The sequence below is a fragment of the Pseudomonas lundensis genome, from assembly GCF_015377145.2.
Lineage (GTDB): Bacteria > Pseudomonadota > Gammaproteobacteria > Pseudomonadales > Pseudomonadaceae > Aquipseudomonas > Aquipseudomonas lundensis.
The window spans coordinates 115,344-170,586 of record NZ_CP062158.2 but is presented as its reverse complement, the minus strand read 5'-3'; the positions used below and the strand labels follow the sequence as shown (position 1 = coordinate 170,586).

At 58.9% G+C, this 55,243-nt stretch carries 60 protein-coding genes and 1 pseudogene (2 of these 61 only partly in view); 20 read left to right on the top strand and 41 right to left on the bottom strand.

From position 1 onward, the window contains the following. The 8 genes in view from cyoE to coxB are tightly spaced (at most 57 nt apart) and all read right to left on the bottom strand, a layout consistent with a single transcriptional unit that may run on beyond the window. Positions 1–432, bottom strand: the beginning of a protein-coding gene (cyoE, locus tag IF654_RS01035; protein WP_083333117.1) for a heme o synthase. Its footprint begins 468 nt before the window's first position; the window shows 432 of its 900 coding nt (coding positions 1–432); it begins with the start codon at positions 430–432; the stop codon falls past the left edge of the window. After that, positions 420–1,499, bottom strand: a complete 1,080-nt coding sequence (locus tag IF654_RS01030; RefSeq protein ID WP_194862832.1) for a COX15/CtaA family protein — start codon at positions 1,497–1,499, stop codon at positions 420–422. The genes cyoE and IF654_RS01030 overlap by 13 nt, the downstream gene beginning before the upstream one ends. A gap of 10 nt (positions 1,500–1,509) precedes the next feature. Further along, positions 1,510–2,103 (bottom strand): hypothetical protein, encoded by a 594-nt coding sequence (locus IF654_RS01025; protein WP_047278689.1) that lies wholly within the window; start codon positions 2,101–2,103, stop codon positions 1,510–1,512. Beyond that, complete coding sequence (locus IF654_RS01020) at positions 2,078–2,815, bottom strand: SURF1 family protein (protein WP_083333118.1); 738 nt, start codon at positions 2,813–2,815, stop codon at positions 2,078–2,080. The genes IF654_RS01025 and IF654_RS01020 overlap by 26 nt, the downstream gene beginning before the upstream one ends. An 11-nt stretch (positions 2,816–2,826) precedes the next feature. Continuing rightward, complete coding sequence (locus tag IF654_RS01015) at positions 2,827–3,714, bottom strand: cytochrome c oxidase subunit 3 (protein ID WP_194862833.1); 888 nt, start codon at positions 3,712–3,714, stop codon at positions 2,827–2,829. Positions 3,715–3,726: 12 nt separating this feature from the next. Further along, positions 3,727–4,296, bottom strand: a complete 570-nt coding sequence (locus tag IF654_RS01010; RefSeq protein WP_047278694.1) for a cytochrome c oxidase assembly protein — start codon at positions 4,294–4,296, stop codon at positions 3,727–3,729. A 57-nt stretch (positions 4,297–4,353) separates the two neighbouring features. Next, positions 4,354–5,943 (bottom strand): cytochrome c oxidase subunit I, encoded by a 1,590-nt coding sequence (gene ctaD / locus IF654_RS01005; RefSeq protein WP_047278696.1) that lies wholly within the window; start codon positions 5,941–5,943, stop codon positions 4,354–4,356. A 34-nt stretch (positions 5,944–5,977) separates the two neighbouring features. Beyond that, positions 5,978–7,105, bottom strand: a complete 1,128-nt coding sequence (gene coxB / locus IF654_RS01000; RefSeq protein WP_047278698.1) for a cytochrome c oxidase subunit II — start codon at positions 7,103–7,105, stop codon at positions 5,978–5,980. A gap of 331 nt (positions 7,106–7,436) precedes the next feature. Here coxB and IF654_RS00995 point away from each other — a divergent pair, with 331 nt between their 5' ends. After that, the gene (locus IF654_RS00995; RefSeq protein WP_047279554.1) at positions 7,437–8,078 is read left to right on the top strand and encodes a hypothetical protein; all 642 of its coding nucleotides are present in this window, start codon (positions 7,437–7,439) and stop codon (positions 8,076–8,078) included. A gap of 88 nt (positions 8,079–8,166) precedes the next feature. Here the strand turns inward: IF654_RS00995 and IF654_RS00990 are convergent, their stop codons facing one another. The 3 genes from IF654_RS00990 to IF654_RS00980 all read right to left on the bottom strand — a co-directional run bounded on the left by IF654_RS00990 (position 8,167) and on the right by IF654_RS00980 (position 10,106). Further along, positions 8,167–8,898 carry a carbonic anhydrase gene (locus IF654_RS00990; RefSeq protein ID WP_047278703.1) on the bottom strand — a complete coding sequence of 244 codons (732 nt, stop codon included), beginning with the start codon at positions 8,896–8,898 and terminating at the stop codon, positions 8,167–8,169. A 93-nt stretch (positions 8,899–8,991) separates the two neighbouring features. Next, entirely contained in the window at positions 8,992–9,474 is a 483-nt protein-coding gene (locus IF654_RS00985) for a 2-thiouracil desulfurase family protein (protein WP_194862834.1), read from the bottom strand. After that, positions 9,471–10,106 carry a 2OG-Fe(II) oxygenase gene (locus IF654_RS00980; RefSeq protein WP_194862886.1) on the bottom strand — a complete coding sequence of 212 codons (636 nt, stop codon included), beginning with the start codon at positions 10,104–10,106 and terminating at the stop codon, positions 9,471–9,473. The genes IF654_RS00985 and IF654_RS00980 overlap by 4 nt, the downstream gene beginning before the upstream one ends. Before the next feature lie 152 nt (positions 10,107–10,258). On the opposite strand from IF654_RS00980, the gene IF654_RS00975 reads away from it, so the two are divergent. Beyond that, positions 10,259–11,011 carry a DUF2059 domain-containing protein gene (locus IF654_RS00975; protein ID WP_047279557.1) on the top strand — a complete coding sequence of 251 codons (753 nt, stop codon included), beginning with the start codon at positions 10,259–10,261 and terminating at the stop codon, positions 11,009–11,011. A 9-nt stretch (positions 11,012–11,020) separates the two neighbouring features. Here the strand turns inward: IF654_RS00975 and bipL are convergent, their stop codons facing one another. Continuing rightward, positions 11,021–11,968: a phospholipase BipL gene (gene bipL, locus IF654_RS00970; protein ID WP_194862835.1), complete on the bottom strand. Its 948-nt coding sequence runs from the start codon at positions 11,966–11,968 to the stop codon at positions 11,021–11,023. Positions 11,969–12,077: 109 nt separating this feature from the next. On the opposite strand from bipL, the gene IF654_RS00965 reads away from it, so the two are divergent. Next, complete coding sequence (locus IF654_RS00965) at positions 12,078–12,662, top strand: DUF6436 domain-containing protein (RefSeq protein ID WP_047279559.1); 585 nt, start codon at positions 12,078–12,080, stop codon at positions 12,660–12,662. Positions 12,663–12,691: 29 nt separating this feature from the next. Then, the gene (locus IF654_RS00960) at positions 12,692–15,073 is read left to right on the top strand and encodes a penicillin acylase family protein (RefSeq protein ID WP_083333121.1); all 2,382 of its coding nucleotides are present in this window, start codon (positions 12,692–12,694) and stop codon (positions 15,071–15,073) included. An 18-nt stretch (positions 15,074–15,091) separates the two neighbouring features. Here IF654_RS00960 and ubiA read toward each other — a convergent pair whose 3' ends face one another. Further along, complete coding sequence (gene ubiA, locus IF654_RS00955; protein WP_094987319.1) at positions 15,092–15,982, bottom strand: 4-hydroxybenzoate octaprenyltransferase; 891 nt, start codon at positions 15,980–15,982, stop codon at positions 15,092–15,094. Then, positions 15,982–16,536, bottom strand: coding sequence for a chorismate--pyruvate lyase family protein (locus tag IF654_RS00950; protein WP_169835784.1), 555 nt, complete (start codon positions 16,534–16,536; stop codon positions 15,982–15,984). Before IF654_RS00950 ends, ubiA begins: the two co-directional genes overlap by 1 nt. Positions 16,537–16,745: 209 nt before the next feature. Here IF654_RS00950 and IF654_RS00945 point away from each other — a divergent pair, with 209 nt between their 5' ends. The 4 genes from IF654_RS00945 to IF654_RS00930 all read left to right on the top strand — a co-directional run bounded on the left by IF654_RS00945 (position 16,746) and on the right by IF654_RS00930 (position 19,152). After that, positions 16,746–16,913 (top strand): rubredoxin, encoded by a 168-nt coding sequence (locus IF654_RS00945; protein ID WP_041071620.1) that lies wholly within the window; start codon positions 16,746–16,748, stop codon positions 16,911–16,913. Positions 16,914–16,947: 34 nt separating this feature from the next. Further along, positions 16,948–18,096: an NAD(P)/FAD-dependent oxidoreductase gene (locus IF654_RS00940; protein WP_095009374.1), complete on the top strand. Its 1,149-nt coding sequence runs from the start codon at positions 16,948–16,950 to the stop codon at positions 18,094–18,096. Positions 18,097–18,285: 189 nt separating this feature from the next. Continuing rightward, the gene (locus IF654_RS00935) at positions 18,286–18,561 is read left to right on the top strand and encodes an HU family DNA-binding protein (RefSeq protein WP_047278724.1); all 276 of its coding nucleotides are present in this window, start codon (positions 18,286–18,288) and stop codon (positions 18,559–18,561) included. A gap of 207 nt (positions 18,562–18,768) precedes the next feature. Continuing rightward, positions 18,769–19,152: a hypothetical protein gene (locus tag IF654_RS00930; protein WP_047278726.1), complete on the top strand. Its 384-nt coding sequence runs from the start codon at positions 18,769–18,771 to the stop codon at positions 19,150–19,152. A 48-nt stretch (positions 19,153–19,200) separates the two neighbouring features. Here IF654_RS00930 and IF654_RS00925 read toward each other — a convergent pair whose 3' ends face one another. The 6 genes from IF654_RS00925 to exbB form a co-directional block, all read right to left on the bottom strand. Beyond that, positions 19,201–20,601: an aminoacyl-tRNA deacylase and HDOD domain-containing protein gene (locus tag IF654_RS00925; protein WP_047281545.1), complete on the bottom strand. Its 1,401-nt coding sequence runs from the start codon at positions 20,599–20,601 to the stop codon at positions 19,201–19,203. Between the two features lie 78 nt (positions 20,602–20,679). Beyond that, the gene (recG, locus tag IF654_RS00920; RefSeq protein WP_047279208.1) at positions 20,680–22,755 is read right to left on the bottom strand and encodes an ATP-dependent DNA helicase RecG; all 2,076 of its coding nucleotides are present in this window, start codon (positions 22,753–22,755) and stop codon (positions 20,680–20,682) included. 8 nt (positions 22,756–22,763) lie between these two features. Next, positions 22,764–23,684, bottom strand: coding sequence for a hydrogen peroxide-inducible genes activator (locus tag IF654_RS00915; RefSeq protein WP_047278730.1), 921 nt, complete (start codon positions 23,682–23,684; stop codon positions 22,764–22,766). Positions 23,685–23,845: 161 nt separating this feature from the next. Then, the gene (locus IF654_RS00910; protein WP_047278733.1) at positions 23,846–24,595 is read right to left on the bottom strand and encodes a TonB family protein; all 750 of its coding nucleotides are present in this window, start codon (positions 24,593–24,595) and stop codon (positions 23,846–23,848) included. Next, on the bottom strand, positions 24,592–25,017 hold the full coding sequence (gene exbD / locus IF654_RS00905) for a TonB system transport protein ExbD (RefSeq protein ID WP_047278735.1): 426 nt from the start codon (positions 25,015–25,017) through the stop codon (positions 24,592–24,594). Before exbD ends, IF654_RS00910 begins: the two co-directional genes overlap by 4 nt. A 6-nt stretch (positions 25,018–25,023) precedes the next feature. Continuing rightward, complete coding sequence (exbB, locus tag IF654_RS00900; protein ID WP_047278738.1) at positions 25,024–26,031, bottom strand: tonB-system energizer ExbB; 1,008 nt, start codon at positions 26,029–26,031, stop codon at positions 25,024–25,026. Between the two features lie 185 nt (positions 26,032–26,216). On the opposite strand from exbB, the gene IF654_RS00895 reads away from it, so the two are divergent. After that, positions 26,217–27,074, top strand: coding sequence for an NAD-dependent epimerase/dehydratase family protein (locus IF654_RS00895; protein WP_194862836.1), 858 nt, complete (start codon positions 26,217–26,219; stop codon positions 27,072–27,074). A 44-nt stretch (positions 27,075–27,118) separates the two neighbouring features. On the opposite strand, the gene IF654_RS00890 is transcribed toward IF654_RS00895, so the two are convergent. The 6 genes from IF654_RS00890 to IF654_RS00865 all read right to left on the bottom strand — a co-directional run bounded on the left by IF654_RS00890 (position 27,119) and on the right by IF654_RS00865 (position 32,443). Beyond that, positions 27,119–27,862, bottom strand: a complete 744-nt coding sequence (locus IF654_RS00890; protein WP_194862837.1) for a hypothetical protein — start codon at positions 27,860–27,862, stop codon at positions 27,119–27,121. Positions 27,863–27,932: 70 nt separating this feature from the next. Further along, positions 27,933–28,313: a RidA family protein gene (locus IF654_RS00885; RefSeq protein ID WP_019828190.1), complete on the bottom strand. Its 381-nt coding sequence runs from the start codon at positions 28,311–28,313 to the stop codon at positions 27,933–27,935. Positions 28,314–28,347: 34 nt separating this feature from the next. Then, positions 28,348–30,453: a bifunctional GTP diphosphokinase/guanosine-3',5'-bis pyrophosphate 3'-pyrophosphohydrolase gene (gene spoT / locus IF654_RS00880; protein ID WP_047278746.1), complete on the bottom strand. Its 2,106-nt coding sequence runs from the start codon at positions 30,451–30,453 to the stop codon at positions 28,348–28,350. Positions 30,454–30,513: 60 nt separating this feature from the next. After that, complete coding sequence (gene rpoZ, locus IF654_RS00875) at positions 30,514–30,777, bottom strand: DNA-directed RNA polymerase subunit omega (RefSeq protein WP_016782707.1); 264 nt, start codon at positions 30,775–30,777, stop codon at positions 30,514–30,516. A 168-nt stretch (positions 30,778–30,945) separates the two neighbouring features. Then, entirely contained in the window at positions 30,946–31,566 is a 621-nt protein-coding gene (gene gmk, locus IF654_RS00870) for a guanylate kinase (RefSeq protein WP_047278749.1), read from the bottom strand. Positions 31,567–31,579: 13 nt separating this feature from the next. Then, the gene (locus IF654_RS00865; RefSeq protein WP_047279569.1) at positions 31,580–32,443 is read right to left on the bottom strand and encodes a YicC/YloC family endoribonuclease; all 864 of its coding nucleotides are present in this window, start codon (positions 32,441–32,443) and stop codon (positions 31,580–31,582) included. Positions 32,444–32,727: 284 nt separating this feature from the next. On the opposite strand from IF654_RS00865, the gene rph reads away from it, so the two are divergent. Continuing rightward, complete coding sequence (rph, locus tag IF654_RS00860; protein ID WP_047278753.1) at positions 32,728–33,450, top strand: ribonuclease PH; 723 nt, start codon at positions 32,728–32,730, stop codon at positions 33,448–33,450. 32 nt (positions 33,451–33,482) lie between these two features. Continuing rightward, positions 33,483–33,857: a DUF4870 domain-containing protein gene (locus tag IF654_RS00855; protein ID WP_047278755.1), complete on the top strand. Its 375-nt coding sequence runs from the start codon at positions 33,483–33,485 to the stop codon at positions 33,855–33,857. Positions 33,858–33,956: 99 nt separating this feature from the next. Here IF654_RS00855 and IF654_RS00850 read toward each other — a convergent pair whose 3' ends face one another. Together IF654_RS00850 and IF654_RS00845 are read right to left on the bottom strand one after the other, a co-directional pair. After that, positions 33,957–34,160 (bottom strand): hypothetical protein, encoded by a 204-nt coding sequence (locus IF654_RS00850; protein WP_047278757.1) that lies wholly within the window; start codon positions 34,158–34,160, stop codon positions 33,957–33,959. Between the two features lie 228 nt (positions 34,161–34,388). Beyond that, entirely contained in the window at positions 34,389–35,168 is a 780-nt protein-coding gene (locus IF654_RS00845; RefSeq protein WP_047278759.1) for an exodeoxyribonuclease III, read from the bottom strand. Positions 35,169–35,251: 83 nt separating this feature from the next. Here IF654_RS00845 and pyrE point away from each other — a divergent pair, with 83 nt between their 5' ends. Next, positions 35,252–35,893 carry an orotate phosphoribosyltransferase gene (gene pyrE, locus IF654_RS00840; protein ID WP_047278761.1) on the top strand — a complete coding sequence of 214 codons (642 nt, stop codon included), beginning with the start codon at positions 35,252–35,254 and terminating at the stop codon, positions 35,891–35,893. 64 nt (positions 35,894–35,957) lie between these two features. Here pyrE and argB read toward each other — a convergent pair whose 3' ends face one another. The 4 genes and pseudogenes from argB to coaBC form a co-directional block, all read right to left on the bottom strand. Next, entirely contained in the window at positions 35,958–36,863 is a 906-nt protein-coding gene (gene argB, locus IF654_RS00835) for an acetylglutamate kinase (protein ID WP_047278764.1), read from the bottom strand. A gap of 25 nt (positions 36,864–36,888) precedes the next feature. After that, positions 36,889–38,274, bottom strand: a pseudogene (locus IF654_RS00830) (phosphomannomutase/phosphoglucomutase); the annotation flags it as partial. A gap of 316 nt (positions 38,275–38,590) precedes the next feature. Then, the gene (dut, locus tag IF654_RS00825) at positions 38,591–39,046 is read right to left on the bottom strand and encodes a dUTP diphosphatase (protein WP_047278770.1); all 456 of its coding nucleotides are present in this window, start codon (positions 39,044–39,046) and stop codon (positions 38,591–38,593) included. Positions 39,047–39,051: 5 nt separating this feature from the next. Beyond that, on the bottom strand, positions 39,052–40,260 hold the full coding sequence (gene coaBC, locus IF654_RS00820; protein ID WP_047278771.1) for a bifunctional phosphopantothenoylcysteine decarboxylase/phosphopantothenate--cysteine ligase CoaBC: 1,209 nt from the start codon (positions 40,258–40,260) through the stop codon (positions 39,052–39,054). A gap of 123 nt (positions 40,261–40,383) precedes the next feature. On the opposite strand from coaBC, the gene radC reads away from it, so the two are divergent. Beyond that, a complete protein-coding gene (gene radC / locus IF654_RS00815) occupies positions 40,384–41,058 on the top strand; it encodes a RadC family protein (RefSeq protein ID WP_047278772.1) in 675 nt (224 codons plus the stop codon). Between the two features lie 3 nt (positions 41,059–41,061). Here the strand turns inward: radC and IF654_RS00810 are convergent, their stop codons facing one another. Beyond that, the gene (locus tag IF654_RS00810; RefSeq protein ID WP_094987323.1) at positions 41,062–42,648 is read right to left on the bottom strand and encodes an ABC transporter substrate-binding protein; all 1,587 of its coding nucleotides are present in this window, start codon (positions 42,646–42,648) and stop codon (positions 41,062–41,064) included. A 563-nt stretch (positions 42,649–43,211) separates the two neighbouring features. On the opposite strand from IF654_RS00810, the gene rpmB reads away from it, so the two are divergent. After that, positions 43,212–43,445, top strand: a complete 234-nt coding sequence (rpmB, locus tag IF654_RS00805) for a 50S ribosomal protein L28 (RefSeq protein ID WP_018927492.1) — start codon at positions 43,212–43,214, stop codon at positions 43,443–43,445. An 11-nt stretch (positions 43,446–43,456) separates the two neighbouring features. Beyond that, complete coding sequence (rpmG, locus tag IF654_RS00800; protein WP_003437824.1) at positions 43,457–43,612, top strand: 50S ribosomal protein L33; 156 nt, start codon at positions 43,457–43,459, stop codon at positions 43,610–43,612. Positions 43,613–43,735: 123 nt separating this feature from the next. Here the strand turns inward: rpmG and IF654_RS00795 are convergent, their stop codons facing one another. The 4 genes from IF654_RS00795 to IF654_RS00780 form a co-directional block, all read right to left on the bottom strand. Further along, positions 43,736–44,347, bottom strand: a complete 612-nt coding sequence (locus IF654_RS00795) for a hypothetical protein (protein ID WP_047278774.1) — start codon at positions 44,345–44,347, stop codon at positions 43,736–43,738. Between the two features lie 9 nt (positions 44,348–44,356). Beyond that, on the bottom strand, positions 44,357–44,656 hold the full coding sequence (locus IF654_RS00790; RefSeq protein ID WP_047278775.1) for an I78 family peptidase inhibitor: 300 nt from the start codon (positions 44,654–44,656) through the stop codon (positions 44,357–44,359). A gap of 60 nt (positions 44,657–44,716) precedes the next feature. Continuing rightward, the gene (locus IF654_RS00785; RefSeq protein WP_047278776.1) at positions 44,717–45,013 is read right to left on the bottom strand and encodes a hypothetical protein; all 297 of its coding nucleotides are present in this window, start codon (positions 45,011–45,013) and stop codon (positions 44,717–44,719) included. Positions 45,014–45,228: 215 nt separating this feature from the next. Then, positions 45,229–45,591, bottom strand: a complete 363-nt coding sequence (locus IF654_RS00780) for a cupin domain-containing protein (RefSeq protein WP_047278777.1) — start codon at positions 45,589–45,591, stop codon at positions 45,229–45,231. Between the two features lie 236 nt (positions 45,592–45,827). On the opposite strand from IF654_RS00780, the gene IF654_RS00775 reads away from it, so the two are divergent. Continuing rightward, the gene (locus IF654_RS00775; RefSeq protein WP_047279577.1) at positions 45,828–47,321 is read left to right on the top strand and encodes an aldehyde dehydrogenase; all 1,494 of its coding nucleotides are present in this window, start codon (positions 45,828–45,830) and stop codon (positions 47,319–47,321) included. A gap of 145 nt (positions 47,322–47,466) precedes the next feature. After that, on the top strand, positions 47,467–48,612 hold the full coding sequence (locus IF654_RS00770; RefSeq protein ID WP_047279578.1) for an MFS transporter: 1,146 nt from the start codon (positions 47,467–47,469) through the stop codon (positions 48,610–48,612). Here the strand turns inward: IF654_RS00770 and IF654_RS00765 are convergent. Further along, positions 48,609–50,165 carry a phospholipase D family protein gene (locus tag IF654_RS00765; protein ID WP_047278783.1) on the bottom strand — a complete coding sequence of 519 codons (1,557 nt, stop codon included), beginning with the start codon at positions 50,163–50,165 and terminating at the stop codon, positions 48,609–48,611. The genes IF654_RS00770 and IF654_RS00765 overlap by 4 nt on opposite strands. Before the next feature lie 24 nt (positions 50,166–50,189). Next, the gene (locus tag IF654_RS00760) at positions 50,190–51,614 is read right to left on the bottom strand and encodes an aminotransferase-like domain-containing protein (RefSeq protein WP_047278785.1); all 1,425 of its coding nucleotides are present in this window, start codon (positions 51,612–51,614) and stop codon (positions 50,190–50,192) included. A 181-nt stretch (positions 51,615–51,795) separates the two neighbouring features. Between IF654_RS00760 and IF654_RS00755 the strand changes: the two genes are divergently transcribed. Continuing rightward, complete coding sequence (locus IF654_RS00755) at positions 51,796–52,029, top strand: DUF1127 domain-containing protein (protein WP_047278787.1); 234 nt, start codon at positions 51,796–51,798, stop codon at positions 52,027–52,029. A gap of 9 nt (positions 52,030–52,038) precedes the next feature. Here IF654_RS00755 and IF654_RS00750 read toward each other — a convergent pair whose 3' ends face one another. Further along, positions 52,039–53,340 (bottom strand): NAD(P)/FAD-dependent oxidoreductase, encoded by a 1,302-nt coding sequence (locus tag IF654_RS00750; protein WP_094987324.1) that lies wholly within the window; start codon positions 53,338–53,340, stop codon positions 52,039–52,041. Positions 53,341–53,487: 147 nt separating this feature from the next. Between IF654_RS00750 and IF654_RS00745 the strand changes: the two genes are divergently transcribed. Next, positions 53,488–53,841, top strand: a complete 354-nt coding sequence (locus tag IF654_RS00745) for a YkgJ family cysteine cluster protein (protein WP_047278792.1) — start codon at positions 53,488–53,490, stop codon at positions 53,839–53,841. Positions 53,842–53,865: 24 nt separating this feature from the next. Here IF654_RS00745 and IF654_RS00740 read toward each other — a convergent pair whose 3' ends face one another. Beyond that, the gene (locus tag IF654_RS00740) at positions 53,866–54,354 is read right to left on the bottom strand and encodes an Lrp/AsnC ligand binding domain-containing protein (protein WP_047278794.1); all 489 of its coding nucleotides are present in this window, start codon (positions 54,352–54,354) and stop codon (positions 53,866–53,868) included. 156 nt (positions 54,355–54,510) lie between these two features. Between IF654_RS00740 and dadA the strand changes: the two genes are divergently transcribed. Next, on the top strand, positions 54,511–55,243 hold the 5' portion of the coding sequence (gene dadA, locus IF654_RS00735) for a D-amino acid dehydrogenase (protein ID WP_047278796.1). It continues 569 nt past the right edge of the window; the window shows 733 of its 1,302 coding nt (coding positions 1–733); its start codon is at positions 54,511–54,513; its stop codon lies beyond the right edge, outside the window.

The window sequence follows — 55,243 nt, the reverse complement described above, 5'->3', positions numbered from 1 at the left end:
CGGCGTGGCGCGCTTGAGAAAACCCGTGTAAATCACTGCATACCCCAACAACGACGCCAGGGTCAGCCAGGCCGCCAGTGCATGGGTGAACACCCATAACACCCCCAACCCCGACGCGGACAACAACAGGGCGAACGCCAGCGCAGAACCCGCTGAAATCCGGCCCTCGGCCAACGGACGCTTTTGGGTACGCGCCATCAGCGCATCAATGCGCCGGTCCACCACATGATTGACCGCCGCAGCGCCTGCGGCACACAAACCAATGCCCAGATTGCCAAAGACCAGCACCGTCCACGGCACACCTGCGCGCGTGGCGAGGAACATGCCCACCAACGAGGTGATGAGCATCAACATCACCACCTTGGGTTTAGTCAGCTCCAGGTAGTCGCGCCAGGACGCCGGACGTGAACGCTCAACGGTCAAGGTCGCCATGGCAGTTCTCCTTTAAGCATGATCGGGCCGGGCACCGGTGGCCGAGGGCTGAAACGCCAGCGGGCAAGACGCGGTACCTTGACCCTGACCAGGGCCGTACGTGCGTGGTAGTTGACCAGCACCAGCGTCAACAACAGGGCCGCGCCGCCAGCGTTATGCGCCACGGCAACTGCCAGGGGCAGGCCGAACAGCACGTTGCTGATCCCCAGACTCACTTGCAGGCCCAGCGCCAACATCAGTAACCCCGCCAGCCGCGTCATGCCCACCCGCCGCAGCTGCCAGGCCAGCCCCAACAACACCACCGTGAGCACCAGCGCGCCCAAACGGTGGGTGAGATGAATCGCGGTGCGCGCGTCGCTGTCCAGTTGGCCGCCCAGATAGTTCGGCCCTATGTGTTGCGTCAGATGAAAACCGTTGGCGAAATCGGCCGACGGCCACCATTGACCGTGGCACGTCGGCAGGTCGACACACGCCACGGCGGCGTAATTAGAACTGACCCAGCCGCCCAGCGCGATTTGCCCAATCGCCAACACCAGCCCGGCAGTCGCCCAACGTTGTAAACGGCGGGGCACGGCAAGCGCTGGCAGCACGCCCGATAAACGCAGGGTCAGCAAAAACAGCAAACTCAAGGTCGCGAAACCACCCAGCAAATGCCCGGTCACCACCTGCGGCCAGAGTTTGAGCGTGACGGTCCACATGCCAAAGGCCGCCTGCGCCAGCACCACCAACAAAATGAACAACGGCAATTTGAGTGGCTGGCCGGGCAGTGTGCGCTGGCGCCAGGCCCGCGCCGCCAACAGCACAATCACCAGCGCCAGGGTGCCTGCGAAATAGCGATGCACCATCTCGCTCCGGCCTTTTTCGACGTGTACCGGGGTGTCGGGAAAGTGCCGTTGCGCATGCGCCAGCTGTGCATCGGTTTTGGGCACGCTGATGAAGCCATAGCAGCCGGGCCAGTCCGGGCAACCCAGCCCGGCGTGGGTCAAACGCGTGTAGGCACCGAGTAACACCACCACCAGTGCCAGCACGGTGGCAAGTAATGCGAGACGAAATCCGGCTTTGGCCATGACGGTTTTCCTACCCGATATTGGACAGTTTCAACAGGTGGCGCAGGTCGTTGAGCACGTCCTTGCCTTTGACACTGGGGTCGTAGCGCAGCACCAGATTGCCGTGCGGGTCGATGATCCACAGCTGGGCGCCGCCATTGCCCTGCGCCCCCCGGGTATACGCTGGCACGTCCATCGCGTAACGCTGCAACTGCGGGTATTCACGTTGCAGCCTGGCCACATAGTCAGCGTCCAGCGGCTGCGCGCTCGCCAGCGCATGGGTGGCACGGGAGGCATCGCGGCCCAGGCCGATCTGTATCTGCCGTGCCAAGTACACCAATTGCTGACACGCCACAGTGCAGGTTTGTGGCGCGGTCACCAGCAACTGCCAGCGCTGCTCGTCCGTTTGCACGCCCAGCTCAGCGCGGGTCGGGCCGTTACCTATCAGTTCACCGTGATAGCTGCGGCTGTCGGGCACCCAGAACTTGAGCGTGTACATCCCGGTGGCCAACACCATCGGGCCGATGGTCAGCAACAGAATAAGGATCAACTGCAGCCGTCCACGGCGCCGCGAAGCCGGTGCCGCGTGGTGAGCCGTTTCAGACGGATTGATGGCCGTTCCCATGGCGCTTCTCCCGAGCGTTATGCCAACCGAAGTACCCATAAAGCCCGCACAACGCCAGCGCCATGGCGAACCATTGCACGGCATACGCGGTGTGTTTTTCCGGGCCCATGCCCGTGGCGATCACTGGCCAGTCGGCCCGATACGCCGCAGGGCCGGGCGCAATACGCACTTCATCGTTAAAACCGCTTCGCCCCAGCTCAGCCCACACCTTGACGGGGAAGACTGCCGTCACCAGCCGCGGCCAGTTACCCGTGGCCGGGTCGGCCTGCAGCTGGAAGGGCGTGCCGGGGGACTCATATACCCAGCCTTCCAGCTCCACTAATTGATCCGGGGTACTGAACACCGGCGGCGTGCGTCGACTGGGCCATTCGATCCAGCCCCTATTGAGCAACAGCCACTGGCCACTGGCCTGATCCTGAAAAGGCTGCAACAGCTCCACCCCGACCTTGCCGTCCCGCACCCGGTTGTCCAGCAGCAGGCTGTGCTGCGCATCCAGATGCCCACGCAACTGCACACGGCGGAAAGCGGGCGTTGAGGTGCTCATTAATTGACCCACATTGAGGGGCGCGGCGGCCCGGTGTACGGCATAGCTGTCGAGCAGGGTGCGTTTTTGCTCGGCACGCCCCAGTTGCCAAACCCCCAGAAACACCAGCACCGGCAATAGCGCCAGTACCACCACGGTGGGCACACGTCCGGGCGCGAAGGCGGCCATGGTCGCGGCGTCTACAGCACGTAGACAAACAGGAACAGCGCCACCCACACCGCATCCACAAAGTGCCAGTACCAACTGGCCGCCTGAAAGCCGAATTGATGTTCGGCGTTGAAATGCCCGCGCACGATACGCACCAGCATCACCAACAAAATCAGCGTGCCTATGGTGACGTGGGCGCCATGGAATCCGGTGAGCATAAAGAAGGTCGCGCCATACACCCCTGAGCCGAGCGTCAGCCCCAGCTCTTTATAAGCGTGAATGTATTCCTCGGCCTGAAAGCCCAAAAAAGCGATGCCCAGCACCACGGTCAAGCCCAGCCAGGCTTTCAATGCACCACGCTGGCCCTTGTTCAACGCATGGTGGGCGAGGGTGAGGGTGACGCTGGAACTGACCAGCAATACCGTGTTCAGCAGCGGCAAACCCCACGGGTTGATGATGTCTTTGGGCGCCGGGTAAAGCACCGGATCAGGGGTGTTCAGCAATGGCCAGGCGAACTGAAAATTGGGCCACAGCATGTGTGCCAGCCCCTTGCTGCCCTCACCGCCCAGCCACGGGCCCGAGAAATGGCGCACGTAAAACAGCGCGCCAAAAAACGCTGCAAAAAACATCACTTCCGAAAAGATGAACCACGTCATGCCCCAGCGAAACGAACGATCCAGTTGCGGACTGTACAGCCCGGCGCGGCTCTCTTTAATCACCGCGCCGAACCAGCCGACCATCATGTAGGCCACCAGCAGGCTGCCGACAAAAAAGATCAGCGGTCCATAGGATTCAGGGCGCGTGGCCTTGAGGTCGTTGAACCATGTGGCCAGCCCCCACACCGTGACCAGCAGGCCGACCGTGGCAATGATCGGCCACTTGCTCTGCGCCGGGACATAGTAGTGATCGTGAGTTGCCATGGAGCGTTCTCCTTATCGGGCTGGCCGTTGAGCGTCATTGCCAGCAGCGGCAACGGGCGGATGGCGCGCAGTGATATCGAACAGCGTGTAGGCCAGCGTCAGGTGTTTCACGTCCTTGGGCATGTCGCGGTCGACGATAAAACGCATGGGCATTTCGATGCGCTGTCCCGCTTGCAGCACTTGCTGGGTGAAACAGAAACATTCGGTCTTGTGGAAGTACTGCGCCGCCTCGGCCGGGGAGATACTCGGCACCGCTTGGGCCGACATCGGATGGTCAGACGGGTTGGACGCCACAAACACCATCTCGTATACGCCGCCGGGGTTGACCACTAATTGATCGCCCTTGGGGTAAAACTCCCACACCATGCCCAGGTTGTTGGTAGCCAGAAACTGCACCCGCACCTGCCGCCCGGTGTCCACCACCTGCGCGCCCTCATACTGCCCGGCGGTCTTGCCGTTAATGCCGAAGGCTTTGCACATCACGTCGTAGAGCGGCACCAGGGCAAAGCCGAAGGCAAACATCACCACCACCATCAGCAACAGGCGCATGACCAGGCGCTTGATCGATGTTGAGTCAGCCATGAATCCTCCTGACCCTCAGCCGGCCCTCCTGAAGAGGGTTGGGGTGAGGGCACCGGCTCACTTGATTTCAGGGGGCGTCGTAAAGGTGTGATATGGCGCGGGCGAAGGCACGCTCCATTCCAGACCTTCGGCACCGTCCCACGGTTTGGCGGGCGCTTTGGGCCCGCCACGAATGCACTTGATGACGATGAACAGGAACAGCAACTGCGTAGCGCCAAACATGAACCCACCGATCGACGACACCATGTTGAAGTCGGCAAATTGCAGGTTGTAGTCAGGAATCCGACGCGGCATACCGGCCAGTCCCACGAAGTGCATCGGGAAGAACGTCAGGTTCATGCCCACGAAGGACAGCCAAAAATGCAGCCTGCCGAGGGTTTCGTCGTACATATGCCCGGTCCACTTCGGCAACCAATAATAGGTCGAGGCGAAAATGCCGAAGATGGCGCCCGGCACCAGCACGTAGTGGAAGTGCGCCACCACGAAATAGGTGTCGTGGTACTGGAAGTCCGCCGGGGCAATGGCCAGCATCAGCCCGGAAAACCCGCCGATGGTGAACAGAATCACAAACGCCACGGCAAACAGCATCGGCGTCTCGAACGTCAGCGAGCCTTGCCACATGGTGCTGGCCCAGTTAAAGACTTTGACCCCGGTGGGCACGGCGATCAGCAACGTGGCGTACATGAAGAACAACTCGCCCACCAGCGGAATGCCCACCACAAACATGTGGTGCGCCCAGACGATGAAGGACAGGAAGGCGATGCTGGCCGTGGCGTAGACCATTGAGGTGTAACCGAACAGCGGTTTGCGCGAGAAGGTCGGGATGATGGCACTGATCGCGCCGAAGGCCGGCAGGATCATGATGTACACCTCGGGATGACCGAAGAACCAGAACACATGCTGGAACAGCACCGGGTCCCCGCCGCCGGCCGCGCTGAAAAAGCTGGTGCCGAAATGGATGTCCATCAGCATCATGGTGACCACGCCTGCCAGCACCGGCATCACGGCGATCAGCAGGAACGCGGTAATCAGCCAGGTCCAGACAAACAGCGGCATTTTCATCAGCGTCATGCCGGGCGCACGCAGGTTAAGGATGGTGGCGATCACGTTGATCGCGCCCATGATCGAACTGATGCCCATCAGATGGATGGCAAAGATGAAGTACGTCACGCTCTCGGGGGCATAAGTGGTGGACAGGGGGGCGTAGAAGGTCCAGCCAAAATTGGGCCCGCCCCCGGCCATGAACAGGGTCGACACCAGCATCAGAAACGCCGCCGGCAGCAGCCAGAAACTGAAGTTGTTCATGCGCGGCAAGGCCATGTCCGGCGCGCCGATCATCAGCGGAATCATCCAGTTGGCCAACCCGACGAACGCGGGCATCACCGCGCCAAATACCATGATCAGGCCGTGCAGGGTGGTCATCTGGTTAAAGAACGCCGGCTCGACGATCTGTAAGCCCGGCTGGAACAGTTCGGCACGGATGACCATCGCGAATGAGCCACCGAGCAAAAACATGCAGAAGCTGAACCACAGGTACAGGGTGCCGATGTCTTTGTGGTTGGTGGTCAGCACCCAGCGCATCAAGCCTTTGGCCGGGCCGTGAGCGTGGTCGTCCGCGTGCCCGTGGTCGTCGATAACAGCACTCATGTCCTGACTCCTTGCGCGCACATCAATGAGCGGCTCATTTGCCTTGCGCCTGTTTCAGCGCGAGCACGTCTTTGGGGGTGACCATGTCGCCCTTGTTGTTGCCCCACGCGTTGCGTTCGTACGTCACCACCGCCGCGATGTCGACTTCCGACAGTTGCTTGCCGAAGGCGGCCATGGCCGTGCCCGGCTTGCCGAAATACACGCGATGCAGGTGATCGGCGGCGGGGCCGGTGGCAATCGGAGAGCCCTTGAGCGCCGGGAACATCGGCGGCAACCCCTGGCCTTCGGCCTGGTGACAGGCGACGCAAGCGGTGTGGTAGACCTTGTCACCCCGAGCGACTAACTCGTCGAGGGTCCACTCCTTGCTGGTCAGTTCTTTAAGCTGCGCAGCCTGTGCTTTGCGTTCGGCCAGCCAGGCGTCGTAGTCAGGCCGGGTTTTGACATCCACCACAATCGGCATGAAGCCATGGTCCTTGCCGCACAACTCAGCGCATTGCCCCCGATAAACGCCGGGCTTTTCAACGCGGGTCCAGGCCTCGTTGATAAACCCCGGAATGGCGTCGCGCTTGACCGCGAACGCGGGCACCCACCACGAGTGGATGACGTCGGCCGAGGTCACCAGAAAGCGCACTTTGGCGCCAATCGGCAGCACCAGCGGCTCATCGACTTCGAGCAGGTAATGTTCGTCCTTGGGGGCTTTGTTATGGATTTGATCGGCGGGGGTGGCCAGGTTGCTGAAGAACTCGACGTCCTGACCCAGGTATTTGTAATGCCATTTCCACTGATAGCCCGTGACCTGGATATCGACATCCGAATCACTGCTGTCGTAGATGTTAATCAGGGTTTTGGTGGCGGGCACCGCCATCGCCACGAGGATAAGAAAGGGCACGACCGTCCAGAGGATTTCGACCGTGGTGCTCTCGTGGAACTTGGCCGCTTGCTGGCCCGTGGAGCGCCGGTGAACGATCATTGACCAGAACATGGCGCCGAACACGATGAGGCCGATCACCACACAGATCCAGAAAATGGTCATGTGCAGGTTGAAGACCGCCTGGCTGACCTCAGTCGCGCCGGGCGTCATGTTCACGGTCCAGGCGGCCTGCGCCTGGCTGAAAACGGACCACAACAGCAGGCCCATCCATAGGTTTGGATGTCGCTTCATTGCGGGTTCCCCTTTATTTTTCTTGTTATTGCGCCGGTCTATACCTGCGTTACAAGGGGGCGGTTTTCAAACCAGTGAACCTTGACCGCCGAGCCTCGCCTGCTCAGGCAGTCGGGCATCATCAGAAAACGTTTACAAAATCGAGTATAGCCAGCGCCTTCAACCCCGCAACGCGCTGGCGGAAAACTGTAAAAAACTGACCCCAACGACAAATGGCACTCACTGCCCGATCACAAAATGAATAACAATACGCGCCCTCTGAAAAAGGCCCTCTGATTCACGGGGCCATTTTTCAACGATATTCCCTGTCTAGTGTCTCCCTGGAGTTCCCATGAACACCGCCGCCATCCGCGAGCAGATCTTGTGTGCCCAAGAACATGAGGCCGATACGGGCCTGCTCGCTCGCCAACTGGAAACCAAACTGCCGCACCTTCACACCGCCATCCGTGTGCCTGAAGAAGACCACTCTAAAAATCTGGTAATGACCCGTTTTGTCAGCGCCTACATCGATCAAGTGCCTGACTTGCTGGAGGCGGCCAATGAAGTCGCGCGCGAAGCGGGCATCGAGTCGCAGATCACGCCGGTGCTGAAAATTGCCGAACAGTTTTTCGTTCAACCGCCAGCCGTGATGAACGGACACGTCGGTCTGGAAGGTTTGCTGGATGAAGCGTATCTGGCCCACCGCCTGGTGGAAGAGGTCAACGACCTCTATATCAAGCATTTCAACCAGCCGCTGATCCCGCTGGACACCACGGTGGCCAATGTAATCGCCCACCACTTGATTGGTGAAACCTTTGCCAACCAGTTGGATGAAGTGGTTCACCACGCGGTTGATTGCATGCTGGACGACGAATGTTTCACGCTGGAATCGGTGGAAGCCTACCGCGACAAACTCACCAGCCCGGACACCGGCGCTGCCTGGAAGCGCTGGCCGTGCCTGTCCAAACAGTTGGGTGTCGGTTTGAATTTGTAAGCTGACACCTGTCGCACGGGCTCAATGACGTGCGACGGCGCCGCCGCCGAATCAGCCTCTGGTGTTCGGCGGCGACGCTGGGCAACGGTTAGAACCGCGCCTTGGGCGTTGCACTCGGGATCGGGTTGGTCCCGTCGAGCGGCAGGAAAGCGCCTTTATCGGCGTCATACGCTTTGATCTGGCTGGTTTCGATGTCATACACCCAGCCATGAATGAACAAATGCCCGCTGGCCATGCGCGAAGCCACTGACGGGTGCGTGCGCAAATGCTGCAACTGAGCGATGACGTTTTCTTCGGTCAGTACGTGCATGCTTTCGGCTTCATTGGCGCAGTTGCAGTTGTCCTGCACCATGGTTTTAGCGACTTCTACGTGATGCAACCAGGCGCGTACCGTCGGCATTTTTTTCAAACTGGCCGGGTTGAGCACCGCGCGCATCGCGCCGCAGTCCGAGTGGCCGCAAATAATGATGTGCTGCACACCCAAGGCCAGAACGGCGTATTCGATGGCGGTTGATACACCACCGTTCATCTGACCGTACGGCGGAACAACGTTGCCCACGTTACGGGTCACAAACAGATCGCCCGGCGCGCTTTGGGTAATCAATTCAGGCACGATCCGCGAATCCGCACAGGCAATGAACATTGCCCGCGGGCGTTGCGCGGTGGCGAGCTTTTTAAAGAAGGCTTCTTGTTCAGGAAAGATTTCGTGATGGAAATGCAAAAAGCCATCAACGATATGGTGCAAGGCTGCGTCGGCGCTTTCAGCGGGTGAAGGGCCAGTGGCCGAAGCAGCAGGCTGCGGTTTTTGTTTATCACTCATCGCGTATTCCCCAAGGCAAAGTGGCACCGGATGTTACCTGAACTCAAATCGGGGCTCTACGCCAAACCGGCGCATGGCCCTGACGATTGCGGGTCATTGTTCCAGCGCTTTGGCCGCATCATCGAGTTCAAGTTCACTGAACACTTGCACGCCAGCCTCACTCAGCAGCGCGGCCGTCACGCCCTGACCGGCCACTTTGGTTGCGCTGAAACTGCCATCGTAGGTTAGCCGGTTGCCGCATGAAGGGCTGTTGGCCTTGAGGATCGCCACGCGGATGCCGTGTTTTTGCACCAGTGCCAGCGCTTGCCGGGCGCCCGATACAAAGGCCTCGGTGACATCGTCGCCGTCTGTCGTTATCACCGGAACCTTGCCGCTGAGGACTTCAATGCCCTGGCCTCCGGGAATTTCGGCCGCCGCGCGCGGCGTGGGCAAACCGCCCGCGACCTCAGGGCAAAGTGCAATCACCCGGCCTTGCGCTTGCCACTCCATCAGTTGCGGATACGGGCCGCTGGCGCCTGCGTCATACCGCACGCGATGCCCCAGCAAGCAGCGGCTGACCAGCACTTTGGACTTCACAGCACGATCTCTGTGGGACGACGCCGGAACCAGCCCGTCAATGACAAGCGGTCACGGGTCGCGGGCAACACTTCATGGGGAATTTCCCCCGACAGGAACACCACCAGACAACCGCCCGTCGGCAGCACATCGTATTCGCCGCGGTCATTGAGGTACATGCGCAGGTGTCCGCCATGCTCGGGCAACCACGCCTGATTGAGGTACACCACGGCTGATACCATGCGCCGGTCGTCGTCGCGAAAACGGTCCAGATGCTTGAGGTAAAACGCGCCGGGCGGGTACATCGCGAAGTGGCTTTCGAAGTCCTCCAGGCCCAAAAAAAGCCTGCGGTTCATGGCGACTCGCAGGCTTTCCATCAAGCCGAGATAACTGTCACAGGCCAGCGCTTCTCCGGGCTCCAGCCATTGAATGTGGTCCCCGCGGATACCCTCGCGAACCTCCTGATTCAGCCCGCGCCCGACCGCCGCCGGGGTCAGTTCCCCCTCGGCCGAACGTTTGCGGCACTCAGCCGCCAACTCAAGGGTCAAAGCCTCGGTCAGGAAGATGTTTTGCTGTGACCATCCCTGTGCGTACAGGTCGTCGACAATGCGCAGTAATAGCGGGTGATCAGAGGATATGTGCATGGCGCGCATAGTATCCATACGCCTCAAAATCTGACAGAGCCATATAGCGGTGTTCCACGAAAAAATACCGCTCGCACTTTAAAAGCCCTTTGGACCAGACGAATTCTCGACAAGTCCTACGCCACACCCGGACAATAGCGACTTGTTGACAGGAGTCCTTCATGCGCCGCTTGGTTTTATCGTTGCTTATTTTTTGTTCATTACCCGCATGGTCAGACAGCCTGGATGATTTGTACAAGGTCGCTGGCTGGTCGGATCAACGGGCGCATTTCAATGACGCGCTGACGGCAGCCCAAGAACGCTATCGCAGCAATTTGCCGCCCGCTGTGTATCAAGCCCTGGTCAACAACAGCAGTCAGCGTTTCGACCCGCAAGCCATGGACACCCGCGCCAAGGATCAGATGCGCAAGCACCTGCCCGACCCGGCCCCGGCACTGGCTTTTTTCCAGTCCGAGCTGGGGCGCAAGATTGTCGCGGCCGAGCTGCTGGCCACGCGTCGCGACCAGTTGGCCCAGCACGCCCAAGGTTTGCCGCGCATCGAAGCCAGCGCCACCCGCCAATTGTTGATTAATCATTTGTCCAACGCCTTGCCGGCGCGCGAAGCAGGGGCGGAAGTCAGCCTCGCGATTGCGGGCGTGGCGGCAGACAGCCTGAGCTCGATGATCCCGGGACTGCTCGGCGGCGGTCAGGCCCAAGGCATGCTCAACGGTCAGCGCCAGCGGCTGATGGAGCAGATCGGCGGCGAGCTGGATAACACGTTGCTCTATGTGTACCGCGACTTGTCCGATCCCGAACTGGAAGAATTCGTCACTTTTGCAGAGTCGCCGGAAGGCAAAGCGTATTACCAGGCCGCCTTGAGCGCCGTGCGCGCCGGGCTGGCGGTTGGGCAGAGCACCTCAAATCTGGCGCCGTAACCTGACGGGTTACGCGTCGAAGTGCTGGTCCAGAAACGCGAAATAGCGATCGCGTATGTCATCCGTTTCATTGGCCAAATGATGGCGGGCGCCGGGTAGCAACAACACGTGCGGCTCATGGAATTTGCTTTTGAGCACCTGCAGGTTGTGTCGCCAATCCACTGTTTTGTCTGCGCCGCCCTGAATGATCAGCGGCTGACGCGCGCTGGGTGTTGCGCCTTCAATGCGCGGGATCCAGCGGGCCAGCGCACCGACCCAGGCCGTCGGTAAACGCAGCGGCTGCAACGGATCGGCCTGCAAAAACGGCATGAAATCAGGGTTATTGGTGTTTTCACTGAAACGCCGGGCAATGCCTTTGACGAACGGCCGCAGCAGGTAATAGCTGAATTTGGACCAATGCCAGTCCTTGGGCCTTACCAACGGGGCCATCAATATCGCCTGCCCTTGTGCCGGGCTGCTGTCGCCCTGACGCAACACATGATCCAGCACGATCGCGCCGCCGGTGCTTTGCCCGCACAGGTGCCACGGCTGAGGCAGCGACAGTGATTGCGCCTCAATGAACAGGCCCTGCAAGGCTTCCTGATACTGATAAAAATCCCCGATGCTGGCCCGCTCGCCACTGGACAGGCCGTGCCCCGGCAAGTCGCAGGCAATGACCGCAAAACCTCGGTTGAGCCCCCATTCAATGAGGTGGCGGTACAACCCCATGTGGTCGTAAAAACCGTGTATCACGAACAGCGTGCCCACTGGCGCAGCCTCCGGCCACCACACTTGGCTGACCAGGTCGTAACCCGCCGCACTGTAGCGCCCCAGTTGCCGCTTCACGGGTGTGGCGCGATGGGGGAAGTCCAGCCCGTAAAACCGTTGATACGCCAACCCCTCACTCGATATCGGGCCCTCTGCGGCCAAGGGCTGCAAACTGGCGCGCAAGGTATCGGGGGAAAACGGGGCAGGCATAAGGGGTTCCAGGCAGGGCGCGTGTGCGCAAAACAGGCTTTATAGAACGTCGATATTCTTCTGTCAGGTCAAGCATGGCAAGCTACGCGGCCTTCGAGGACCTAATTTGATGCCTGTGCCCACTTTCAAAACCCTGCTTGCCTGCGTGCTGATCGGTGTCTGTGCGGCCGGATTATGGGCCGCTTATGACTGGTTTCAAGGCCAGTACATTCGTCCCTTCAGTGAGCAGACCGCGCTGTTCGCCGGGGATGTGCTGAGCCTGCCCGCTGAGCTGTCCGGGCCGGGCCCCATCCGCGTGGTGCATTTCTGGGACCCGGCCTGCCCGTGCAATGTCGGCAATCAGCAGCACTTGAGCGAACTGTTGGCGCATTACGTGCCACTGGGCATTGAGTTTTATGCGGTGCAAAAATCAGGCACTCAAGGCCAACTGCCCGAGAGCCTCGGCGCGATCAAACCCCTCGCCCGACTGCCCGGCGCCGAACACGTGAGCGCCAGTCCTGCCGTCGCCATCTGGGACCACAGTGGTCAACTGGCGTACTTCGGACCTTACAGTGAAGGGGCCACCTGTAACGCCAGCAACAGTTTTATCGAGCCGATCCTGCACGCGTTGAGCGCCGGACGCCCGGTAAAAGCCACGCACACCATGGCTGTGGGCTGTTATTGCCCGTGGCAGGCCGATCACGTCGCCCCGTGATGGCGTTTTAACGAACAGGAGTTCACCCCATGAAACGCAGCCTGACCGTCATCGCCCTAATCGTCGCCTCCGTGGCCGGGGGTGGAGTCTGGTACGTGCAGAGCAAATTGCCCACGCGTCAAGGCCAGGTTGAGCTGCCCACACTGCAAGAGCCCGTCACCGTGCGTTACGACGAGCGCGGCGTGCCGCACATCCGCGCGGGCAATCAGCTGGATATGTACCGGGCGCTGGGGTATGTGCAGGCACAGGATCGGCTGTTCCAGATGGAAATCATGCGCCGCCTGGCCCGGGGTGAACTGGCTGAAGTGTTGGGCCCTAAACTGGTGGACACCGACAAACTGTTTCGCAGCCTGCGCATTCGCGAGCGAGCGGCCAGTTATGTCAGTGAACTGGATCAACAATCCCCCGCCTGGCAGGCGCTGCAAGCGTATCTGGACGGTATTAATCAATACCAGGCCACCCACGCCACACCCGTGGAGTTCGATCTGCTGGGCATCACGCCCCGCGCGTTTACTGCCGAAGACACCATCAGCGTCTCCGGCTACATGGCCTACAGCTTTGCGGCCGCTTTTCGTACCGAGCCGCTTCTAACCTATGTGCGCGATCAACTGGGCAGCGATTACTTGAAGGTCTTTGACCTCGACTGGCAACCCAAAGGGGTCTTGCCCCCGACGCTGGCAGCCAATGACTGGAAATCCCTCGGCGCACTGGCGCAGCTCAGCGACAGCGCCTTGAGTCAGGCCGGGTTGCCGCAATTTGAAGGCAGCAATGCCTGGGTCGTGTCAGGCAGACGCACGCAAAGCGGTAAGCCGCTGCTGGCGGGCGATCCGCACATCCGCTTTTCAGTGCCGTCGGTGTGGTACGAAGCGCAGCTGTCGGCCCCTGATTTTGACCTGTACGGCTATCACCAGGCGCTGGTGCCGTTCGCGTTTCTGGGCAACAACCGCGCGTTCGGCTGGAGCCTGACGATGTTCCAGAACGATGACCTGGACTTGATCGCCGAGAAGACCAACCCCGCCAACCCGAATCAGGTCTGGTATCAGGGCCAATGGGTCGACATGACCCGCACCGAACAGGAAATTGCCGTCAAGGGCCAGGCCCCCGTGACGCTGGTACTGCGTCAGTCGCCGCACGGGCCGATCATCAACGACGTGCTGGGTGGCATCGCTGGCAATACGCCCATCGCCATGTGGTGGGGCTTTCTGGAAACCAAAAACCCGATTCTGGAAGGTTTTTACCGGCTCAACCGCGCGGACACGGTCAGCAAAGCGCGTCAGGCCGCGACGTACATCCACTCGCCGGGGCTCAATGTGGTCTGGGCCAATGCCTCAGGCAACATCGGCTGGTGGGCCGCCGCGCAATTGCCCAAACGTGCGGCCGGGGTGAACCCGGCATTCATTCTGGATGGCAGCACCGCGCAGGCCGACAAGCCCGGGTTTTACCCGTTCAGCGCCAACCCGCAGGAAGTGAACCCGCCGCGTGGCTATATCGTGTCGGCCAACTTCCAGCCGGTCTCACCCGCCGGCATTGAGATTGCGGGCTATTACAACCTGGCAGACCGCGGCCAGCAGCTCGATCGACAGCTAAGCGCCCCCGGTGTGAAGTGGAACCTGAAAAACAGTCAGGCGCTGCAACTGGGCACCACCACGGGTTATGGGCCGCGCGTGCTCACCGCCCTGCTGCCGGTACTGCGCAAGGTGGTGAGCGACCCGGCCGAACTGAAACTGGTGGAGCAACTGGCGCAGTGGCAAGGCGACTACCCGCTGGAATCAACCAGTGCCACGCTGTTCAATCAATTGCTGTTCAGCCTGGCCGATGCCGCGATGCAGGATGAGTTGGGCGATGCCTTCTTCGACATTCTGCTGACCACCCGGTTGGTGGATGAAGCGCTACCTCGCCTGATTGCCAATCCAACATCGCCGTGGTGGGACAATCGCCACACCCTGGCCAAAGAGTCGCGGGCCGACACGGTGCTGGTCGCCTGGCAAAACAGCATCACTCAGCTCAAAGCCACCTTGGGGGACGATCCCGCGCATTGGCAGTGGGGAAGGGCGCACACGCTGACCCAAGAACACCCGCTGGGCAAACAGAAGCCGCTGGACTGGCTGCTCAACGTCGGCCCGTTCGACGCGCCGGGGAGCCATGAAGTGCCCAATAACCTGTCGGCCAAACTCGGGCCGGCGCCGTGGCCGGTGAGTTACGGCCCGTCCACGCGGCGTTTGATCGATTTCGCAGACCCGACCCACACCCTGACCATCAACCCGGTGGGCCAGAGCGGGGTGCCGTTCGACAAGCACTATAAGGATCAGGCGCAAAGCTACATTGAAGGCCAGTACGACAAACCGTACCTGGAAGAAGCCGATGTGCAGCTCAACACCCGTAGCACCTTGCGCTTGATGCCCCAGCCGTAAGCGCTGACCTGACCGGGGTCAGGCCAGGGCGTAGTTGAGGACGATGCCGACGAAGATTGCCAACCCGGCCCAATGGTTGTGCAAGAAGGCCTTGAAGCAACGCTGCGGATCGCGGTCGCGGGTGTACCAGAACTCCCACACGTAGCAGCCCGCAGCCACCAGCAGGCCCAGGTGGAACCAGCCGCCCAACTCAAAATGCGTCCCGGCCAGCCACAAGCAACCCAGCGCCAGGCCTTGCAGGCTGAGGTTGATCACGCGATCCGCATCACCGAACAGGATGGCGGTGGATTTGACACCGATTTTCAGGTCGTCTTCACGGTCAGTCATGGCGTAGTAGGTGTCGTAGGCCACGGTCCAGAGCAGGTTGGCGATGTACAGCAACCAGGCCGCCGCAGGCAGGCTGCCGGTTTCGGCCGTGAACGCCATCGGCATGCCCCACGAGAACGCAGCACCGAGCACCACTTGCGGGTAATAGGTGTAGCGCTTCATGAACGGGTAGCTGGCCGCCAAGGCCAGGCCCCCGAAGGACAGCCAGATGGTGGTCGCATTGGTGCACAGCACCAGCAGGAAGCTGACCCCCATGAGCAGGGCAAAAAACACCAATGCTTCTTTACTGCTGATTTTTCCGCTCACCAAAGGGCGTTGTTCAGTACGTTTGACGTGTCCGTCGACCTTGCGGTCTGCAAAGTCGTTAATCACGCAGCCACCGGCCCGGGTCAGGATGACGCCGAAGACGAAAATCAGCAGGTTGCTCAGGGAGGGCACCCCTTTAGCGGCAATCCACAGCGCCCACAGGGTGGGCCACAGCAGCAGGTAAATGCCGATGGGTTTATCCATGCGCGTCAGCTGGATGAAGTCCCATGCGCGGGGGTTCAGGCGATTGAGAGATTTGAGCAAACGCACGTACATCAGTTGGTCTCCGGCCGGGCACTCACTGCGGCCCACAGGTTGGGTAAAAACACTTCAGCCACCAGCACGCTCAACGACCCGCGCATAAAACGTGAGCGCCGCGCCCACAGGTTGTCGGTGCGGTCGGCGTCCGGCAACCAGTCCCGAGGGTAGCGGCACACCTGCAACGGGCCACGCTCGAACGCCTGATCGCTGAACAACAACTCGCCCAGTGAACGCGTGCCCAGCGCGTCCATATTCAAACCACCCGCTTCAAGGGCGGACTTGGACGCCACACTGCGGGCAAACACCCACGGCACCTGATGCCCGCGTAAATACACTTCACGCACCCAGCCCAGACTGCCAGCGGGCAACTCCAGGGCGCGGCATTCGTCCTCGCGCAGGGTTTGCCAGCCTTCAAACAGTGGCGACACGCTGAAGTGGTCATTCGACACAGCAGTGAGGCGGCGGGTCAGGGAACCTTCATCGAACAACCAGTCGAGGGTGAGGGCGTCGGGCAGGGCGCCAAGCTGACTTTGCTCAAGCCAGACGGGGGAGATCAACGGGGAAGTCATGTGCGGCACAGTCGGTCATAATTGGCAGCCATTGAGGGCGCCGAGCTTATCACGCTGCCCTTGCCCTGAGCGCTTGAGTACCGATTGGTCGTCATCAGGCTTGCATCTGCGGCGTGCGATCAGTACAAAACGCCCTGATTTCACCTAGCACCACGTGCCGTTGTTAAGAAACCGTGGGCTTGTCTAAGCCTGAACCCAAGGAAATCCCCATGAAAAAGTGGCAATGCATCGTCTGTGGACTGATTTATAACGAAGCCGATGGCTGGCCGGATGACGGCATTGCGCCCGGCACCCTGTGGCAAGACGTGCCCGAAGACTGGCTGTGCCCGGACTGCGGCGTCGGCAAACTGGATTTCGAGATGATCGAAATCAACTGATCCTTTTTTGAGTTTGACCCCTATGGAGAATGGAATGAACGCACCTGTCGTGATCGTGGGCACCGGGCTGGCCGGCTATAACCTGGCTCGGGAGTTTCGCAAACTGGACAGCGAAACCCCACTGTTGTTAATCACGGCCGATGACGGGCGTTCCTACTCCAAGCCCATGCTCTCCACCGGTTTTGGCAAAAACAAAGAAGCCGACGGCCTGAGCATGGCCATGCCGGGCGCGATGGCCGAGCAACTCAAGGCCCAAGTGCGCACCCATACGCGCATCAGCGGCATCGACCCCGGCCATAAACAATTGTGGATCGGTGAAGAAGCCGTCCCGTATCGCGACCTGATTTTGGCGTGGGGCGCGCAAACGGTGCAGGTGCCGGTAGAAGGTGACGCTCAGGACGCGATTTTCCCGATCAACGACCTGGAAGACTACGCACGCTTTCGCGCCGCGGCTGCGGGCAAGCGCCGTGTGCTGATATTGGGCGCCGGTCTGATTGGCTGCGAATTTGCCAATGACCTGATCGCTGGCGGCTATGAAGTGGACCTGGTCGCCCCGTGCGAACAAATCATGCCCACCCTGCTGCACCCGGCCGCCGCCACGGCGGTGAAAACAGCCCTCGAAGGACTCGGCGCCCGCTTTCACCTCGGGCCGGTGCTGACCCGCCTGCAACGGACTGAGGACGGGCTGCACGCACAGCTGTCCGACGGCAGCGTCATCCCGTGCGACGTGGTGGTGTCCGCCATCGGTTTGCGCCCGCGCATCGACTTGGCGGCGGCTGCCGGGATTCGGGTCAATCGCGGGATCGAAGTGGATCGCCTGCTCAAAACCTCCCACGCCAACATTTTCGCGCTCGGGGACTGCGCCGAGGTGGAAGGCCTGAGCTTGCTGTACGTGATGCCGTTGATGAGCTGCGCCCGCGCGCTCGCACAAACCCTGGCGGGCAACCCGACGGCCGTCAGCTACGGCGCCATGCCGATCACCGTCAAGACGCCGGTGTGCCCCCTGGTGGTCTCGCCTGTACCCCGTGGCTGCGAAGGCGTGTGGTCGGTTGAAGGCGCTGGCGCTGATATCAAGGCGCTGTGCCACGATGCAGATGGCAAATTGCTGGGCTATGCACTGACAGGCGAAGCCGTTCGCGAGAAATTGGCGCTTAACAAAGAGCTGCCTGCGCTTTTGGCGTAAATGCTGCGAATTCTGTCGCATATGCCTTTGCCTTGGGGCAACAAAGGCCGGATCGATGCTGGCGTCGGCTTTGGCCGCATGCCATTCTCACACCGGTCTGCCGCAGCGTAGAGCCTGCGGCGCCTTAGGCGTTGCTCCACAGAGAGCAGCACGGACATAACAACAAAAAACCGTCAAAGAGGCTTCATCATGCGTAAACCAGATCTCGCCGCCGCCATCGCTGAAAAGGCTGACCTCACCAAAGAACAAGCCAACCGTGTCCTGAATGCGGTACTGGAAGAAATCACCGGCGCCCTGCATCGCAAAGACACCGTCACGCTGGTCGGTTTCGGTACGTTCCTGCAGCGCCATCGCGGCGCCCGTACCGGTCAAAACCCGCAAACGGGCCAGCCGGTCACGATCAAAGCCAGCAACACGGTTGCATTCAAGCCTGGCAAATTCCTGAAAGACAGCGTCAACCCTTAGTCTTCGCCCGGCCATTAGCTGCACCTGGCCATGAAGAATGGGCACGCTGGCCCGGCCAGTCGCCCATTCTTGATAGACAATGAGACAATCGTGCGGCCATAAGTGGCAAAACCCCGCCTATCTACGCCTATCCCTACAGATATATGGCGTTCCCTGAGCAAATCGCTACACTGCGCCGGCCATTTATTTTTCCCTGAGGCCGCGTAGATGAAATTTCGTTTTTTGCTCTGGATGCTGGGCTTCCTGATGAGCAAGGCCAGCCGTAAAAACCCCGCGTTCCAGCAGCAACTGGTGGACAAGGATCTGGTGTTCCAGCTGCAAACCCTCGATGGCAAGGTTGCCCGTCACTTCAAGGTCAAAAACCAACGCATCACCAGCCACGCCGGGCTGTACCCGGAACCGGCTTTTGCGATTGCGTTCAAGGATGCGGCCTACGGGTTTGCGACCCTGCAGGCCAAGAACAAGCAATTGGCATTCATGACCGGGATTCAGGACAAGTCGATTCAGATCAAGGGTAATCCGGCACAGGTGATCTGGTTTCAGGGCCTGACCAAATACCTCAAACCGCGCAAAAAACCAAAAGCCCAGTGAATCCTGACCCTCTCCCGCCGGGAGAGGGTATTGAGTGGCGTGGCGGCTTTACGCCTGACTGAACTGCGCTGCCAGCTCACGCAGCAGCACCTCAGCCTCCAGCACTTTGCTGACCACGTCTTCGGCTTTCTCGCGCGTCACGCCAAGGCTTTCAAACAACGCGTCCGGCAGCGGTTCATAAGGCCCGTGACCGATGCTTCGGCTACGCAACAGGCCAACGGCCACACACACCAGATTCGGATACTGGGCATGTTCCCCGGCGTAATGCGGGTCGTGCTGGAAGCGCAGCGCGGTCGCCAGCTCGTCAGGCATGTCCCAGTAACGCATCAGCCATGCGCCGATTTGCTCGCGCGTAATGCCCAGCAAATGGTGTTCGACAAGGCTGTGGCTGACGTGAGGGTTCACTTCCAGATGCCGGCAAATCAGCGAAAAGTGTGGCGGAAACACGTGCGCCAACAGCAGATAACCGAAGTTGTGCAGCAAACCCGCCAGATAGGTCAGACCGGTTTCAGGGCGGCCGGCCCGGGGCATGGCGCGGGTCAACCCTTCAATGACCGCCGCAGTGTAAATCGACTGTTGCCAGTAAGGCGTGCTCGATTGCGGGTGGTCCTTGGGCAAGCTCAGGGTTTTGCCCAAGGCCAGACCTAACGCCAGATTAATCACCAGGTCAAAACCCAGCACCCGCACGATGGCATCTTCTACGGAGCGAATCTTGCCCGGCGACGCGTAGTACGGCGACGCCGCCCAGCTCATTACTTGAGCCGCCAGCGCCGGGTCGGTTTCGACAACCCCGGTGATGTCGTCGATGGTGGCATTGGGATCGACGCGCAAGCGGATGATTTTGCGTGCGGTTTCGGCCAGCGGTGGAATCTCGATGGTGGCTTCCAGCCGCTGCTGGATGCGGCGCGCCGTAAACGCATGCACCGCCTCAGTGATGGCTTCGCTGTCGTCATCGGGCCGATCAAGGTTGAGCTTGATCCCCGCCAGCGGTTCGGCAAAACGGCCCGCGCTGGCTTTGGTCAGCATGCTTTTGAAGTCCTCTTGCGAGATCTCCAGCAACAGGCCCGACTCCCCGGCATTAATCAGCAGCAGCGGCTGTTGCAGCAGTTGCTCTTCATACAGACAAGGCGAACTGGTGAGCGCTGGCAACCCCGGCAACAACGTCAGTTCGTGTTTGCCGAGCATGCGTTCCAGCGCGGCCGGAGCCACGGCCGTCATGCGCCGACCGGTCAATTCCGCCAAACGGTTGAGGTCAAGCAAATGGCTCTGCGGGAACAGGACCATGAGCGCACCGACCGAATCATCGAGCAGTGCGGCTTGGACCTTGCGGGCGGGATTCAGGCCGGGGTGGTCAATGACTTCCCGGTATGGGATGGCCAACTCGCCGAGCAATTCCCGGATAACGGAGGGTGTGCTCGGGGAGGTTGGTGCGCTGGCGACTTCAGTCATGATGTGTGTCCGGTTCTTACAACTCGAATGTGGTTATCAGGCAGTTAATCGGCCGCTGATCTATTTACTGAACGCGCTTTAGACTTGCCCGTATTGCTGACCATGCCGCAACCATCGGTCCAGCAACGGACTGACATGGGTTGGCCAACGCTCCAGGAGGGCTTGCGCAGCATCACGCACCGCAGGCAGCAGGTCAGCATCGCGCATCAGGTCCGCGACCTTGAATTGCAGCAGGCCTGTTTGCCGGGTGCCGAGCATTTCGCCGGGGCCACGCAGCTCCAGGTCTTTTTCCGCGATAACGAAACCATCATTGGTCTCGCGCATGATGCCCAAACGCTGACGGCCGATTTGCGACAGCGGCGGGTGGTACAACAGCACGCAATGGCTGACGGCACTGCCACGCCCGACGCGGCCGCGTAACTGGTGCAATTGCGACAGGCCCAGACGCTCGGGGTTTTCGATAATCATCAGGCTGGCGTTGGGCACGTCGACCCCGACTTCAATCACGGTGGTAGCAATCAGCAATTGCAGCTCACCGGCCTTGAAACACGCCATGACTTCGGCCTTTTCTGCGGCTTTCATGCGGCCGTGAATCAAGCCGACGCGCAGCTCGCCCAAGGCGCTGGACAGGTCTTCATAGGTGGTTTCTGCCGCCTGACAGGTCAGCTCTTCAGACTCTTCGATCAAGGTGCACACCCAGTACGCCTGACGGCCTTCGGCACACGCAGCACGCACCCGCTCGATCACTTCGACACGCCGGGTGTCGACCACCAGCACAGTGTTGACGGGCGTGCGGCCGGGGGGCAATTCGTCGAGGATCGACGTGTCGAGGTCAGCGTAAGCACTCATGGCCAGCGTGCGCGGGATCGGGGTGGCGGTCATGATCAATTGGTGCGGACATATCACACCGCCCGCCCCCTTATTGCGCAGGGCCAGCCGCTGCTGGACACCGAAACGGTGCTGCTCGTCGATGATGACCAGGGCCAGGTTCTTGAACTGCACTTGATCCTGAAACAACGCGTGCGTGCCCACCACCATCGGCGCGCCATTGGCGATCTGCTCCAGCGCAGAGGCGCGTGCCTTGCCCTTGAGCTTGCCCGCCAGCCACGCCACTTCAAGCCCCAGCGGTTCCAGCCAGCGTTTGAAGCTGATAAAGTGTTGCTCGGCGAGGATCTCCGTCGGTGCCATCAATGCCACTTGATAGCCAGCCTCCAGCGCTTGCAACGCCGCCATGGCCGCGACCACCGTTTTACCGGCGCCAACATCGCCCTGGATCAGACGCAGCATGGGCTCGTGCTGACTGAGATCGTAGGCAATTTCGTTGCCCACACGGACCTGGGCACCCGTGGGCGAAAACCCAAGATTGTTCAAAAATTGAACAGGCAACTGTTTGGCCTTGGGCAAAACCGGAGCACGCAGCGAACGCAGGCTTTCACGCAGCCGCTGCTGGGAGAGCTGATGGGTGAGCAGTTCTTCGAAAGCCAGCCGGTGTTGAGCCCAATGATGGCCGAGGGCAAGCTCTTCTACATCCGCATCGGCCGGCGGCTGGTGCAAATAGCGAATCGCTTCGTCCAGCGGGGCCAGTTGGTAGTCTTTGGCCAGCTCCGGCGGCAGCCAGTCCGGCAGGCTGCGCGGTCCCAGCATGGCCAGGCTTTGCTGGCTCAACTGGCGCAGCCGTTGCTGGGTCAAGCCTTCCGTCGTGGGGTAAATCGGGGTCAGGGTGGTGTCCACCGGAGGGGGCTCATCGCCCGTGATGGCGCGGTACTCCGGGTGGTAGATTTCCAGCCCCGATGCGCCGGGACGCGCTTCGCCGTAACACCGTACTTCAGTGCCGCGCTTGAGGCTTTCCTTTTGCGCATTGCTGAAGTGGTAGAAGCGCAGACTCAGGCCGCCGGTGCCGTCATTGATGCGCACCAGCAGGCTGCGGCGTTTGCCCATGACCACATCGGCGCCGATCACCCGCCCTTCGACCACCGCATCCTGACCCGGCCGCAACGCGCCGATGGGCACGACGCGGGTGCGGTCCTGATAACGCAGCGGCAAATGGAACAATACGTCTTGTACGGTTTCCAGCCCGACCTTGGCCAATTTCTCGGCCATGGCCTCGCCCACACCCTTGAGCGCAGTGACCGACACCTTCGACAACTCGGTCATGGCAGCACTTATGTCGCCGCGGGCGGCTTGGCCACCGAGCACAGGCGAATCGAATCAGCGAGGATCTCAATGGCTTTGGGCCGCGGGAAACTGGCGCGCCATGCAATCGCAACCGTCCGAAATGGCACGGGCGGCGTCAGTGGACGCACCGCCAGCACGCCGGGGGAATAGTGATGGCTGTCTACCGCCGACAGCGGCAGGATCGAAATCCCCAAACCGGAGGCCACCATGTGGCGAATGGTTTCGAGCGAACTGGATTCCACCGTGGTGTGCTTGGCGCCGTCATTGCCTTTGGTCAGGGTCGGGCATGCTTCAAGCACCTGATCGCGGAAGCAATGGCCTTCACCCAGCAACAACAAGCTCTTGTCGTTCAGCAGGCTGGCGTCGATGGTTTCTTTTTTGGTCCACGGGTGCTCGCTCGGCATCAGCACGTAGAACGGCTCGTCGTAGAGCGGCAAGGTCAGCACGTCCGCTTCCTGGAACGGCAGGGCGATGATGATCGCGTCCAGTTCGCCGTTGCGCAGTTTGTCGCGCAGCACATGCGTGAAGTTTTCTTCGATGTACAACGGCATCTGCGGGGCGACCCGGTGCAGTTGCGGGATCAGGTGCGGAAACAGATAGGGGCCAACGGTGTAGATCGCACCGACCTTGAGCGGAGCAGTCAGCTGGTTTTTACCCGCTTGGGCCAGCTCGCGAATGCCTTGTGCCTGCTCCAGTACTTTTTGGGCCTGGGCCACAATGCCTTCACCCACGGGCGTGAGTCGCACGGCGCTTTTGCTGCGCTCAAAAATCAGCACACCGAGTTCGTCTTCCAGTTTTTTCACGCCCACCGACAGGGTCGGCTGGCTGACGTGGCAACGCTCAGCCGCATGGCCGAAATGTTGCTCTTGGGCAAGAGTAACGATGTAACGCAATTCTGTAAGAGTCATAGCGGGCGTCCATGTGGTTGCGGGCCAAAGCATAACGGCTGCAATCGATAGACGCACGTTATCAGACATTACCCACGCAGCTACAGTCGCTAATCAGTGCCTGAGCTGTTTTCTTGCGCTTGCAGACGCAAAAAGGGCACCTCGCGGTGCCCTTTCTGATGTTAACGCCGACGTTTATCGATCGAATAAACGAAAGGCGCCACAATTTCGATGCTGCCGTTGGTCAGCATGTCTGCCGGAGGCTTGGGCAGCGGCTGTGCCCGGCGGATCATTTCCAGGGTGGCCCGGTCCAGATCGGCGTTGCCCGAGCGTCCTACCAACTCATAGGACAACACCTTGCCCTCGGCATCGACCACGAAGCGCAGCCGGTTCAGGCCTTCCTTGCCACGCGACTGCGCAGCCGCCGGGTACTTCTTGTACTTGCCCAGGTGAGCCAGCAAGGCGCCTTCCCAACTGGCCTTCGCCGCCAACTGTTGTGCCGACGGCCCTTGGACCGGGGCGGCTGACTTCTCGCTTGGCGCCTTGGTGGGCGTCGCATCGCTCGGTTTTTCTTCAGAAGGCTTCTCTTTGACCGGCTCCTGCTTCTTTTCCACAGGCTTGGGAGGCTGCGGCTTCTGCTTGGGCTTGACCGGTTTAGGAACAGAAATCTTCGGCTTGGGCGCTTCGGCCAGCTTGGGGATCGGCAACTCTTCTACCGGTGCCGGCGGCTGTGGTGGGGTCACCACTTTCGGCGGCGCAGGAGGAGGCGGTGCCGGCAGTGGCGCGAGATCGATCATCATCGCCTGAGGCGGCAATTCGATCGCGCGCGGGTTAGACCATTGCAGGGCGAGGATAACCGCCACTGCATGGACGCCCAATACCACGGCCAGGCTGATTCCGTAACGCGTCATCTTTTGGCGCGTCATGCTCATTTCTTGGCTGCCGTCTCAAGTCCGACCAGACCCACCTTCAAGTAACCGGCTGCGCGCAATGCATCCATTACGCTCATCAAGTCACCGTAATCCACGCCTTTATCGGCCTGGAAGAAGATCGTCGTGTCCTTGTTGTTGTGCGTGCGGGCATCCAGGGTCGGGCCCAGCGCTTCAACCGATACCGGCTCTTCGCCCAGGAACAGACGCTGGTCAGCCTTGACGCTCAGAAACACTGGCTTCTCGGGACGAGGCGCAGGCTTGGCTGTCGAGGCGGGCAGGTCCACTTTGATGTCCACAGTGGCCAGCGGAGCGGCCACCATAAAGATGATCAGCAGCACCAGCATCACGTCAATGAAGGGCGTGACGTTGATTTCATGGTTCTCGGCGAGATCGTCTGCGCCTTCTTTTAAATGCAGGCCCATGGCCGATTACCCCACTTTCACCATGTGCGGTTGCGAGCTGCGCTCAGGCGGCAGGTGATCGAGGTCACGGCTGACCAGCAACAACACCTCGGCCGACGCGTCTGCCACTTGGGCCTTGTAGCCGGTGATCGAGCGGGCGAAGACGTTGTAAATCACGACCGCCGGGATCGCTGCAACCAGGCCCAAAGCCGTCGCCAGAAGGGCTTCGGCAATACCAGGCGCAACAACAGCCAGGTTGGTGGTTTGCGTTTTAGCGATGCCGATGAAGCTGTTCATGATGCCCCACACGGTCCCGAACAAACCAACAAACGGGGCAGTCGAACCGATGGTGGCCAATACACCTGTGCCGCTGCTCATGTTACGGCCGCATGCCGCAACCAGGCGTTCCAGGCGGAAGCTCACACGTTCCTTGATGCCTTCTTTTTCACGGCTGTTTGCCGACAAACGCATCTCTTCGAGAGCGTCTTGCACCAGCAGGTGAGCAAGGGTGCCTTCTTTGGCGGCCGACTCGCTGGCTTCCTTAAGGGTGCGGGCCTTTTTCAGGTTGGCGATTTCGGTCCGCAGGCGACGCTTGGCGCCCAGCACTTCAAACCCTTTGGCAATCCAGATGGTCCAGGTAATGATCGAAGCAATAGCCAGACCGATCATCACAATTTTGACGATGATGTCGGCATTTTTATACATGCCCCAAGGCGACAGGTCGTGGGCCATGCCCAGGCTGTTGCCTTCTTCAGCGACGATTTGTTGTGCGTCTTCAGCGGGCACCGCAACACCGTCAGCAGCATTGGCCGGCGTAGTAGCGTCAGGAGTGACAACAGGAAGCGTGGCAGGAGCTGCCGCATCCGCTGGAGCAGGCGCGACGGCAGCAGGCTGGGTGGCAGGCGTCGTTGGCTCATCGGCAAACGCCGCAGCAGGAGCAAGTAACAGGCTGAACATCAGCGCCGCCACTCCACGCCAAAGGCGTGTCGGGCTCAACGGCTGGGTTGGCGAAGCGGTGGAATGATTGCGTGTCATGCTAGCCGGACCTGAGAAAGTATTAGGGTTTTGCCCTACAACGCGTGTAAGACCAAGGACAAATGATGCGTTATTATTGCAAGTAATTCTTGTTAACAAAAGCAATAGCACCTGTTTTTTTCCAGTGTCACGACCAACGTCTGACCTTTTCGTGCCGCTTTGTAGCTTTTCTTTAGGAGTTTGAGATGACCAAAGGCACTGTTTTGATCGTCGGCTGTGGCGATGTCGGAAGCCGACTTGCTGCCCAGCTGATGGATGCCGACTGGAAGGTGTACGGATTGCGACGCTCCGTTGATCGACTGCCCAAGGGGGTGATCGGCGTTCCTGCTGATCTGTTCAACGCGCAGTGCCCGGCCCAATGGCCCACTGAACAGATTGATTACGTCGTCTATAGCGTTGCCGCGACCGAGCATGACGAAGCGGGCTATCAAGCGGCGTATGTGCAAGCCCTCACCCACACCTTGAGCTGGCTGAAACAGCACAACCAGCACCCCAAGCACTTGTTGTTTGTCTCCAGCAGCGGTGTGTATGTGCAGCAAAACGGGGCCTGGGTCGATGAGACCTCCCCGGCCGAAGCCACCCGGTATTCAGGCCGCATCATGCTCGATGCCGAACAGCTCGCGTTGAACAGCGGCATCCCCGCCAGCGTTGTACGCCTGACCGGCATTTATGGACCGGGCCGGGAGTGGCTGCTGGGGCAAGTGCGCAAAGGCTATCGCGTAGAGCGTGATCCGCCGCTGTATGGCAATCGCATCCATGCGGACGATGCAGGCGGGTTACTGGCCTTTTTGTTGGAAGCGCACCGGCAGGGCAAAAAGCTGGACGATTGTTACATCGGTGTCGACAACGAGCCTGCACCGCTGGCAGATGTGGTCGACTGGCTGCGCGGGCAGTTGGGCGTCACACAATGGAGCGACGAAGCTAGCGTGCGACGCGCAGGTAGCAAGCGGTGCAGCAACGCGCGGGCCAGGGCATTGGGCTGGGAACCGCGCTACCCGAGCTACCGTGAAGGTTATGCGGCAATTCTGGCAGGGCAGGCTTAATCATAGGCAAGGGCGGGAGCTGTTAATCTGGCTCCCGCGTACGCTTAACTCTGTTTTTCAAGCACCCATTCACGCTTGCCCGGATACAACTGAGGCATTTCGTCAGGTTGCGATGCATCCAGCGCTTCAAAGATTTCGAGCTGCTTGCCTTTACGCACGAAAATGTGAGCGGCGCCCGCATCGCCCTGCTGCAGCCACAGGCTGTCGTATTCCCCGCTCATCGACGCACAATCGCCCGCCAGACACAGCGCGTAGGCATTCATGCCCGGCAACCCCGTGAGCTGGCCACCCGGTGTAAACGTCACCGTACCACCTTGCCCAGCGCCGCTCTGAATGCGCCACGGGCCACCCAGGTAAGCTGCTTTGAGCGCTTTTTCGAAGCTGGTTCCAAGCGGGTCAGCGGCCATCACATTGACGCGTGACCGTACGAAAGATTGCTGAGGGTCGGCGTCAGCCGCAGCCTGGATGAGCTCATCGCCCTCCACACTCAAGGCCGTTGCCGTGCTGCCATAAAAATTAACCTGCCACACACCCTTGGCTTCGGGCTGCAATTTGCCTTCGACACGTTCGAAACCATTGGTGTAGCGGGCTTGAGCACGCTGGGTGTCAATGTCCCACTCAAGGTTGGGACCGTAAGTCAGCAACGCTTCACGCAGGTTGCCACCTTGGGCAGCTGCATCAATCGCAGCCTGGTTGATCCAGATACCACTGACATCGCGGTGGGCGGGTTCGTTGGCACAGCCACCCAGAAAAACGGTGAGCAGTGACAAGGCTAACGCTTTGCGCATGGTGGAATCCTTTTAAAACGGGGAAAAGCGGGGGAGTTGGCGCAGCATGAGGACGCTGCGCCGAGGGGCATTACTCGATAACCAGAATGGCATCCATCTCAACCTGCGAACCCTTTGGCAGGGCTGCAACACCAATGGCTGCACGAGCCGGGTAAGGTTGTTCGAAGTAAGTGCCCATGATCTCGTTGACCTTGGCGAAGTGGCTCAAGTCAGTCAGGAAGATGTTCAGCTTGACGATATCCTTGAACGAACCGCCTGCTGCTTCGGCCACCGACTTCAGGTTTTCAAACACCTGGATGGTCTGGGCTTCGAAGCCTTCAACCAGTTCCATGGTTTTTGGGTCCAGCGGGATTTGACCGGACATGTAGACGGTATTGCCAGCTTTGATCGCCTGGGAATAAGTACCGATGGCCGCAGGTGCCTTGTCGCTGGTGATAACAGTCTTGGTCATGATTGACTCCTTGTAATGGCCGCAGGTAGACGGCCTATGCACGCATCCGAGTGATGCGGATAACCCCGGTAAGGGCACGCAGTTTTTTGATCACGCGAGCCAGGTGCACGCGATCGTGCACGCTGACCACCAGTTGGACCACGCTGATTCGACCATCGCGTTCGTCCATGCTGATCTTTTCGATGTTGCCGTCGGCGGCGTTCACGCTACTGGCCAGCAGCGCGATCAAGCCGCGCTGATGCTCCAGCTCGACGCGCAATTCGACGTTGAATTCGCCCGTTACATCCTTGGCCCATGCCAACTGGATGCACTTCTCGGGGTTGTGGCGGATTTCGCTGATATTGCGGCAGTTGTCCAAGTGCACAACCATGCCTTTGCCCGCAGACAAATGACCCACGATCGGGTCGCCCGGAATAGGCGTACAGCACTTGGCGTAGCTGAGCACCAACCCCTCGGTGCCACGGATGGCCAGCGGCCCTTCCGGGCTTGGCAACTGCTCACCTTCGCCCATCAGGCGGCGGGCGACGACGTAAGCCATGCGATTGCCCAGACCGATGTCTTCGAGCAAGTCTTCGATCTGTTCCAGGCGATATTCGTTGAGCATCGCCTGCACACGCTCGGCCGGGATCTTGTCCAGCGAGCTGTTAAAACCGTTGAGCACCTTATTGAGCAGCCGCTCGCCGAGGTTCACCGACTCGGAACGACGCTGCAACTTGAGGGCGTGACGGATGTGGGTACGGGCTTTGCCTGTCACCACAAAATTAAGCCACGCCGGATTCGGGCGGGCGCCGGGGGCACTGACAATCTCGACCGTGGAGCCGCTTTGCAGCGGTTCGGACAGCGGCGCAAGACGACGGTTGATCCGACAGGCAATGCAACTGTTGCCCACGTCAGTGTGTACCGCGTACGCAAAGTCGACCGCCGTGGAGCCTTTTGGCAGCTCCATGATCCGGCCTTTGGGCGTGAATACGTAAACCTCGTCCGGGAACAGGTCGATTTTCACGCTTTCAATGAATTCGAGGGAGTTGCCTGCGCGCTGTTGCATTTCAAGCACGCCTTTGACCCATTGCCGTGCGCGGGCATGGGTGCCGGTGTGTTGCTCGTCGCCACTGGATTTGTACAACCAGTGGGCGGCAATACCGTTGTTGGCCATTTCTTCCATTTCACGGGTACGGATCTGAATCTCGATCGGTACACCATGCATGCCGAACAGCGTGGTATGCAGCGACTGATAGCCGTTGGCTTTGGGTATGGCAATGTAATCTTTGAAGCGCCCCGGCAGGGGTTTGTACAAATTATGTACAGCACCCAGCACGCGATAACAGGTATCGACCTTATCAACGATGATGCGGAACGCGTAAACGTCCATGATCTCGTTGAACGCCCGACGCTTGCCGCGCATCTTCTTGTAGATGCCGTAGATGTGTTTCTGGCGACCACTGACTTCGCCCTGAATGCCATCAACGGCCAGACAGTGGCTCAGCGACTCTTCAATCTTGTTGACGATTTCCTTGCGATTGCCCCGGGCACGTTTGACGGCCTGATAGATGCGCGCCGAACGCATCGGGTACATCGCCTTGAAACCGAGGTCTTCGAATTCGATACGAATGTTGTGCATGCCCAGCCGGTTGGCAATGGGTGCGTAGATTTCCAGGGTTTCCTTGGCAATCCGCCGGCGTTTCTCGCCGGACAACACTTCGAGGGTACGCATGTTGTGCAGACGGTCAGCCAGTTTGACCAGAATCACGCGGATGTCCCGCGCCATGGCCATGGCCATTTTCTGGAAGTTTTCGGCTTGGGCTTCGGCTTTGGTTTCGAAGTTCATCTGGGTCAGCTTGCTGACACCATCAACCAGTTCTGCCACGGTTTCGCCGAACTGCGCGACGAGCGCCTCTTTGGCAATACCGGTGTCTTCGATGACGTCATGCAGCATCGCCGCCATGAGGCTTTGATGATCCATGTGCATGTCGGCAAGGATATTCGCGACTGCCAGCGGATGCGTGACATAAGGTTCGCCGCTACGGCGGCGTTGGCCGTCGTGGGCTTGTTCTGCGTAGTAGTACGCTCGGCGGACCAGATTGACCTGGTCCGGGCCGAGGTACGCCGACAAGCGATCGGCGAGGGCGTCTATGCTCGGCAAGAGTAAGCCTCCTGCCAAAACTGTGTACCCTTCGCCGTGCTACGTCGACCGGGCATAGGCTTAGTTCGCCTCGTTGGACTCGTCCTCGAACGCTGCAAACAGCGGTTCGTCTTCGACGATTTCAGCGTTGGCGATAAACTCGTAGCTCATCAGGCCTTCAGCGATTTCACGCAGGGCTACAACAGTAGGCTTGTCGTTTTCCCACTGAACCAGCGGCTCTTTACCACCGGTGGCCAGTTGGCGGGCACGCTTGGTAGACAGCATGACCAGCTCAAAGCGGTTATCCACGTGTTCTAGACAGTCTTCAACGGTTACGCGGGCCATGGTCTTCCTCGTAGCAAATGCAATATGCGCGCTGCCCGGATGGGCGAGCGGACTAAACAGTTTAAAAAATCACCAGCCATTAGGGAAGCGCTGATTTTTCGAGCGCTCTCCCAAAACCGTCTGTAAGCGCCAATGTAAAGGCCTTACAGGTGTTTTGGGAAGAGCCCTTTAGCCGAGCAGTTCGGCCAGTAATTTGCCATAACGCTGCTGCTGACGCTTCTGCTGGAGGCGATTGGCACGGAAAATAGCCTTCAAATCCTCCAGCGCCAGCGCAAAGTCATCATTGATGATGAGGTAGTCATAGTCGACGTAGTGACTCATTTCACTCACCGCTTCGCGCATGCGACCGTCAATGATTTCATCGCTGTCCTGCCCGCGATTGTCCAGACGCTCACGCAATGCTTGCTGGCTGGGCGGCAGGATAAAGATCGAACGCGCCTGCGGCATCAACTTGCGCACTTGTTCGGCACCCTGCCAGTCGATTTCCAGAATCAGGTCGTGACCTTCATCCAGCGTCTGCTGCAAATGGCTTTGGGACGTGCCATAGAGGTTGCCGAACACTTCTGCGCGCTCAAGAAAGTCGCCGTGCTCGATCATTTTCACGAATTCTTCGCGCTCGACGAAGTGGTAGTTCACGCCGTCGACTTCACCCGGACGCATCGCCCGCGTGGTGTGCGAAACCGAGACGCGGATTTGCGGCTCAAGGTCGATCAACGCCTTCACCAAGCTGGTTTTTCCTGCGCCCGAAGGTGCAGAAACGATGTAAAGGGTGCCAGTGCTGTGGGTCATGTCAGGGGAAGCCTTACTCAATATTCTGTACTTGTTCACGCATCTGCTCGATCAACACTTTGAGGTTGACCGCTGCTTGCGTGCTGCGGGGATCAAAAGCCTTGGAGCCCAGTGTATTGGCTTCACGGTTAAGCTCTTGCATCAGAAAATCCAGGCGCCGGCCCGCGGCACCACCGGACTTGAGCACACGCCGCACCTCAAGGAGGTGGGTACTCAAACGGTCAAGCTCTTCGGCCACGTCACTTTTTTGCGCCAGCATGACCATTTCCTGCTCAAGGCGCTGGGGGTCCATCTCAGCCTTCATGTCAGCAAAACGGTCGAGCACTTTTTGACGCTGGGTTGCCAGCATCTGCGGCACGAGCTCACGCAGGGTTTCAACATCGCTTTCGATGGCGGTCAGACGATCGCTGATCAGCCGTGCCAGCTCGGCGCCTTCGCGCTCACGACCCAGCTTGAGCTCTTGCAGACCTTGCTTGAACAAAGCCAGTGCCTGCGAATTCAGTGCTTGCGGATCGGTCGCATCGGCCACCAGGACGCCAGGCCAGGCCAGGACCTCCAAAGGGTTCAGCGCAGCGGGTTGTTTAATCAGGCTGGCGATAGTCTCTGCAGCCGCAACCAGTTGCGCGGCGCGCTCACGATCAACCTGCAACGGCTTGCCCGTGGTTTCTTCAGTGAAACGCAACGTGCATTCCAGTTTGCCCCGCGAAATGCCCTGACGCAGCGCTTCGCGCACCGCGCCTTCCAGATCCCGAAAAGACTCGGGCAGACGCAGATGCGGCTCCAGGTAGCGGCTGTTGACCGAACGCAGCTCCCAACTAAGGGTGCCTTGAGTGCCAGCGCTTTCGACGCGGGCAAAGGCGGTCATGCTATGCACCATGGAGGTACCTCGCGGTCTGATGAATTAAGCCAAGTGGCCATTAAGGCGGCGGATTGTAGCGCAGTGCGGGGGATGCCCCCAAATGACGTCTGTCGCAAAACTCACGTCGTCATCACCCGCCGGTCATTGAAACGCTGCACGTTGTGCTGATTCGTCTTCAATTGCTGTAACTGAAAGCCTAAACGGTTGCCTCCTACACACCGCGGGGAGGTTTTAGATGTGACCCTGCCGGTCTATGGCCTTTATAATGCTCGCCAGTTTTCCGTCCCGTACAGGTATCCCACATGAAACGTCCAAGTGGTCGCGTTGCCGATCAGCTCCGTCCGATCCGCATCACCCGCAACTACACCAAACACGCAGAGGGTTCTGTACTGGTCGAGTTCGGTGACACCAAAGTCATTTGCACCGTCAGCGTCGAGAACGGCGTTCCACGCTTTCTCAAAGGTCAGGGTCAGGGCTGGTTGACCGCAGAGTACGGCATGCTGCCACGCGCCACGGGCGACCGTAACCAGCGTGAAGCCAGCCGTGGCAAACAAGGTGGCCGCACCCTGGAAATCCAGCGCTTGATCGGTCGCTCCCTGCGCGCAGCACTGGACATGTCCAAACTGGGCGATATCACTCTTTATGTCGACTGCGATGTGATTCAGGCAGACGGCGGCACCCGTACCGCTTCGATTACTGGCGCCATGGTTGCCCTGGTCGACGCGCTGAAAGTGATCAAAAAACGTGGTGGCCTGAAGAGCGGCGACCCGATCAAGCAAATGATCGCCGCGGTATCGGTTGGCATGTATCAGGGCGAGCCCGTGCTTGACCTCGACTACCCTGAAGACTCGGCTGCCGAAACCGACCTCAATGTCGTGATGACCAGCACCGGTGGCTTCATCGAAGTGCAGGGCACCGCCGAAGGCGCGCCGTTCCAGCCAGACGAGCTGAACGCCATGCTGGCACTGGCTCAAAAAGGCATGACTGACATTTTTGCACTGCAACACGCCGCACTGGCAGACTGATAACCCCTTTCGTTAACCCTTCGGAGAACGCCATGAGTGAGCTGGACCTGTCAAAAACCGAGCCGGGCCCGAGCCGCGAAGCTCGGCAGTGGGCCATGTTTTGTCACTTCTCGGCGTTCCTCGGAATGTGGTTTCCGTTTGGCAGCCTGATCGGCCCACTGATCCTGTGGCAGATGAAGCGCGAAAGCGATCCGTTCATCGACGATCAAGGCAAAGAGGCGCTGAATTTTCAGATCACGGTAGCGATTGCTTCGGCCATTTGTTACGTCCTGATGTTTATCCTGATCGGTTTCGCGTTGCTTGGACTGGTGTTGATTGGGGCGGTGGTGCTGGTGGTGATCGCCGGAGTCAAAGCCAATGATGGCGTGGCTTACCGTTATCCCTTCACGTGGCGGCCGATCAAGTAAATGTGCCAGCACATTCAGCAGAATTTACCTCGCTCCCATTAAAAAACCCGCACCGAAAGGTGCGGGTTTTTTAATGCTTGTTTGGCCGTGTATCAGCTATCAACCGAACTGAAAGGACACAATGCAATTGTTGTCATCAGCTTTAATGTTGATTCGGTCAGTGTCGAACTCTTTGGTAGACACTTCGTTGACGCCGACGACACGGGTGCGGCCCGTCAGTTCGCTGATATAGGCTTTGACGCTAGGTACGTAACGGGTGCCAATCAAATGGCTGATGAGCTGGGAAACTTGTTCATTGTTCATTTTTTAATCCCTTAAATGTATGAAATGTCCTACTGGACCACGCCATTCTCTAGGGTTTGCCAGCTCACTCCGCGGTATATATTTATCGTTTTTTTTGCAGAGCACCCTCGAAACGTATCTCCATGTAATCCCTGACAGGTCAGGCCATCAGTCGACCCGCTCTCGTATTTTTGACAAAAAAAACCCGTTTCTCTCAAAACGGGCATTCTTCTGACGGCGACTGAATACTTAGATAGTCAGCGTCCAGTCGTAGTCCACGATCAAGGGCGCGTGCTGCGAGAACCGTGGCTGACGCGGCATCCGAGCGCTACGGACAAAACGGCGCAGGCCGGGTGTCAGCAACTGATAGTCGAAACGCCAGCCGAGGTTAAGCATCTCGGCCTGTTCGTTATCCGGCCACCAGCTGTACTGATCGCCTTCACGGCTGACTTCACGCAGGGCATCGACATAGCCCATGTTGCCGACAATCTCGTCCATCCAGGCACGTTCGGGCGCCAGAAAGCCGGGAGACTGCTGGCTGTCACGCCAGTTTTTAATGTCAAGTTTCTGCTGCGCCACATACAGCGAGCCGCAGTAGATGTACTCGCGACGCTTGCGACGCTGTTTATCCAGATAGCGTGCGAAATCGTCCATTAGCTTGAATTTTTGATTCAAGTCTTCATCGCCGTTCTGCCCCGAAGGAAGCAGCAAGGTCGCGATGCTGACCTTGTCGAAATCGGCTTGCAGGTAGCGCCCGTAGCGATCGGCGGTTTCGAAGCCGAGCCCAGTAATGACCGCTTTCGGCTGCAACCGCGAGTACAAAGCCACACCACCTTGGGCAGGGACTTCAGCTTCGCAGGCATAAAGAAAGTAGCCATCCAGCTGGTAGGCCGGATCGTCCAATTCAAAGGCGGAGGCGCGGGTGTCCTGCAGGCAAATAACGTCGGCATTCTGAGCTTGCAGCCAACTGAGCAAACCGCGCTCGACTGCCGTCTGAATACCATTAACGTTCACACTGATGATCCGCATAAATGGCCCCAAAAATCACGTGCGTGTATGATACACGCCGTCTTACTATTTAGCTAAATCCGCGGTATTCAGGGGCTTTTTTCATGCAAGCGTATCAGCGCGATTTCATCCGTTTTGCCATCGATCGCGGCGTTTTGCGCTTCGGCGAGTTCACCCTGAAGTCCGGGCGCACCAGCCCATACTTCTTCAATGCCGGCCTGTTCAATACGGGCTCTGCGCTGGCACAGCTGGGACGCTTCTATGCCGCCGCCATCGTAGACAGCGGCATCCCTTTCGACGTGCTGTTTGGCCCGGCCTACAAGGGTATTCCTTTGGCAGCGACCACCGCCGTGGCGCTGGCCGAGCATCATGACCGTGATGTGCCATGGTGCTTCAACCGCAAAGAAGCCAAGGCCCATGGCGAAGGCGGCAGTCTGGTCGGCTCCCCACTGGAAGGCAATGTACTGATCATCGACGACGTGATCACCGCTGGCACTGCCATCCGTGAAGTGATGCAAATCATTGGCGCTCAAGACGCCCGGGCTGCCGGTGTATTGATCGCGCTTAACCGGCAGGAACGCGGCAATGGCGAGTTGTCAGCCATTCAAGAGGTCGAGCGCGACTTCGGCATTCCTGTCGTCAGCATTGTTTCTCTCACCCAGGTTTTGCAGTTCCTGGCGGATGATGAAGCGCTCAAACAGCATTTACCGGCCGTTGAAGCCTATCGGGCGCAGTACGGGATCTAACCCGCCGCCCATAAAAAAGGCCTCGCCCGAGATCGTCGGGCGAGGCCTTTTTATTTGGTGCGGCTTACACCGTTTTGCTGTTGGTAATCAGCGTGCCGACACCCGTGTCGGTGAAGATTTCCAGCAAGACCGCATTCGGCACACGACCATCCACGATGTGCGCCGTGGTCACCCCGCCTTGCACCGCTTCCAGTGCGCAGCGAATCTTCGGCAGCATGCCGCCGTAGATCGTACCGTCAGCGATCAGGTCATCCACCTGAGAGGTGGTCAACCCGGTCAGGACGTTGCCCTGCTTGTCCATCAACCCCGCGATATTGGTCAGCAACATCAGCTTTTCAGCCTTCAACGCTTCGGCCACTTTGCCGGCAACCAAATCCGCATTGATGTTGTAAGACTCGCCATTGGCACCCACACCAATCGGCGCGATCACCGGAATGAAATCACCATTGGTCAGCATGTGCAGCAAGTCGGTATTGATCCCGACCACCTCACCCACGTGACCAATGTCGATGATTTCCGGCGACGTCATTTCCGGCGTCTGACGGGTAACTGTCAGCTTTTTCGCGCGAATCAGCTCCGCGTCCTTACCGGTCAAACCAATGGCGCTGCCGCCGTGGCGGTTGATCAGGTTCACGATGTCCTTGTTGACCTGCCCACCCAGCACCATTTCAACCACATCCATGGTTTGCGCATCAGTGACACGCATGCCATCGATGAAGTGGCTCTCGATGGAGAGCCGCTTGAGCAGATCCCCGATTTGCGGGCCGCCACCGTGAACGACGACCGGGTTGATCCCGACCGCCTTCATCAACACGATGTCACGGGCGAAACCGGTTTTCAGGTCATCGTTCTCCATTGCGTTGCCGCCGTATTTGATCACCAGCGTCTTGCCGACATAGCGGCGAATGTAGGGCAGCGCTTCGGACAAAACCTTGGCGACGTTGGAGGCGGCATCACGTTCGAGGGTCATTCAGGGCTCCGGTAGGACAAGTCGATCAAAACGGTAGTTGGAGATCAGGTGCCACACGCTTGAGTTGGGCGTGGAAAACATCCTTGATACGTTGCAGTTCGGCCTCGGTATCCGCCTCAAATCGCAGCACCAGCACCGGCGTGGTGTTGGATGCGCGAACCAGGCCCCAGCCATGCGGGTAATCGACCCGCACACCATCAATGGTGGTCAGCTCGGCGGCCTCACCCCATTGGGCATCGTGCAGGGCGCTAATGATGCTGAATTTGCTCTCATCCGTCACATCGATATTGATCTCAGGCGTAGAAATATCGTTCGGGAATGCCGCAAATACCTCTTCAGCGCTTTCTTGGCGGTGACTGAGGATTTCCAGCAGGCGCGCAGCACTGTAAATGCCGTCATCAAAACCGTACCAGCGCTCTTTGAAAAAGATGTGGCCGCTCATTTCGCCCGCGAGCAATGCACCCGTCTCTTTCATTTTCTTTTTGATCAACGAATGACCGGTCTTCCACATCAAGGGGCGACCGCCATATTCCTTGATCAGAGGAATCAGGCGGCGCGTGCATTTGACGTCAAAAATGATCTCTGCGGCCGGGTTACGTACCAGCACATCCTGGGCAAACAGCATCAACAGGCGATCGGGAAAGACCATGGTCCCGGTATTGGTTACGACGCCGACACGGTCGCCATCACCATCAAAGGCCAGGCCCAGATCAGCGCCGACTTCCTTGACCTTCGCGATCAGATCCACAAGGTTTTCCGGCTTGCCCGGGTCCGGGTGATGGTTCGGGAAATGCCCGTCCACCTCGCAGAACAACGGGATGACTTCGCAATTGAGGGCCTCGATCAATTGGGGGGCAATCACGCCTGCCGCGCCGTTACCGCAATCAACGACCACTTTCAGACGCTTTTGAAGCTTGATGTCACGGGTAATTTGCGTCGCGTACTGCTCCAGAATCTCGACTTTCGCGATGCTGCCTACGCCCCACGTCAGATCGTTGGTCTTGAGGCGCGTATGCAATGCCTGGATTTGCTCATTGGCCAACGTATCGCCCGCAATCACGATTTTGAACCCGTTGTAGTTCGAAGGGTTATGGCTACCCGTGAGCATCACACCGGACTTGCCAGCCAACACGTTGGCGGCGTAATACAACGCGGGTGTCGGCACCAGCCCCACATCGCTGACATGACAGCCACTGTCAGCCACACCTTGAATCAAACGCTCGACCAACTCTGGGCCAGAAAGACGGCCATCACGGCCGACCGACACATTGGGCTCACCTTTGGCCAGGCTTTCAGCGCCAATTGCGCGACCTATCCAGTAGGCCGTTTCAGCGGTCAACGTCTCCGGAACTACGCCACGTATGTCGTAAGCACGAAAAATGCTGTCAGGGAATGCAGGGGCGACCGAAGTTGGGCTGCTCATTACAAGGGGTACTCCACTTTCAGGGAATTTGGGGCATGCGCTGAAATGCTCAGGCACACAAATGCCGACCCGGTGGCCGGACGTGTCGACGTCAGCGCACCGTCAGCGATTGAACGCAAACTGCAGGGTTGGACGGCGTTTTTACGGGAGAGTTCGTGAGGCCAATTGGCATCATTGCCCTTGTGGCAAAGGGCCGCCATCCGCTCAGGTAATGAATACGGGAACACTACGGGCGCGAACTTCATCCTGAATTACCACGCGATCAATTAAGGCCGGGCAGGGCGCCCGGCCCGATGCAGCATAGTCAGAGGCTGCCGGAATGGCCAAAACCGCCTGCGCCACGCTGACTTTCGTCAAAGGTCTCAACCAACTCGAAATGCGCTTGCACCACAGGCACCAGCACTAGTTGAGCGATGCGCTCACCGACTGCGATATTGAACGCGGTTTGACCACGGTTCCAGCACGACACCATCAACTCACCCTGATAGTCCGAGTCGATCAACCCCACCAGGTTGCCCAGCACAATACCGTGCTTATGGCCCAGGCCCGAACGCGGCAAAATCAGCGCGGCCAGGCCCGGATCGCCAATGTACACGGACAGACCGGTCGGGATCAGCAGGGTCTGCCCCGGCTCCAGCACGGTGTCTTCTTTGAGCATGGCGCGCAGGTCGAGACCGGCGGAGCCTGGAGTGGCGTACTGCGGCAACGGGAATTCGTTGCCAATGCGTGGATCGAGAATTTTGGCTTGTAAAGCGTGCATACGAGTTAAACCTGGTTCAGACGTTCGGCGATAAATGTGACCAGCTGACGGGCAATCTTGCCCTTGCTGGTCTGAGCAAACACGGTGGCATGCAGTTGGCGATCAATCACGCTGCACGCATTTTCCTCGCTGTTGAAGCCAATGCTGGGGTTAGCCACATCGTTGGCCACAATCAGGTCGAGGTTTTTGTCTTTGAGCTTGCGCGCGGCGTAGTCAAGCAAGTGCTCGGTTTCGGCAGCAAAACCGACACTGAAAGGACGATCCGGGCGCGAGGCGATGGTGGCGAGAATGTCCGGGTTACGGACCATTTGCAGCAAGAGACCGTCACCACTTGTAGGGTCTTTCTTGAGTTTTTGCGGCGCGATCACCTCCGGCCGGTAATCCGCAACCGCAGCCGAGGCAATAAAGATGTCGCAAGGCATCGCGGCCTCGCAAGCTGCCAGCATGTCTCGCGCACTGACCACATCGATTCGGTTGACCCGATCAGGCGTCGGCAAATGCACCGGGCCGGTAATCAAGGTGACACGGGCACCGGCCTCCACGGCCGCTTCGGCCAGGGCAAAGCCCATTTTCCCGGAGCTGTGGTTCGTGATGTAACGCACCGGGTCGATGTTTTCCTGGGTCGGGCCGGCCGTAATCAACACGTGCTTGCCTGTCAATACCTGACGCTGGAAGCATTCGGCGGCGCAGCTCACCAAATCATCAGCCTCAAGCATGCGACCAAAACCCACGTCTCCACAGGCCTGGCTGCCGGAAGCTGGCCCAAACACTTTTACCCCACGGGTTTGCAGCAGTTGAGTGTTGGCCTGGGTCGCCGGGTCACGCCACATGGCCTGGTTCATCGCGGGCGCAATGGCAACCGTAGCGTCAGTCGCGAGCACAAGGGTGGTCAGCAAGTCGTTGGCGATGCCTTGCGCCAGACGGGCAATCAGGTCAGCCGTCGCAGGCGCGATCAGCACCAGATCGGCCCATTTGGCCAGTTCGATGTGACCCATGGCAGCCTCGGCGGCCGGATCGAGCAGATCGAGATGAACCGGGTGGCCGGACAAGGCTTGCATGGTCAGCGGCGTGATGAACTCACTGCCACCACGGGTCATCACTACCCGCACTTCAGCGCCCTGATCCAGCAGACGGCGAACCAGCTCTGCACTTTTGTAAGCAGCAATGCCGCCGCCGACGCCCAAAACAATGCGTTTTCGATACAGCCGCTGCATAGGCCTGCCTTTTTAGTTCGATGATGACTGCGCGGAAAATGGCCAAATGCCACGCAAAAATGATGGGCTAAGATAACACAGCGCCTGCTATGGAACAGCGGCGCCCACTGACATGGAGGTGTTATGAGCATTAGGGATTGGCCCGCAGCCGAGCGTCCGCGGGAGAAACTTTTAGAGCAAGGATCAGCCAGCCTTTCAGACGCCGAGTTACTCGCTATCTTTCTGCGCACGGGAGTCACCGGCAAAAGCGCAGTGGATCTGGCACGTCACTTATTGGCTGAATTCGGCAGCTTGCGAGCACTGCTGGAAGCCGACTTGGGCTCGTTCAGCCGACAACTTGGGCTAGGCCCTGCCAAGTTCAGCCAGTTGCAGGCGGTGCTGGAGATGGGACGTCGTCACTTGGCCGAACGCTTGCGTCGCGATTCCGCGCTGGAGAGCCCGCAAGCGGTGCGCGATTACCTGAAATCGTTGCTGCGTCATGAGCACCACGAGGTGTTCGGCTGCCTGTTTATGGATTCCAAACATCGCATGCTGGCGTTTGAAGTATTGTTCAGAGGCTCGATCGACAGCGCCAGCGTGTACCCGCGCCAAGTCGTAAAGCGCGCACTGGCGCATAACGCGGCCGCGGTGATTTTTTGTCACAACCACCCTTCCGGCGTTCCGGAACCCAGCGAAGCCGACAAAACGCTGACCCAGCGCCTGACAGAGGCGCTGGACCTGATCGAAGTGAGGGTGCTCGACCATTTCATTGTCGGCGACGGCGAGCCGCTGTCCATGGTCGAACATGGGTGGATGTGAGGGTTAAGGCTTGAGGCTGACCGACGAAAAATCCTGACGGCCAAATGGACTCACCTGATAACCCTGTACGTCTTTACGCGTCAGCGCGTAAGCCGTTGGGTGTGCCAGTGGCAGCCACAACGCTTGCTGTTGAATCTGTGCCTGAGCCTTCTGATACAGCGCACTGCGCTTGTCCTGATCGCTCAGGCGTTTGCCTTCACTGATCAAGCTGTCCAGCGTCTTGTCGCAATAACGCGCAAAGTTGGTCCCGGACTGCACGGCCGCACAGGAAAACTGCGGCGTCAGGAAGTTATCCGGATCGCCGTTGTCCCCCGCCCAGCCCATAAACAGCAAATCGTGCTCACCCGCCTTGGCGCGGCGTATCAACTCGCCCCATTCGATCACCCGAATATCGGCCTTGATCCCGACCTTCGCCAAATCCGCTTGCAACAGTTGCGCTCCCAGGCTCGGATTGGGGTTCAACACGCTGCCTGTCGGACGCGTCCAGATCGTTGTACTGAAGCCGTCCTTGAGCCCGGCCTTGGCCAATAATGCCTTGGCTTTTTGCGGGTCATGGGGATACTCCGGCAAATCCTTGGCGTAGCTCCAGGTGGTTGCGGGATAAACACCCTTGGCCGCTTGCCCGCCGCTTTCAAACACCGCTTTCAAGTAGGAGTTTCTGTCAAAAGCCAGATTGATCGCCTGCCGCACTTCGGGTTTGTCCAGCGGTGGATGCTGACTGTTGATCGCCACGAAAGCCGTCATGAATGCAGGCGTTTGCGCCACCTTCAACGTGGCCTCTTTGGCTGCGGCTTCAACATCCAGCGGTTTGGGCGAGAGCGCAATCTGACATTCATTGCGTCGCAGCTTTTGCAGCCTGACGTTGGCATCCGGAGTAATTGCGAAGATCAGCCCGTCCACCTTGGGCTTGCCGGCGAAATAGTCAGGATTGGCCTTGTAGCGCACCACGGCATCCTTCTGAAAGCGCGAAAACACGAACGGCCCGGTGCCGATCGGCTGGCTGTTCATTTTTTCAGGCGTACCCGCCTTCAGTAATTTGTCGGCGTATTCGGCCGAATAGATGGAAGCAAAGCCCATGCTCAACGCTGGCAGGAAGGTTGAATCCGGATGGGTGAGGGTGAAGCGGACAGTCTGAGGGTCCGGGGTCTCGATACTTTTAATCAGTGCAGGCAGTTGCAAAGACTGTGCGTGAGGAAAACCGCTTTGCGCCACTTTGTGCCAAGGGTTGGCAGGATCCAGCATGCGCTCAAAACTGAAGCGCACATCGTCGGCATTCAGCGCGCGCGTAGGGGTGAAGTAGGGCGTGGTGTGAAACTTGACGTCCGGACGCAATTTAAAGTCGTACACGAGGCCGTCAGCGGACACTGACCAGCTTTGCGCAAGGCTTGGCACTAACTTGCCGGCCTGTGCATCAAAATCCACCAGACGGTTCATCAGCACGTCAGCAGACGCATTGGTGGTGCTGAGCGAGTTGTATTGCACGACATCGAACCCTTCAGGGCTGGCTTCGGTGCAGACGCTCAACGTGGCGGCGTGCGCCAACGGTGCCAAACAAAAAAAGAACAATAAGGGGGCGGCAGCGAGGCGCATGGTTGGTTTCCTTGGCAAGTCGTTGGCCCATCTGCAGGCGCAGTCTGGAAAAGGCCTACCCTAGGGTCTGTTCGCGCTTCATTGCAAGCGGCCATGAAACGGAAACAGACCCTCCTGATCTATAGCGCAAGTGACTCCTGTAAAGCGCAACTCGTTCCCGAGTGAAGCCTCAGAAGGCTGGGAAAATTGGCCGGACACCGGTTTTTTGTATTCACGATCGCAGTCGCGTCACGGCTCGACCTGCGCCTTGAACGTAAACACGCCCCCCGTTGCACCTGAAACCTTTAACCCAGCGACGAGCGGTAAGGGCCCACAGGGCATAGGCTTTAGCGCGGATTGTCGCTAGAATGCCGCCTTTATCAATCAATGCAAATCACACTGCATGTTGTTGCTCAATAGTCTTTCTGGTATAAAGCAGCGCTCTTTTCTAGGGGCCCGGTTCCTTCGTTTGTAGGCGTAACCGGTAAGACCCTTAAAGAAACGCGGCGCCTAGCGCCAAATGACTGAGAGATTAAGCGGCCAACCCATGCCGGGTTGGGCATGTGGTTTTAGAGGGCTGAGGCATGTCGAGAGTCTGTCAAGTTACCGGTAAGGGTCCGGTGACTGGGAATAACATTTCCCACGCAAATAACAAAACCCGTCGTCGTTTCCTGCCGAACCTGCAGCATCACCGCTTTTGGGTCGAGTCCGAGAAGCGTTTTGTGCGTCTGCGCGTATCTGCCAAAGGCATGCGTATCATCGACAAGCGCGGCATTGATGTCGTACTTGCTGAAATCCGCCGCGATGGCAAGATCTAAGGGAGCTAATCATGCGTGAATTGATCCGTTTGGTGTCGAGCGCTGGTACAGGCCATTTCTACACCACTGATAAGAACAAGCGCACCACTCCGGACAAAATCGAAATCAAAAAATTCGATCCGCGGGTTCGCAAGCACGTGATCTACAAAGAAGCCAAAATCAAGTAATTGATTTTTCTTCTTTACAAAGAAGGCCCGTATCTCACGATACGGGCCTTTTTTGTGGCTCATGCCAAAGCAAACCTCAGCATGAGTGGTGACAGGTAGCGTCAGCCCTTGAGGTTGAAAACCTCAACCTGAAAACGGTAACCCCTGCCCCACCTCAAGCACTTTGAGGGTAAACGAACCCGCTTCTCCCGCCCCGCTTTCACTCAGCAAAGGGTAACCCTCATCGTCCACTACTTTAACCTGACGCCCGTAAGGGCTGGTCAACTGCACATGCTCAACAACTTGCCCCATGTTTAAAGCCTCAGTACCGAGGTTATCAAGTTGGAACAACAATTTGTTTAAATACTCCCCGCCGTCAATATAGTCGGGATGAACGTCATACAAACCTAAAAACCCGTTTTTACTGATATCAACATGATGCCCATTAAAACGGTGATTTCTGGCATCAGGCTGTTCAAGGTGGCGAGTAAAGGCGGCGATACGATACAAGTGCCGACCATCCTCAAATACATAACAACCAAACCAAAAACTTAACTGCACCAAGTAACGATCCCAGACCATTCCATTACTTAAGCGCTTTGTATAGTTATCTTTGCCAGCAAACAACCAACCGTCGTTATTTTTAAACACGGTCTGATTATTCATGGTGGCAGCAACTTTATGCAGTACCTGGTCTTTACCCTTCCAGTAAACATCTGCACAAAAGCAATTTTCCGCCTTCAGTGTGCTTTTCATACGTCACCCTTAACCGCACCGATAACCTTGAATAATGTTGTTTTTGTTGACGATGACGCGTAGCCGATCTGCGTTGTACTCCTTCGTGTAGCCCTCGCCGGGCCTCTCAACCCGAACGACCGTCGCGCCGGAGCGCTGACGCATGCTTTCTACAAACTCCGGAGTTGCAGCGTGCAGGATATAGGTCAGGGCGAAGTCCAGGCTGCATTTTCCCGGCTCCCTTTCTGAAGCCGATACCTGGACGCTTCCTGCACCCAAAACGACCAAGCACGCAATGGCTGCTTTTTTCATATTGAATAACGTGTTCATTTCACTTCCTTGTAAAATTCAACAAAAATATTAATCCTGATAAACGTTGACTCACACCCATTACCCGCAGCGGTAATAACTCACTTTATTATCCGCACCCACGCCGATTCTCAGACGATTCTCATTGAACTCCGTTGTATAGGCGACGCCCTTGCGCTCGACGCGAATGTCTTTCGCTTCATAGACCTTGCGCAACATTTCGAAGTTTTCCGGCGTGGCATCAAGGGGCACGACAGAATTGTAGGCAATATCAGTCCTGCACTTGCCACCCTCCGCAGCCATGGCCGGCGCAGACATAAAGACCGCGGTAATAATGGCCGCTAAAGCCGTGTTTTTCGTTACCGTTAACGCGTTCATAGTAGTTCCTTATTGAGATAAGTTAGGGGGCGAATTCAGCCCACGTGCCGGTTTATATAATCAACCGCTGCACACTTAAAAGTCTGGATGTATTTTCCAATAGGGCGGGCGTCGAGCTGTAACTGAATTCGTCCTGTCTCCCCATTCAACCGGACACAAAAAAGCCCTGCCATTATCGATGGCAAGGCTTTGGGCAACGCTCTAACTCGTCACTCTCAGCGTTTTTGCTCAAACACGACGTAAATTTTCCGACACGCCTCAAGCACTTCCCACGTGCCCTCAAACCCCGCCGGTATGACAAACCGGTCGCCTGCTCTCAGGGTTTTGGCATTACCTTCCCCGTCACGTAAAACTGAAACGCCCTGCAAGATTTCACAATATTCGTGTTCGGTGTATTTAACCGTCCACTGACCCACCGCCCCTTCCCACACACCCGCGTTCATTTGCCCGCAGGGGCTGTCGTAATGGTTGTGGATAACTTGCTCCGGGTCACCTTTGAGCACCTTCTCCGGTGCCGGGCGAAAGCGTTCAGCCTCGGTATTGGCGGTGTTGAAATCGACGATCGTTTCGATGCTCATGGTGCTTGTCCCCCCGAAATTGCGGTGTGTGTGGCCAGAAAGGCCAAAGTCTATGTTTATTAAAACGAACAAGCCACGCCGTTTACGACACGCGTGTCAAATATATTGAAAGTCTCACAGCCACTGGTTTAGGGTGGCGCATGTCTTGTGCCGATCACATCAATGGATTGGACAGCATTCCTGAGGTGCCGCGTGAAACCGTGGTGCATGTATATCAATAAGAGGAGGACACTCGAATGACCACCCTGACGCGTGCTGATTGGGAACAACGGGCCCAACAGCTGAAAATCGAAGGTCGCGCCTACATCAACGGTGAATACACCGCCGCGGTCTCCAATGAAACGTTCGAGTGCCTCAGCCCGGTCGATGGCCGCTTGCTGGGCAAGGTTGCCAGCTGCGATGCCGCAGATGCACAACGCGCCGTTGAAAACGCGCGCAAAACCTTCGACTCGGGCGTGTGGTCACGCATGGCACCGGCCAAGCGCAAAGCCACCATGATCCGTTTCGCGGGCCTGCTCAAGCAAAACGCTGAAGAACTGGCCCTGCTTGAAACCCTCGATATGGGCAAGCCGATCAGTGACTCCTTGGGCATCGACGTCCCCGGCGCCGCTAACGCGCTGAGCTGGAGCGGCGAAGCCATCGACAAGATTTACGACGAAGTGGCCGCGACTCCGCACAATCAACTGGGCCTGGTGACACGCGAACCAGTCGGTGTGGTTGCCGCCATTGTGCCGTGGAACTTCCCCCTGATGATGGCCTGCTGGAAGCTCGGTCCTGCGCTGTCCACCGGTAACTCCGTCATCCTGAAGCCGTCCGAAAAATCGCCACTGACAGCCATCCGCATCGCCGCACTGGCCGTCGAAGCGGGCATTCCGGCTGGCGTGTTCAACGTTTTGCCGGGTTACGGCCACACCGTCGGCAAGGCGCTGGCGTTGCACATGGACGTCGACACCCTGGTGTTTACGGGCTCCACCAAAATCGCCAAGCAACTGATGGTGTATGCCGGCGAATCCAACATGAAGCGCGTCTGGCTCGAAGCGGGCGGTAAAAGCCCGAACATCGTCTTTGCCGACGCACCTGACCTGCAAGCGGCCGCCGAATCGGCTGCCAGCGCCATTGCCTTCAACCAGGGCGAAGTCTGCACGGCGGGCTCGCGCCTGTTGGTCGAGCGCTCGATCAAAGACACATTCCTGCCGCTGGTGATCGAAGCCCTCAAAGGCTGGAAGCCGGGCAACCCGCTGGATCCGGCCACCACCGTCGGCGCACTGGTTGATACACAGCAAATGAACACCGTGCTGTCGTACATCAAATCGGGCCATACCGAAGGCGCCAAACTGGTCGCCGGGGGTAACCAGATCCTGCAAGAGACCGGCGGGACCTACGTCGAGCCGACCATCTTCGACGGTGTCAGCAACGCGATGAAAATCGCCCAGGAAGAAATCTTCGGCCCGGTGCTGTCGGTTATTACCTTCGACACGGCGCAAGAGGCGGTGCAGATCGCCAACGACACGCCTTACGGTCTGGCAGCAGCGGTGTGGACCGCCGATATTTCCAAGGCTCACCTGACCGCCAAGGCACTGCGCGCCGGTAGCGTCTGGGTTAACCAATACGATGGCGGCGACATGACCGCACCTTTTGGTGGCTTCAAACAGTCAGGCAACGGTCGCGATAAATCGCTGCACGCGTTCGACAAATACACCGAACTGAAATCCACCTGGATCAAGCTGTAACACACCCGACCTTACCGTCGCACCACCCCTGTGGGAGCGAGCGAGTCTCGCGATGACCCTGCCCAACGGCAGACCCATCGCAGACCTGCCCGCTCCCACAGTTGCTTGAACACACAGAAACCCCGTGATCCACAGGAGCACCCCCATGCGTTGGGCGACTTATTTTGCGGTGCTGGCTTCGGTCCTGAGCGTCGGGCTCGCGCTCGGCGTCAGCATGCCGCTGGTGTCGCTGCGCCTCGAAAGCTGGGGCTACGGCGGATTTGCCATCGGTGTGATGGCAGCCATGCCCGCCATTGGGGTACTGGTCGGCGCCAGCATTGCCAGCAAGCTCGCGGCACGCTTCGGCACGCCAGGGTTGATGCGCTTGTGCCTGTGGTGCGGCGCGCTGTCCATCGGGTTGTTGGCCTTGTTGCCCAGTTATCCCGTATGGCTGGTGTTGAGGCTGTTGATCGGGGTGGTGCTCACCGTGATCTTTATCCTCGGCGAGAGCTGGATCAACCAGTTAGTGACCGAGCAATGGCGAGGCCGCCTCGTGGCCTTGTACGGCTGCGCGTATGCCTTGAGCCAACTGTCCGGGCCTTTGCTTCTGGGGGTGGTGGGGTCTGAAAACGATTACGGCTTCTGGATCGGCGTCGCGTTGCTGACACTCTCGCCGTTGCTGCTGATGGGCCGCGATGGCGCCCCCGTGACGCAATCCTGCAGCGTGACCTTCAGCGATCTACTCGGTTTTTGTCGCGGCTTGCCGGCCATCGCGTGGGCTGTCGCGCTGTTTGCAGCCTTTGAGGCGATGATTCTGACGCTGTTGCCGGTGTATTGCCTGCGCCAAGGCTTCACCACCGACATCGCGCTGGCGATGGTCAGTACCGTGGTGGTCGGAGATGCCTTGCTGCAACTGCCCATTGGTGCGCTGGCCGACAAACTGTCGCGCCGCTCCTTGTTCACGGCATGCGCCGCCGTGCTGATGCTGTCCAGCCTCGCCGTGCCGCTCCTGATCGATACGCTGTTGATCTGGCCGGTGTGGGTGATGTTCGGCGCCAGTGCCGGGGGGTTGTTCACGTTGTCGCTGATCCTGATCGGCGAGCGTTACCGCGACGATGCGCTGGTGCGCGCCAATGCCCACGTGGCCCAGCTGTGGGGCATCGGCTGCCTGATTGGCCCGCTGGCGGCAGGGGCGGGCAGCCAATGGGTCAGTGGCCATGCGCTGCCTTTGTTCATGGCGGCCGGGGCGTTCGGGCTGGTGATTCTGGTGTTGCGTCAGGGCGCGTTTGGCGCCGAACAGTCGGCCGCCTAGAGCATCTTCTCCAGGCCGACACGCTTGCTGAACCACGCATTAAGCTGGCGCCACCAATTGCCCGGCTCACGCTTCAGGGTGTGCAATTGCCCGTTGTCTTCGGTCTGCCAGACGATGTTTCCGTCCTCCAGCACCGGCTGATAACTCAAGGCGGGCGACATCCCCTGCAACGCCAACTTACGGGCCTGTGCCGCCAATTCAGGGCTGTCGACCAACACACCCACTTCGGTATTCCACAGCCCGGAACGGGGGTCGAAGTTGAATGAGCCAATAAAGGATTTTTGCTGATCGAAAATCATCGCCTTGCTGTGCAGGCTCGAATCGGAACTCAGGCTGGTCTTGAACAGATGCGGGCCGCTGCCGCCTGTACTGCCCGGCTGGCGACGTAACTCGTACAGTTTGACCCCATGCTCCAGCAGCGCTTTGCGATACGGCGCATAGCCGCCATGCACCGCGGGGACGTCAGTGGCTTCCAGCGAGTTGGTCAATAAACGTACATCGACCCCGGCGTCGGAGCGGCCGGTCAGGTACACCAGCCCGGTCTCGCCCGGCACAAAGTAGGCAGAAATCAAAATCAGCTCTTGCCCCACGCCCGCCAGATCCGGCGCCAACTGTGTTGTCAGCAACAAATGCGGGTCGGGCTCACCCTTGGCCAACACCTTGCTCGGCGCATCCCACAAGGCCTGGTTCCAGGCCCAGATCAACTCTTTGCGCCAGACCGCCAGCTGCGGGTTGGTTTCATACGACGCCAACTGCTCATAGAGCGCCGGGTTGCGCCGTTGCGCCTGGCTGAGTGACGCCTCCAGCTCTTTTCGGGCCTTGGACAGCTCGCGCCGGGACAGGCGCGACGAGACAAAATCCCCGATGGGCTGGCTTAACGCGCTGTTCCAGTACTGATCGAAACTGTGCCCGAGCTGTTCAGCGACCGGCCCGACGCTCAACAAATCAATGTCGGTGAAGTTCAGGTCGGGCTGGGCGTCGAAGTACTCATCGCCCAGATTGCGCCCGCCCACAATGGCCACGCTGTTATCGGCCAACCACAGCTTGTTGTGCATGCGCCGGTGCTGACGCGACAGGTTGAACAGCCGCCCCATGGCTCGCGTCACGCCGGTGCTGCGTCCAAGCTGCAAGGGATTGAACAGCCGGATTTGCACATTGGGGTGCGCCGCGAGCGTCGCCAGCAGTTCGTCGAGCCCGTCGCTGGCCGTGTCATCTAGCAGAATCCGCACCCGCACGCCGCGATCGGCCGCCTTCAACAACTCATCGACCAGCATCCGCGTACTCAAACCGTCATGCACGATGTAGTACTGCAAGTCGAGGCTGGTGTGCGCGTTGCGAATCAACTCGGCCCGCGCGCGAAAGGCTTCGCCGCTGTTGGGAAGCAGGCGAAACCCCGAACGCCCCTGATAGGGCGCTGCCTGTTGTTCAATGGAACGCCCGAAGGAGGATTTCGCCGCCGGGATGGCCTGACTCGGCCCGCGGGGCACGTCCAACGTGGCGCAGCCTCCCAGCAAGACGCTCAGCAAAACTGCGCACAGTGATTTCAACGGCAAGACCTCAATCCAATCATCGCAAGGTTAAAAGGGGTGTTCTGACAACAACTGGCTGACTGCCATGCCGACCTTGCGTACAGCGTCTTCGATCTGGGACGTAGGCTTGGCTGCGTAGTTCATTCGTAAACAGTTCCGGTACTTGCCCGAAGCCGAAAAGATGCTGCCCACTGCGATCTGAACGCCTTGCTCCAACAACACGCGATTAAGCCGCAAGGTGTCGAATGCCTCTGGCAGTTCGAGCCACAACATAAAGCTGCCTTGCGGCCGACTGGCACGAGTGCCCGGCGGAAAATAACGGCTCACCCAACCCAGCATCAGGTCGCGATTACGCTGGTATTGCGCGCGCATCTTGCGCAAATGTGGCTCGAAATGTCCATTTTTCAAGAAGTCGGCAATCGCCAGTTGCGGCTGCGGCGCCGTGGACCCGGTGCTGATGTATTTCATGTGCAGCACCCGTTCCAGATAGCGGCCGGGCGCGACCCAACCAATGCGCAAGCCCGGTGCCAACGTCTTTGAAAAAGAGCTGCAAAGCAGGACGCGTCCTTCGTCATCGAAGGATTTAATCGTGCGCGGGCGAGGGTAGGTGTAGGCCAGTTCGCCGTAAACATCGTCCTCAATGATCGCCACATCGAAGCGCTGTGCCAATGCCACCAAAGCCCGCTTGCGGGGCTCGGGCATGATGTACCCCAAGGGGTTATTGCAACTGGGGGTAACCTGAATGGCCTTGATGGGCCACTGTTCCAGCGCCAGCTCAAGCGCCTCCAGGCTGATACCGGTCAACGGGTCGGTGGGAATCTCCAGCGCTTTCATGCCCAACCCCTTGAGGGTCTGCATGGCGCCATGAAAGCTCGGAGAATCCACGGCCACAATATCCCCCGGCTCGCACACGGCGCGAATACTGCACGACAGCGCCTCATGACAGCCCGTGGTGATCACCAGTTCGTCAGGCCCTAACTGGCAGCCAGAGTCGAGCAGCAAACGCGCCAATTGCTCACGCAAGCTCAGCACGCCATACACCGTGTCGTAATACAGACCGGGCAAGTCCTGATGGCGACTCAGTTGCGCCAGGCTACGCAGCAACGGCTTGATGGTCGGCGTGGTGACGTCAGGCATGCCGCGGCCCAGCTGAATCACGTCCTTGCGCGGCACCGAGCGGACCAGCTCCAGGACTTGCTCCCACTGGGAAATTTCCACCGGCCTTTGGGCGGGCTTGCCCATCCCCGGCAACGCAGGCAGCTCACGCTCCATCGGTACGAAATACCCGGATTTGGGCCGCGGCGAGGCCAGTCCGTTGTCTTCCAGCAACCTGTATGCCTGCTGCACGGTACTCAAGCTGACCCCATGCTCGGCGCTCAGCGCACGCACTGACGGCAGACGGTCGCCCGGTCGATAAAAGCCCTGCTCGATCCGCGTACCAATCAGGTCAGCGAGGTTGACGTAAAGGGTCATGACAGCACTCCCGGCAAGGGTTCGAACGTTAAAAACCAGTACAGATGCTGCCCATTTAAGGAATTCAACGGCACAAAGCCGCATCTGTATGCACGCAAAAACAGTTCGGTGAATCTGTCATGGTTTCGCGATCAGGGCCATCCTTTTGACTCGTAGCCACCGAGGCAAAAGGAACCTGAAGATGAATGGTTTGAGCGATGTACGTCTGACACTGCACGGCCCGCAACTGCTAGAGGAGCGGGAGGTTTATCAACGGCCCAGCTCCCCGGCCGGTCTCAGTCGCTGGGGCCTGTTCTGGCACCGCTCACGCACCCGTCGCGTATTGCTGTCGATGGACGATCAGCAATTGCGCGACATAGGGCTGAGCCGCACCATGGCGCAACACGAAGGTTGCAAGCCGTTCTGGCGCTCGTAACGCCTGGGCTCAACGCAGCTCTTTGAGACGGTGCCACAGCATCCCGAGTGCGAGCAGGGGAGAACGCAAGTATTTGCCACCCGGGAAGGTGATGTGCGGCACCTTGGCGAACAGGTCGAAGCCATCGCTGTGTTGTCCGCTGATGGCTTCGGCCAGCAGCTTGCCCGCCAAATGCGTGGCGTTCACGCCATGCCCGGAATACGCCTGAGCAAAGTACACGTTCGGCTGATCAGGCAAGCGGCCGATCTGCGGCAAACGGTTCGCGCCAATCCCAATCATGCCGCCCCACTGGTAATCGATGCGGACGTCTTTCAGATGCGGGAACACCTCCAGCATTTTCGGGCGCATGTAGGCCGCGATGTCCTGTGGGTCGCGTCCTGAATAGTGGCAGGCACCGCCGAACAGCAGGCGTCGGTCGGCGGAAAGACGGTAGTAGTCCAATGCCACACGCTGATCGCAGACCGCCATGTTCTGCGGCAACAACGCGTGGGCCTGCGCTTCGCTCAGCGGCTCGGTGGCAATGATGTAACTGCCTGCGGGCAGCACCTTGCCGCTCAATTGTGGGTTGAGGTCTTTCAGGTAAGCGTTGCAGCCCAACACCAGGCTCTTGGCACGCACGGTCCCCCGGGCTGTGTGGACCCGCACTTCGGGGCCGTAATCAATGCGCGTCACCGCTGAATGCTCAAACAGCTGTACACCTGATTGCACGGCGGCGGCCGCTTCACCCAAAGCCAGATTGAGCGGGTGCAGGTGGCCAGACCCCATGTCAATCAACCCGCCCACATATCGGTCAGACCCGACCACGCTGCGCACTTCATGGGCTTGCAGCAGACGGGTTTCATGGCGATAACCCAGCGCGCGCAACGCTTCAGCCTCTTCGGCAAAACCTTCAAGGTCGCGCGGCTTATTGGCGAGGTCGCAGTACCCCCAGGTCAGGTCGCAAGCGATATTGAACCGCTCCACGCGCTGGCGAACGATTTCCACCGCCTCAAGCCCCATCAGCTTCATCTGGCGCACGCCGTCTTTGCCGATGATGCCTTCAAACTGCTCAAGGCCATGGCCTACGCCGCGAATGAGCTGCCCGCCGTTGCGCCCACTGGCGCCCCAGCCGATCTTGTGCGCTTCGAGCACGATCACGCTCATGCCGCGCTCAGCCAGCTCCAGCGCCGTGTTCAGCCCCGAAAAGCCCCCGCCCACCACGCACACATCCGCCACAAACTCACCTTGCAGCACCGGATGGTCGGGCTGCGGCAAGCTGCTGGCGGCGTAATAAGAAGCGGTGTGCTGGCTGCGCTGAACAGGGGCGTTCATGTGCGGGATCCTGATTATTTGTGTTTGGAAAATTTGACGGAGCATAAGCCGTGCCCTTCCCGTGGGGCAAGAACAGCTGGACGGCGCTGTCTAGGGCAGGGGTTTTCAGGCAGACTCTGTGGCCTTTTCAACATCGGTACGCGCTGAATGAGCTGTAACAGTCACAAAATCCGCTTTCTCAGGCAGCAAATCCCGTCGTTCGAATGCGTACCGGGTTGCCACGACTGCTGCGGGCCCGTGACCACCTCGTCCGAAGAAATGGCGCGTCTGCCGCGCAAAACAGCGGCCGAACAGGCGGCGGCCATGGACGAGCTCAATTGCGTACACCTGGGGCCGAACGGTTGCACGGTGTATGAAGAGCGCCCGTTGATCTGCCGCCTGTTCGGCACCACCCCGACATTGCCGTGCCCCAATGGCCGACGCCCTGTGGAGATGATTCATCCGAGCGCCGAAAAGCTGGTGCACGAATACATCGCCACCACCCGGCAAGTGCTGGTCTGAACGCTCGCGGCAGCCCCCTCAGGTTCAATCCGGGATCGGCAGGTTCAGGCTTTCTTTGACTTCTTCCATCACGATGTAACTTTTGGATTCGCGCACGTGGGGCAGTTTCAACAGAATGTCCCCCAGCAACTTGCGATAAGACGCCATCTCGCTGATGCGCGCTTTCACCAGATAGTCAAAATCCCCTGACACCAGATGGCACTCCAGCACATGGGGAAGTTTCAGCACGGCACGTCGGAACTCATCAAAGGTGTCGCCTGACTTGTAGTCGAGGCTGATCTCAACGAACACCAGCAAACTGCCCTGCAAATGCTGCGGGTTGAGCCGGGCGTTGTAACCCATGATGATCCCTTCGCGCTCCAGCCTGCGCACCCGCTCGGTACACGGCGTGGTCGACAGCCCGACCTTCTCCCCCAGTTCAGTAAACGAGATGCGGCCGTCGGCCTGCAAAATGCGCAAAATATTGCGATCGATCTTGTCCAGTTCACGCTTTGTTTGGTGATTTGTGCGCATAGGAGAATCTCCTTTGTCAAAAGCGTTTAAGCCGAGAATTGTCGCCAAATATAGCCATTTATACAGTGAATTCCACTAGCCAATGGTTCATATACTGCGCCCATCTTCGCTTTGAACAATAAACGTCTGCGGCTGGCCGCGATGAGGGATATAAATATGCGAGTTATGGTATTGGGTGGCGGCGTCATTGGTACTGCCAGCGCCTATTATCTGGCCCGAGCCGGCTTTGAAGTGGTCGTGGTCGACCGTCAGCCCGCCGTTGCAATGGAAACCAGCTTTGCCAACGCAGGCCAGGTTTCACCCGGCTATGCCTCACCATGGGCTGCACCGGGCGTGCCGCTCAAAGCCATGAAATGGCTGCTCGAACGCCACGCGCCTTTGGCCATCAAGGCCACCGCCAATATCGATCAATACCTGTGGATGGCGCAGATGCTGCGCAACTGCACCGCCAGCCGTTATGCCGTGAACAAAGAGCGCATGGTGCGTCTGTCTGAGTACAGCCGCGACTGCCTGGATGAACTGCGCGCCGAAACCGGCATTGCCTACGAGGCTCGCAACCTGGGTACGACTCAACTGTTCCGCACCCAGGCGCAGCTCGATGGCGCCGCCAAAGACATCGCCGTCCTCAAAGAATCAGGCGTTCCTTACGAACTGCTCGATCGCGACGGCATTGCCCGCGTCGAACCTGCACTGGCCAGCGTCACTGACATTCTGGCCGGAGCTTTGCGCTTGCCGAATGACCAGACGGGCGACTGTCAGATGTTCACCACCCGCCTGGCAGAAATGGCGAAGAACCTGGGCGTGGAATTCCGCTTCGGCCAGGACATTCAGCGTCTGGACTACGCGGGCGACCGCATCAACGGCGTGATGATCGACGGCAAGCTCGAAA

Bases quoted from the DNA above. Each gene is read 5' to 3' on its own strand.
- IF654_RS00780 (WP_047278777.1), bottom strand. From the start codon at position 45,591: ATGAGCATCGAAACGATCGTCGATTTCAACACCGCCAATACCGAGGCT.
- argB (WP_047278764.1), bottom strand. From the start codon at position 36,863: ATGACCCTCGAACGTGATGCCGCCTCCAACGTCGCCAAGGTTTTGTCC.
- gmk (WP_047278749.1), bottom strand. From the start codon at position 31,566: ATGACCCACAGCACTGGCACCCTTTACATCGTTTCTGCACCTTCGGGC.
- IF654_RS00850 (WP_047278757.1), bottom strand. From the start codon at position 34,160: ATGAACAATGAACAAGTTTCCCAGCTCATCAGCCATTTGATTGGCACC.
- IF654_RS00940 (WP_095009374.1), top strand. From the start codon at position 16,948: ATGAACGCACCTGTCGTGATCGTGGGCACCGGGCTGGCCGGCTATAAC.
- IF654_RS00975 (WP_047279557.1), top strand. From the start codon at position 10,259: ATGCGCCGCTTGGTTTTATCGTTGCTTATTTTTTGTTCATTACCCGCA.
- IF654_RS00910 (WP_047278733.1), bottom strand. From the start codon at position 24,595: ATGAGCATGACGCGCCAAAAGATGACGCGTTACGGAATCAGCCTGGCC.
- IF654_RS00885 (WP_019828190.1), bottom strand. From the start codon at position 28,313: ATGACCAAGACTGTTATCACCAGCGACAAGGCACCTGCGGCCATCGGT.
- IF654_RS00945 (WP_041071620.1), top strand. From the start codon at position 16,746: ATGAAAAAGTGGCAATGCATCGTCTGTGGACTGATTTATAACGAAGCC.
- rph (WP_047278753.1), top strand. From the start codon at position 32,728: ATGAAACGTCCAAGTGGTCGCGTTGCCGATCAGCTCCGTCCGATCCGC.
- ubiA (WP_094987319.1), bottom strand. From the start codon at position 15,982: ATGTACGTGCGTTTGCTCAAATCTCTCAATCGCCTGAACCCCCGCGCA.
- IF654_RS00770 (WP_047279578.1), top strand. From the start codon at position 47,467: ATGCGTTGGGCGACTTATTTTGCGGTGCTGGCTTCGGTCCTGAGCGTC.
- IF654_RS01015 (WP_194862833.1), bottom strand. From the start codon at position 3,714: ATGGCAACTCACGATCACTACTATGTCCCGGCGCAGAGCAAGTGGCCG.
- radC (WP_047278772.1), top strand. From the start codon at position 40,384: ATGAGCATTAGGGATTGGCCCGCAGCCGAGCGTCCGCGGGAGAAACTT.
- exbB (WP_047278738.1), bottom strand. From the start codon at position 26,031: ATGACACGCAATCATTCCACCGCTTCGCCAACCCAGCCGTTGAGCCCG.
- IF654_RS00745 (WP_047278792.1), top strand. From the start codon at position 53,488: ATGAGCTGTAACAGTCACAAAATCCGCTTTCTCAGGCAGCAAATCCCG.
- IF654_RS00890 (WP_194862837.1), bottom strand. From the start codon at position 27,862: ATGCGCAAAGCGTTAGCCTTGTCACTGCTCACCGTTTTTCTGGGTGGC.
- IF654_RS00995 (WP_047279554.1), top strand. From the start codon at position 7,437: ATGAACACCGCCGCCATCCGCGAGCAGATCTTGTGTGCCCAAGAACAT.
- IF654_RS00915 (WP_047278730.1), bottom strand. From the start codon at position 23,684: ATGACTCTTACAGAATTGCGTTACATCGTTACTCTTGCCCAAGAGCAA.
- coxB (WP_047278698.1), bottom strand. From the start codon at position 7,105: ATGAAGCGACATCCAAACCTATGGATGGGCCTGCTGTTGTGGTCCGTT.
- IF654_RS00755 (WP_047278787.1), top strand. From the start codon at position 51,796: ATGAATGGTTTGAGCGATGTACGTCTGACACTGCACGGCCCGCAACTG.
- pyrE (WP_047278761.1), top strand. From the start codon at position 35,252: ATGCAAGCGTATCAGCGCGATTTCATCCGTTTTGCCATCGATCGCGGC.
- IF654_RS00865 (WP_047279569.1), bottom strand. From the start codon at position 32,443: ATGGTGCATAGCATGACCGCCTTTGCCCGCGTCGAAAGCGCTGGCACT.
- IF654_RS01030 (WP_194862832.1), bottom strand. From the start codon at position 1,499: ATGGCCAAAGCCGGATTTCGTCTCGCATTACTTGCCACCGTGCTGGCA.
- IF654_RS01010 (WP_047278694.1), bottom strand. From the start codon at position 4,296: ATGGCTGACTCAACATCGATCAAGCGCCTGGTCATGCGCCTGTTGCTG.
- IF654_RS00810 (WP_094987323.1), bottom strand. From the start codon at position 42,648: ATGCGCCTCGCTGCCGCCCCCTTATTGTTCTTTTTTTGTTTGGCACCG.
- IF654_RS00845 (WP_047278759.1), bottom strand. From the start codon at position 35,168: ATGCGGATCATCAGTGTGAACGTTAATGGTATTCAGACGGCAGTCGAG.
- IF654_RS00980 (WP_194862886.1), bottom strand. From the start codon at position 10,106: ATGCGCGCCATGCACATATCCTCTGATCACCCGCTATTACTGCGCATT.
- ctaD (WP_047278696.1), bottom strand. From the start codon at position 5,943: ATGAGTGCTGTTATCGACGACCACGGGCACGCGGACGACCACGCTCAC.
- IF654_RS00775 (WP_047279577.1), top strand. From the start codon at position 45,828: ATGACCACCCTGACGCGTGCTGATTGGGAACAACGGGCCCAACAGCTG.
- IF654_RS00750 (WP_094987324.1), bottom strand. From the start codon at position 53,340: ATGAACGCCCCTGTTCAGCGCAGCCAGCACACCGCTTCTTATTACGCC.
- rpmG (WP_003437824.1), top strand. From the start codon at position 43,457: ATGCGTGAATTGATCCGTTTGGTGTCGAGCGCTGGTACAGGCCATTTC.
- IF654_RS00950 (WP_169835784.1), bottom strand. From the start codon at position 16,536: ATGACTTCCCCGTTGATCTCCCCCGTCTGGCTTGAGCAAAGTCAGCTT.
- IF654_RS00785 (WP_047278776.1), bottom strand. From the start codon at position 45,013: ATGAACGCGTTAACGGTAACGAAAAACACGGCTTTAGCGGCCATTATT.
- IF654_RS00740 (WP_047278794.1), bottom strand. From the start codon at position 54,354: ATGCGCACAAATCACCAAACAAAGCGTGAACTGGACAAGATCGATCGC.
- IF654_RS00895 (WP_194862836.1), top strand. From the start codon at position 26,217: ATGACCAAAGGCACTGTTTTGATCGTCGGCTGTGGCGATGTCGGAAGC.
- IF654_RS00990 (WP_047278703.1), bottom strand. From the start codon at position 8,898: ATGAGTGATAAACAAAAACCGCAGCCTGCTGCTTCGGCCACTGGCCCT.
- bipL (WP_194862835.1), bottom strand. From the start codon at position 11,968: ATGCCTGCCCCGTTTTCCCCCGATACCTTGCGCGCCAGTTTGCAGCCC.
- IF654_RS00790 (WP_047278775.1), bottom strand. From the start codon at position 44,656: ATGAACACGTTATTCAATATGAAAAAAGCAGCCATTGCGTGCTTGGTC.
- IF654_RS00935 (WP_047278724.1), top strand. From the start codon at position 18,286: ATGCGTAAACCAGATCTCGCCGCCGCCATCGCTGAAAAGGCTGACCTC.
- dut (WP_047278770.1), bottom strand. From the start codon at position 39,046: ATGCACGCTTTACAAGCCAAAATTCTCGATCCACGCATTGGCAACGAA.
- IF654_RS00855 (WP_047278755.1), top strand. From the start codon at position 33,483: ATGAGTGAGCTGGACCTGTCAAAAACCGAGCCGGGCCCGAGCCGCGAA.
- rpoZ (WP_016782707.1), bottom strand. From the start codon at position 30,777: ATGGCCCGCGTAACCGTTGAAGACTGTCTAGAACACGTGGATAACCGC.
- exbD (WP_047278735.1), bottom strand. From the start codon at position 25,017: ATGGGCCTGCATTTAAAAGAAGGCGCAGACGATCTCGCCGAGAACCAT.
- IF654_RS00960 (WP_083333121.1), top strand. From the start codon at position 12,692: ATGAAACGCAGCCTGACCGTCATCGCCCTAATCGTCGCCTCCGTGGCC.
- rpmB (WP_018927492.1), top strand. From the start codon at position 43,212: ATGTCGAGAGTCTGTCAAGTTACCGGTAAGGGTCCGGTGACTGGGAAT.
- IF654_RS00795 (WP_047278774.1), bottom strand. From the start codon at position 44,347: ATGAAAAGCACACTGAAGGCGGAAAATTGCTTTTGTGCAGATGTTTAC.
- coaBC (WP_047278771.1), bottom strand. From the start codon at position 40,260: ATGCAGCGGCTGTATCGAAAACGCATTGTTTTGGGCGTCGGCGGCGGC.
- IF654_RS00965 (WP_047279559.1), top strand. From the start codon at position 12,078: ATGCCTGTGCCCACTTTCAAAACCCTGCTTGCCTGCGTGCTGATCGGT.
- IF654_RS00760 (WP_047278785.1), bottom strand. From the start codon at position 51,614: ATGACCCTTTACGTCAACCTCGCTGACCTGATTGGTACGCGGATCGAG.
- IF654_RS01025 (WP_047278689.1), bottom strand. From the start codon at position 2,103: ATGGGAACGGCCATCAATCCGTCTGAAACGGCTCACCACGCGGCACCG.
- IF654_RS01020 (WP_083333118.1), bottom strand. From the start codon at position 2,815: ATGGCCGCCTTCGCGCCCGGACGTGTGCCCACCGTGGTGGTACTGGCG.
- IF654_RS00930 (WP_047278726.1), top strand. From the start codon at position 18,769: ATGAAATTTCGTTTTTTGCTCTGGATGCTGGGCTTCCTGATGAGCAAG.
- IF654_RS00925 (WP_047281545.1), bottom strand. From the start codon at position 20,601: ATGACTGAAGTCGCCAGCGCACCAACCTCCCCGAGCACACCCTCCGTT.
- recG (WP_047279208.1), bottom strand. From the start codon at position 22,755: ATGACCGAGTTGTCGAAGGTGTCGGTCACTGCGCTCAAGGGTGTGGGC.